This window comes from Pelosinus propionicus DSM 13327 (genome assembly GCF_900114615.1).
Classification (GTDB): domain Bacteria; phylum Bacillota; class Negativicutes; order DSM-13327; family DSM-13327; genus Pelosinus; species Pelosinus propionicus.
Genome location: NZ_FOTS01000004.1, coordinates 1 through 57,671, shown reverse-complemented (window position 1 = coordinate 57,671; position 57,671 = coordinate 1). Strand labels below are relative to the sequence as shown.

At 40.7% G+C, this 57,671-nt stretch carries 58 protein-coding genes (1 of these 58 running past the window's edge); 40 read left to right on the top strand and 18 right to left on the bottom strand.

The window, feature by feature from the left end; all coding sequences use genetic code 11:
- Positions 1–240: the 5' portion of a D-alanyl-D-alanine carboxypeptidase family protein gene (locus BMZ99_RS03005; protein ID WP_090932804.1), read on the bottom strand. Its footprint begins 921 nt before the window's first position; 240 of the gene's 1,161 nt are visible here — the first part of the coding sequence; its start codon is at positions 238–240; the stop codon falls past the left edge of the window.
- A gap of 128 nt (positions 241–368) precedes the next feature.
- Between BMZ99_RS03005 and BMZ99_RS03000 the strand changes: the two genes are divergently transcribed.
- On the top strand, positions 369–1,067 hold the full coding sequence (locus tag BMZ99_RS03000; protein ID WP_090932803.1) for a polysaccharide deacetylase family protein: 699 nt from the start codon (positions 369–371) through the stop codon (positions 1,065–1,067).
- 25 nt (positions 1,068–1,092) lie between these two features.
- On the opposite strand, the gene BMZ99_RS02995 is transcribed toward BMZ99_RS03000, so the two are convergent.
- A complete protein-coding gene (locus BMZ99_RS02995; protein ID WP_090932802.1) occupies positions 1,093–1,488 on the bottom strand; it encodes a hypothetical protein in 396 nt (131 codons plus the stop codon).
- A gap of 178 nt (positions 1,489–1,666) precedes the next feature.
- On the opposite strand from BMZ99_RS02995, the gene BMZ99_RS02990 reads away from it, so the two are divergent.
- Positions 1,667–2,650, top strand: a complete 984-nt coding sequence (locus tag BMZ99_RS02990) for a phenylacetate--CoA ligase family protein (protein WP_090932800.1) — start codon at positions 1,667–1,669, stop codon at positions 2,648–2,650.
- Between the two features lie 136 nt (positions 2,651–2,786).
- Here the strand turns inward: BMZ99_RS02990 and BMZ99_RS02985 are convergent, their stop codons facing one another.
- A complete protein-coding gene (locus BMZ99_RS02985; protein ID WP_090932798.1) occupies positions 2,787–3,104 on the bottom strand; it encodes a hypothetical protein in 318 nt (105 codons plus the stop codon).
- 267 nt (positions 3,105–3,371) lie between these two features.
- Here BMZ99_RS02985 and BMZ99_RS02980 point away from each other — a divergent pair, with 267 nt between their 5' ends.
- The 5 genes from BMZ99_RS02980 (at position 3,372) to BMZ99_RS02960 (ending at position 10,604) form a co-directional block, all read left to right on the top strand.
- Complete coding sequence (locus BMZ99_RS02980; protein WP_090932795.1) at positions 3,372–3,824, top strand: YaiI/YqxD family protein; 453 nt, start codon at positions 3,372–3,374, stop codon at positions 3,822–3,824.
- Positions 3,825–3,880: 56 nt separating this feature from the next.
- On the top strand, positions 3,881–4,525 hold the full coding sequence (locus BMZ99_RS02975) for a YigZ family protein (RefSeq protein WP_090932793.1): 645 nt from the start codon (positions 3,881–3,883) through the stop codon (positions 4,523–4,525).
- A gap of 68 nt (positions 4,526–4,593) precedes the next feature.
- Positions 4,594–5,748 carry an exonuclease SbcCD subunit D gene (locus BMZ99_RS02970; RefSeq protein ID WP_090932791.1) on the top strand — a complete coding sequence of 385 codons (1,155 nt, stop codon included), beginning with the start codon at positions 4,594–4,596 and terminating at the stop codon, positions 5,746–5,748.
- Complete coding sequence (locus BMZ99_RS02965; RefSeq protein ID WP_090932789.1) at positions 5,745–8,798, top strand: AAA family ATPase; 3,054 nt, start codon at positions 5,745–5,747, stop codon at positions 8,796–8,798. The genes BMZ99_RS02970 and BMZ99_RS02965 overlap by 4 nt, the downstream gene beginning before the upstream one ends.
- A 123-nt stretch (positions 8,799–8,921) precedes the next feature.
- Entirely contained in the window at positions 8,922–10,604 is a 1,683-nt protein-coding gene (locus BMZ99_RS02960; RefSeq protein ID WP_090932787.1) for a glutamine--tRNA ligase/YqeY domain fusion protein, read from the top strand.
- A 333-nt stretch (positions 10,605–10,937) separates the two neighbouring features.
- Here BMZ99_RS02960 and BMZ99_RS02950 read toward each other — a convergent pair whose 3' ends face one another.
- Together BMZ99_RS02950 and BMZ99_RS02945 are read right to left on the bottom strand one after the other, a co-directional pair.
- Entirely contained in the window at positions 10,938–11,195 is a 258-nt protein-coding gene (locus tag BMZ99_RS02950; protein ID WP_090932783.1) for a DUF1657 domain-containing protein, read from the bottom strand.
- Between the two features lie 122 nt (positions 11,196–11,317).
- On the bottom strand, positions 11,318–13,321 hold the full coding sequence (locus tag BMZ99_RS02945; protein WP_090932781.1) for a methyl-accepting chemotaxis protein: 2,004 nt from the start codon (positions 13,319–13,321) through the stop codon (positions 11,318–11,320).
- Positions 13,322–13,670: 349 nt separating this feature from the next.
- Between BMZ99_RS02945 and rocF the strand changes: the two genes are divergently transcribed.
- The 7 genes from rocF to BMZ99_RS02910 all read left to right on the top strand — a co-directional run bounded on the left by rocF (position 13,671) and on the right by BMZ99_RS02910 (position 22,658).
- A complete protein-coding gene (gene rocF / locus BMZ99_RS02940) occupies positions 13,671–14,618 on the top strand; it encodes an arginase (protein ID WP_175490461.1) in 948 nt (315 codons plus the stop codon).
- Positions 14,619–14,766: 148 nt separating this feature from the next.
- Positions 14,767–15,636 (top strand): IclR family transcriptional regulator, encoded by an 870-nt coding sequence (locus tag BMZ99_RS02935; protein ID WP_090932777.1) that lies wholly within the window; start codon positions 14,767–14,769, stop codon positions 15,634–15,636.
- A 498-nt stretch (positions 15,637–16,134) separates the two neighbouring features.
- Positions 16,135–17,016: an acetaldehyde dehydrogenase (acetylating) gene (locus tag BMZ99_RS02930; protein WP_245754788.1), complete on the top strand. Its 882-nt coding sequence runs from the start codon at positions 16,135–16,137 to the stop codon at positions 17,014–17,016.
- The gene (gene dmpG / locus BMZ99_RS02925) at positions 17,016–18,023 is read left to right on the top strand and encodes a 4-hydroxy-2-oxovalerate aldolase (protein ID WP_090932775.1); all 1,008 of its coding nucleotides are present in this window, start codon (positions 17,016–17,018) and stop codon (positions 18,021–18,023) included. The genes BMZ99_RS02930 and dmpG overlap by 1 nt, the downstream gene beginning before the upstream one ends.
- A gap of 60 nt (positions 18,024–18,083) precedes the next feature.
- On the top strand, positions 18,084–19,763 hold the full coding sequence (gene ilvD, locus BMZ99_RS02920) for a dihydroxy-acid dehydratase (RefSeq protein WP_090932772.1): 1,680 nt from the start codon (positions 18,084–18,086) through the stop codon (positions 19,761–19,763).
- Between the two features lie 117 nt (positions 19,764–19,880).
- Positions 19,881–21,215 (top strand): MFS transporter, encoded by a 1,335-nt coding sequence (locus tag BMZ99_RS02915; RefSeq protein ID WP_090932770.1) that lies wholly within the window; start codon positions 19,881–19,883, stop codon positions 21,213–21,215.
- 171 nt (positions 21,216–21,386) lie between these two features.
- Positions 21,387–22,658 carry a nickel-dependent lactate racemase family protein gene (locus BMZ99_RS02910; RefSeq protein ID WP_090932768.1) on the top strand — a complete coding sequence of 424 codons (1,272 nt, stop codon included), beginning with the start codon at positions 21,387–21,389 and terminating at the stop codon, positions 22,656–22,658.
- 204 nt (positions 22,659–22,862) lie between these two features.
- On the opposite strand, the gene BMZ99_RS02905 is transcribed toward BMZ99_RS02910, so the two are convergent.
- Entirely contained in the window at positions 22,863–23,150 is a 288-nt protein-coding gene (locus BMZ99_RS02905; protein WP_090932766.1) for a histidine kinase, read from the bottom strand.
- 170 nt (positions 23,151–23,320) lie between these two features.
- Between BMZ99_RS02905 and BMZ99_RS02900 the strand changes: the two genes are divergently transcribed.
- Both BMZ99_RS02900 and BMZ99_RS02895 read left to right on the top strand, forming a co-directional pair.
- A complete protein-coding gene (locus BMZ99_RS02900) occupies positions 23,321–23,725 on the top strand; it encodes a helix-turn-helix transcriptional regulator (RefSeq protein ID WP_090932765.1) in 405 nt (134 codons plus the stop codon).
- Positions 23,726–23,918: 193 nt separating this feature from the next.
- Positions 23,919–25,097, top strand: a complete 1,179-nt coding sequence (locus BMZ99_RS02895) for an MGDG synthase family glycosyltransferase (protein WP_090932763.1) — start codon at positions 23,919–23,921, stop codon at positions 25,095–25,097.
- 54 nt (positions 25,098–25,151) lie between these two features.
- On the opposite strand, the gene BMZ99_RS02890 is transcribed toward BMZ99_RS02895, so the two are convergent.
- The 10 genes from BMZ99_RS02890 to BMZ99_RS02845 form a co-directional block, all read right to left on the bottom strand.
- A complete protein-coding gene (locus BMZ99_RS02890) occupies positions 25,152–25,841 on the bottom strand; it encodes a response regulator transcription factor (protein ID WP_090932761.1) in 690 nt (229 codons plus the stop codon).
- Between the two features lie 23 nt (positions 25,842–25,864).
- Positions 25,865–27,016, bottom strand: coding sequence for a sensor histidine kinase (locus tag BMZ99_RS02885; protein ID WP_090932759.1), 1,152 nt, complete (start codon positions 27,014–27,016; stop codon positions 25,865–25,867).
- A 112-nt stretch (positions 27,017–27,128) separates the two neighbouring features.
- Positions 27,129–27,329 (bottom strand): ATP-binding protein, encoded by a 201-nt coding sequence (locus BMZ99_RS27540; RefSeq protein ID WP_407670172.1) that lies wholly within the window; start codon positions 27,327–27,329, stop codon positions 27,129–27,131.
- Entirely contained in the window at positions 27,319–27,993 is a 675-nt protein-coding gene (locus BMZ99_RS02875; protein ID WP_090932755.1) for a hypothetical protein, read from the bottom strand. Before BMZ99_RS02875 ends, BMZ99_RS27540 begins: the two co-directional genes overlap by 11 nt.
- A 299-nt stretch (positions 27,994–28,292) precedes the next feature.
- Complete coding sequence (locus BMZ99_RS02870) at positions 28,293–28,832, bottom strand: hypothetical protein (RefSeq protein WP_090932753.1); 540 nt, start codon at positions 28,830–28,832, stop codon at positions 28,293–28,295.
- 147 nt (positions 28,833–28,979) lie between these two features.
- A complete protein-coding gene (locus BMZ99_RS02865; RefSeq protein ID WP_090932752.1) occupies positions 28,980–29,735 on the bottom strand; it encodes an amino acid ABC transporter ATP-binding protein in 756 nt (251 codons plus the stop codon).
- Complete coding sequence (locus BMZ99_RS02860) at positions 29,732–30,448, bottom strand: amino acid ABC transporter permease (protein WP_090932750.1); 717 nt, start codon at positions 30,446–30,448, stop codon at positions 29,732–29,734. The genes BMZ99_RS02865 and BMZ99_RS02860 overlap by 4 nt, the downstream gene beginning before the upstream one ends.
- On the bottom strand, positions 30,445–31,653 hold the full coding sequence (locus tag BMZ99_RS02855; RefSeq protein ID WP_090932748.1) for a M20 metallopeptidase family protein: 1,209 nt from the start codon (positions 31,651–31,653) through the stop codon (positions 30,445–30,447). Before BMZ99_RS02855 ends, BMZ99_RS02860 begins: the two co-directional genes overlap by 4 nt.
- Before the next feature lie 32 nt (positions 31,654–31,685).
- Complete coding sequence (locus BMZ99_RS02850) at positions 31,686–32,387, bottom strand: amino acid ABC transporter permease (RefSeq protein WP_090932746.1); 702 nt, start codon at positions 32,385–32,387, stop codon at positions 31,686–31,688.
- Between the two features lie 15 nt (positions 32,388–32,402).
- The gene (locus BMZ99_RS02845; RefSeq protein ID WP_090932744.1) at positions 32,403–33,239 is read right to left on the bottom strand and encodes a transporter substrate-binding domain-containing protein; all 837 of its coding nucleotides are present in this window, start codon (positions 33,237–33,239) and stop codon (positions 32,403–32,405) included.
- Between the two features lie 464 nt (positions 33,240–33,703).
- On the opposite strand from BMZ99_RS02845, the gene BMZ99_RS26180 reads away from it, so the two are divergent.
- From BMZ99_RS26180 to BMZ99_RS02795, 12 genes are all read left to right on the top strand, one after another.
- Positions 33,704–33,844, top strand: coding sequence for a hypothetical protein (locus BMZ99_RS26180; RefSeq protein ID WP_175490459.1), 141 nt, complete (start codon positions 33,704–33,706; stop codon positions 33,842–33,844).
- Between the two features lie 309 nt (positions 33,845–34,153).
- Positions 34,154–35,053 carry an EamA family transporter gene (locus BMZ99_RS02840; protein ID WP_090932742.1) on the top strand — a complete coding sequence of 300 codons (900 nt, stop codon included), beginning with the start codon at positions 34,154–34,156 and terminating at the stop codon, positions 35,051–35,053.
- 123 nt (positions 35,054–35,176) lie between these two features.
- Positions 35,177–35,803 (top strand): CBO0543 family protein, encoded by a 627-nt coding sequence (locus tag BMZ99_RS02835; RefSeq protein WP_090932740.1) that lies wholly within the window; start codon positions 35,177–35,179, stop codon positions 35,801–35,803.
- Positions 35,804–35,979: 176 nt separating this feature from the next.
- A complete protein-coding gene (locus BMZ99_RS26885) occupies positions 35,980–36,147 on the top strand; it encodes a hypothetical protein (RefSeq protein WP_245754787.1) in 168 nt (55 codons plus the stop codon).
- Positions 36,096–36,701: a pyridoxal phosphate-dependent aminotransferase gene (locus tag BMZ99_RS02830; protein WP_322787897.1), complete on the top strand. Its 606-nt coding sequence runs from the start codon at positions 36,096–36,098 to the stop codon at positions 36,699–36,701. Before BMZ99_RS26885 ends, BMZ99_RS02830 begins: the two co-directional genes overlap by 52 nt.
- Positions 36,671–37,123: an aminotransferase class I/II-fold pyridoxal phosphate-dependent enzyme gene (locus tag BMZ99_RS02825; protein WP_090932738.1), complete on the top strand. Its 453-nt coding sequence runs from the start codon at positions 36,671–36,673 to the stop codon at positions 37,121–37,123. Before BMZ99_RS02830 ends, BMZ99_RS02825 begins: the two co-directional genes overlap by 31 nt.
- Before the next feature lie 75 nt (positions 37,124–37,198).
- On the top strand, positions 37,199–38,047 hold the full coding sequence (locus BMZ99_RS02820; protein ID WP_245754786.1) for a transporter substrate-binding domain-containing protein: 849 nt from the start codon (positions 37,199–37,201) through the stop codon (positions 38,045–38,047).
- A 52-nt stretch (positions 38,048–38,099) separates the two neighbouring features.
- The gene (locus BMZ99_RS02815) at positions 38,100–39,089 is read left to right on the top strand and encodes an L-lactate dehydrogenase (protein WP_090932735.1); all 990 of its coding nucleotides are present in this window, start codon (positions 38,100–38,102) and stop codon (positions 39,087–39,089) included.
- 179 nt (positions 39,090–39,268) lie between these two features.
- On the top strand, positions 39,269–39,448 hold the full coding sequence (locus tag BMZ99_RS02810) for a hypothetical protein (RefSeq protein WP_090932733.1): 180 nt from the start codon (positions 39,269–39,271) through the stop codon (positions 39,446–39,448).
- Positions 39,449–39,682: 234 nt separating this feature from the next.
- Positions 39,683–40,036 carry a nucleoside triphosphate pyrophosphohydrolase family protein gene (locus BMZ99_RS02805; protein WP_090932731.1) on the top strand — a complete coding sequence of 118 codons (354 nt, stop codon included), beginning with the start codon at positions 39,683–39,685 and terminating at the stop codon, positions 40,034–40,036.
- Between the two features lie 291 nt (positions 40,037–40,327).
- Entirely contained in the window at positions 40,328–40,579 is a 252-nt protein-coding gene (locus tag BMZ99_RS02800) for a hypothetical protein (protein ID WP_090932728.1), read from the top strand.
- Between the two features lie 235 nt (positions 40,580–40,814).
- The gene (locus BMZ99_RS02795) at positions 40,815–41,159 is read left to right on the top strand and encodes a carboxypeptidase-like regulatory domain-containing protein (RefSeq protein ID WP_090932726.1); all 345 of its coding nucleotides are present in this window, start codon (positions 40,815–40,817) and stop codon (positions 41,157–41,159) included.
- 171 nt (positions 41,160–41,330) lie between these two features.
- On the opposite strand, the gene BMZ99_RS02790 is transcribed toward BMZ99_RS02795, so the two are convergent.
- Complete coding sequence (locus BMZ99_RS02790; RefSeq protein ID WP_245754785.1) at positions 41,331–41,747, bottom strand: helix-turn-helix domain-containing protein; 417 nt, start codon at positions 41,745–41,747, stop codon at positions 41,331–41,333.
- A 152-nt stretch (positions 41,748–41,899) separates the two neighbouring features.
- On the opposite strand from BMZ99_RS02790, the gene BMZ99_RS02785 reads away from it, so the two are divergent.
- The 11 genes from BMZ99_RS02785 to BMZ99_RS02740 all read left to right on the top strand — a co-directional run bounded on the left by BMZ99_RS02785 (position 41,900) and on the right by BMZ99_RS02740 (position 56,257).
- Positions 41,900–42,220, top strand: coding sequence for a hypothetical protein (locus tag BMZ99_RS02785; RefSeq protein ID WP_090932725.1), 321 nt, complete (start codon positions 41,900–41,902; stop codon positions 42,218–42,220).
- Positions 42,221–42,352: 132 nt separating this feature from the next.
- Positions 42,353–45,805 carry a helicase-exonuclease AddAB subunit AddB gene (addB, locus tag BMZ99_RS02780; protein ID WP_090932723.1) on the top strand — a complete coding sequence of 1,151 codons (3,453 nt, stop codon included), beginning with the start codon at positions 42,353–42,355 and terminating at the stop codon, positions 45,803–45,805.
- A complete protein-coding gene (gene addA / locus BMZ99_RS02775; protein ID WP_090932721.1) occupies positions 45,792–49,523 on the top strand; it encodes a helicase-exonuclease AddAB subunit AddA in 3,732 nt (1,243 codons plus the stop codon). Before addB ends, addA begins: the two co-directional genes overlap by 14 nt.
- Before the next feature lie 299 nt (positions 49,524–49,822).
- On the top strand, positions 49,823–50,020 hold the full coding sequence (locus BMZ99_RS26880) for a hypothetical protein (RefSeq protein ID WP_245754784.1): 198 nt from the start codon (positions 49,823–49,825) through the stop codon (positions 50,018–50,020).
- A gap of 14 nt (positions 50,021–50,034) precedes the next feature.
- Complete coding sequence (locus tag BMZ99_RS02770) at positions 50,035–50,589, top strand: carboxymuconolactone decarboxylase family protein (protein WP_245754783.1); 555 nt, start codon at positions 50,035–50,037, stop codon at positions 50,587–50,589.
- 46 nt (positions 50,590–50,635) lie between these two features.
- Positions 50,636–51,052 (top strand): cupin domain-containing protein, encoded by a 417-nt coding sequence (locus tag BMZ99_RS02765; protein WP_090932971.1) that lies wholly within the window; start codon positions 50,636–50,638, stop codon positions 51,050–51,052.
- A gap of 448 nt (positions 51,053–51,500) precedes the next feature.
- Positions 51,501–52,601: a DUF362 domain-containing protein gene (locus BMZ99_RS02760; RefSeq protein ID WP_090932720.1), complete on the top strand. Its 1,101-nt coding sequence runs from the start codon at positions 51,501–51,503 to the stop codon at positions 52,599–52,601.
- 111 nt (positions 52,602–52,712) lie between these two features.
- On the top strand, positions 52,713–53,591 hold the full coding sequence (gene larC / locus BMZ99_RS02755) for a nickel pincer cofactor biosynthesis protein LarC (RefSeq protein ID WP_245754782.1): 879 nt from the start codon (positions 52,713–52,715) through the stop codon (positions 53,589–53,591).
- Between the two features lie 44 nt (positions 53,592–53,635).
- Positions 53,636–54,451: an ATP-dependent sacrificial sulfur transferase LarE gene (gene larE, locus BMZ99_RS02750; protein WP_090932715.1), complete on the top strand. Its 816-nt coding sequence runs from the start codon at positions 53,636–53,638 to the stop codon at positions 54,449–54,451.
- A gap of 75 nt (positions 54,452–54,526) precedes the next feature.
- The gene (gene larB, locus BMZ99_RS02745; RefSeq protein WP_090932713.1) at positions 54,527–55,273 is read left to right on the top strand and encodes a nickel pincer cofactor biosynthesis protein LarB; all 747 of its coding nucleotides are present in this window, start codon (positions 54,527–54,529) and stop codon (positions 55,271–55,273) included.
- Positions 55,274–55,537: 264 nt separating this feature from the next.
- Positions 55,538–56,257 (top strand): carboxymuconolactone decarboxylase family protein, encoded by a 720-nt coding sequence (locus tag BMZ99_RS02740; protein WP_090932711.1) that lies wholly within the window; start codon positions 55,538–55,540, stop codon positions 56,255–56,257.
- A 171-nt stretch (positions 56,258–56,428) separates the two neighbouring features.
- Here the strand turns inward: BMZ99_RS02740 and BMZ99_RS02735 are convergent, their stop codons facing one another.
- A complete protein-coding gene (locus tag BMZ99_RS02735; RefSeq protein WP_090932709.1) occupies positions 56,429–56,755 on the bottom strand; it encodes a YnfA family protein in 327 nt (108 codons plus the stop codon).
- A 233-nt stretch (positions 56,756–56,988) separates the two neighbouring features.
- Between BMZ99_RS02735 and BMZ99_RS02730 the strand changes: the two genes are divergently transcribed.
- Complete coding sequence (locus BMZ99_RS02730; protein WP_090932707.1) at positions 56,989–57,570, top strand: superoxide dismutase; 582 nt, start codon at positions 56,989–56,991, stop codon at positions 57,568–57,570.
- The last annotated feature ends 101 nt before the right edge of the window (positions 57,571–57,671 follow it).

Sequence of the window (57,671 nt, the reverse complement as noted above, 5' to 3'; positions counted from 1 at the left end):
CACCTCTTCATCTAGTCGTCCACTTTCAATAGCAATGATGGCTGTTAATACTTTTGTAGTACTGGCAGGAGCATTGCGAATATGACTATTCTTTTCAAAGAGAATTTGCCCTGTTTTTGCATCGATCAAAATGGCTGCCTGTGCCTCAATTTTTGGCGGTGAGCAATTGGCAATGGGTGTAAATAAAATAAAGAAAAGGCAAAATAGGAGTATGGCGCTACGAGCAAATGGTATCCACATATGCATCCTCCTCGTGAATGGCTTTTATAGTATATTGCTGTTATGGCATAATCATGCAAAACATGAAGCATATCTTTTTAGTCTTTTGCGTAATATCCACTGAGGTAATGATGGGAGGTAAGGATGATATGAAGCGAGGAAGTTTCGTCTTTGCAGGCGTAATAGGAATTGTTTTTTCTGCAGCTGTAATGGTTGATGGAGTCGTAAAAGATAATGATAAAGCAATACGAAAAGTTCCCACGACTCATAAAGTCGTGGCATTGACAGTGGACGATGGTCCACACAATATGATGACACCACAGTTATTAGCGGTTCTTAAAGAAAAAAATGCAAGAGTAACATTTTTTGTTCTAGGAGAGCATGCTGCTGCTCATCCGGAAATAGTAGCACAGGAGGTGGCTGATGGACATGAAGTGGCCTCCCATGCTTATAACCATAGGTTTTTATCTAAAATAAGTAAGGAAGAAATGGGTGAAGAACTTGATAAGGCTGAAAAGGCGATCATGGCAGCTGCTCCGAAACCAGTATTGTTTCGTCCTCCTGGCGGAGCCTACAATGATACGGTAGTGGCAGAAGCACAACTGCGTGGCTATACGACGGTCTTATGGTCAGTGGACCCTGGTGATTGGCGGCGGCCTAGTGTATCTTCTGTTGTTGAGAACGTAATGAATCATGTAAAGCCTGGCAGCATTGTGCTACTACATGATGGTCAATATCCGCTGCCTACACCAGAGGCCCTTGGCATTATCATTGATAAACTTCGTGAACAGGGCTACAGCATTGTCACCGTCAGTGAACTATTGCAGTATTATGAGGTTCGTAATTAAAATATGCTTTGCTTTAGACTGCAGCTTATTCGATAGGCTCATAAGGTATCAGATTTTGCCAATGGGATTTGATCAGCTGATCAAATCTCACCATTGTGGCAGTACGTTCGTTACGCAAACTCTGAATCGAACTATATAGATTTTGATTAAAAGCATAGACGTTATGCTTGGGTACAAGAAGAGGATTTGAGTATTCACGCAGCTTTGTAGCCACTTTCATATTAACTTTTAGCTGCTTAATGACAACTCCAGCCTCTAATAGATCAGAGCCGTCATAGCGATAAATGAGACAATTAGGCTGAATTCGATCGATTACATTTTTGCGTTCTCCATCCATAATAATATCCGCATTGCAATCAGGGCAGTTTTTGGTTTGTAGTGTCATCCAAGTATGACAATTGGAACAGATCATTCCATCCATGTATACACCTCCTAGGCCTAGTTTGCCCAAACAGAAAGGAAAATATGAAAGAAATCAGAGCGAAATTTGATTATCCAGTGAGGCATCTGTTAGCTAAAGGAAGGTTAAAATTTAAAAATGGAGAAATAAGATAAAGAAGCAAGACGTTCTTTAGGGTCATTTAAAAGGAGATGCAGATATGATTTGGAACCAGCAAGTAGAAATGTTGTCCCGTGCCGATATGACAGCATGGCAATCTTATAAACTAGCAAAATTAATAGAGCGTGTATATGAGAAAAGTATCTTATACAAAAGCCGCATGAATGAATATGAACTGCTGCCAGAAAAGATTGCAAACCTGAATGAACTAAAAAGACTTCCTGTTACTACCAAACAGGATATAACGGCAAATTACCCTTATGGATTATTAACAATGCCAGTAAGCGGTGTTTCCTACATACATACAAGCCAAAACGGTAAAAAAAACGCTGCCATGAGTTATACCAGGAATGATATGGGAATGTGGAGTGAATTAATGTCACGGATATTAGTTGCTGGAGGGGTCAATGTCACCTCTATTTTTCAATGGGCGGGTATAATGGAGGAACATATACCGAGCATAGGAATAAGTTCTGGAATACAGCGAATTGGTGCAACCTTATTGCCTGAATGTAGAAGCAGCAAGGTTGAACAGTTACGATCAATAGAGGATTTTGGCGTTACCTCAATATTTTCTACTGCTTGTTACTTGCTGCAGCTTGCATGTGAAGCTAGTAGTAAGGGGTATAAGCCAACAGAGTTACCATTACAGAATATATTTTGCGATGCAAACTTTGTGTCACAAAATCAAAGTGAAGAAATTGAACAGGTTTATGGAAAAAAGCCAAACCAAGTTTATGGCATATATGACATTTGGGGAATGGGGATTGCAGGCGAATGTCATTGTAATGCTGGTTTACATATTCAAGAGGACTGTTTTTATCCTGAAATTATCCATCCTAAAAGCGGACAAGTTTTGCCAATAGGAGAAACCGGCGAGTTGCTTCTTACTAGCCTTACATTAGAGGCGATGCCTCTTCTGCGCTTTTGTACGGGAATCATATGTAGTTTAGATGATAGTCCATGTGCTTGTGGACGAACATTGATACGCATGAGAAAAAGTGCAGAAAACAATTGCAGCTAGTATTCTACGGAAGCAGAAGATATTGAGTTATAAGAGCGGATAAAGTTTTACAAAATAAAATGTACAAGGGCTCTGCGACGAAAAATCGCAGAGCCCTTGTACTAAGAGTACATCGTATTCTTATCTATTTATATTTTTAATAGTAATCGCCGCTATCACGATATTGCTTCACAATGTCAATGAGATGATTACTTTCTGTATGTTTTCCTAATAGTTCAAAAAAATGGTGAGAGTCTTCAAAACTAACACTCCAGGAAAAAGCTCCATCTGCAGTGTAGTAAGCAAAAATGATTTCTTGTTCTAGATCTTCAGGTATAATCCCATCACCATCAGTAACTAAGGCGTAATCGCCGTTATTTAGTGTTTCATAAAGAAGAGCAGTACAGCCATCTTCAGTTTCTGTTTCATAAAAGCCGAAAGGTTCATAAAAATCTAATACCGCGTTGTCACTCATTTTAAATCATCCTTTTATTATTAGTAGTAAGAGTATAACCAATTATTGGTATTGGTATTGCTGTAGCCAGGATTTTTTTCTGGATACAGTAACATGGATTTTAGATGGCGGTAAAACCCCAACTAAATCAAGTCTTCTTTATATTAAGATAGTAAGACGGATTTGACAAGTAATTTTTGAGATAATCGTAAAGGTGTGATAAAATTTTCAATAAATGCATGAAAAAAACAGATATCATTTCGTTTTAAGATACAGGAGCTGATCGATATGAGAATAGTAGTGGATGCAGATGCATGTCCTAAAAAGGCATTGCAGATTTGTATGGAGCTGGGGCGTAAATACCAGACGCCTGTCTGGACGGTAGCCAGTTTTAATCACATGATTGTATCGGATCATCATGTGGTAGTAGGCGACGATTCTCAAGAAGCTGATATTAAAGTGCTGAATTTGACACAAGCTAAGGATATCGTTGTCACCCAGGACTGGGGGCTCGCAGCAATGGTTCTGGGGAAAAAAGCGTATTGTTTAAGTCCGATAGGGAGAATATTTTCTAATGAAAATATTGAATTTTTATTGGAGGAACGAGAAGTCAAAGCCAAATTACGCCGTGGAGGCGGTAGGACAAAAGGTCCCAACAAACGCACGGCAGAAGAAGATAAACGATTTTATCACTCATTAGAGCAACTACTTGCTGATGCGGTAAGATTCGGTGAGAGCTAATTCCGTTGTTGGAATATTTATTTTTAAGGATGTTTTGATAGATTGGGGTGTATAGGATGTTATCTTTTTATTTAACGGTGAGCGGCTACGGCGAGGCGGAATTTGAGATTCAAAAGTCACGATTTATTGCTTATGTACAACGGGTAGAGCAGGAAGAAGCTGCAGTTGGATTTATAGAACAAATTAAGAAAAGGCACTGGAATGCCACTCATAACTGTTCTGCATATGTAATAGGAGGAAATGATCAATGGCAAAAAGCGGATGATGATGGTGAACCGTCAGGTACGGCTGGCAAGCCTATTTTAGAGATCATTAAGAAGAATCAAATAAAAGATACTGTGATTGTCATTACACGCTATTTTGGCGGGGTTAAGCTAGGGGCGGGAGGGCTTATTCGCGCCTATGGCAAGAGTGCCAGTTTAGGATTAAAAGCAGCAGGAATTACTCAGCGGCAAAATCATACACGCATAGGGGTAGAAATTGACTATACTTTTTTGGGAATGCTAGAAAATCAGCTTAGGCTGCAAGGTTATCGAATTGAGGATAAAATATTTACCGATACAATACGACTGATTGTATTAGAAAAAGTGGGGCAAGAAGAAGTTCTGGAACAAAAGATTATCGATTGGACGGCAGGGCAGGCTGCATTAACTCGTGAAGGACAAGTTTATGTGGAGACATCAGTCACTTGTGAGGAGTAAAACAGTATCTTGTAAGAATTTTTTGCGTATCTCCAAGAAAGTAGAAAATAACGGCAGGAGGTTGGATTGTGCGGTTTTTACATACTTCGGATTGGCATTTAGGCAGGTTATTCCACGGAATTCATTTGACGAATGATCAGGCCCATGTACTGGATCAGTTCTTAGCTTTGGTACGGGAGAGCAAACCCGATGGGATTATTATTGCCGGAGACATTTATGATCGTGCCGTGCCGCCTATCGAGGCAGTAGAATTATTAAACCAAGTAATATCGCAGATTTTAGTAGATTACAAGGTGCCTACGATTATGATTGCCGGTAATCATGATAGTGCAGAACGCTTAGGCTTTGGCAGTCGTTTATTATCGGCTCAAGGGCTGTATGTAGCAGGGGCATTAACCCGGGAAATCGACCCTATCATTTTATATGATGAGCATGGACCGGTTTATTTTGCTCCGCTTACCTATGGAGAGCCTGCATACGTTCGCGAACGTCTTTCTTGTCCTGATGTTTCCAATCATGAACAAGCGATAGAGGCTATGGTACAGCATGTAATTAGAAAAATTCCCAATCAAGCACGTTCGGTTGCAATTGCTCATGCTTTTATTGCAGGAAGCCTGGAAAGTGAGTCGGAACGTCCTTTATCGATTGGAGGCAGCAGTATGGTAAATGGGGCTGTATTTCGGCCTTTTTCCTATACGGCTCTGGGACATTTACATAATTCTCAGCAGGCAGGGGATCCAAGCATTCGTTATAGCGGATCACTACTGAAATACTCTTTTGCAGAAGCTTCTCAGCAAAAAGGTATTCATTTAATCGAAATGGATAAAGCTGGAGGCATCGCCGTTGAGAGGATTTCCCTATCCCCTCGTCGTGACGTTCGTTGTATAAAAGGATATTTTAAAGATATTCTGGATCATTCCATTGATCAAGGGAACCAGCAGGATTATGTATCAGTAACGCTGCTAGATGAAATGCCCATTTTAGATGCTATGGGGAAATTGCGTGAGAAATATCCTAATGTGCTGCAGATCGAAAGTCCGCGTTTTGCAAAAAAAGGTGTGCTGAGCGGTTTGCCTAGAGATCATCGTAAACTGAGTGAAAAAGAACTATTTGACGCCTTTTATCATCAGATGACGGGAGAAAATATGACGCAGGAGGAGCAAATGCACTTGGTTCATGTGATCGAAACGGTATACCGTGAGGAACGGGAGGCGATTCTATGAGACCATTATCTTTAACCATGACGGCTTTTGGTCCCTATGCCCAGCAGCAAAAACTTGATTTTAGGGAATTGCAGGATCGGACGTTTTTTTTGATTCATGGTCCTACAGGATCAGGAAAAACAACCATTTTAGATGGTATGTGCTTTGCCTTATTTGGTGATGCCAGCGGCACGCAGCGTGAAGGAAAATCCATGCGCAGCGATCATGCCGATAGTGCTGTAATCACGGAAGTAATTTTTGATTTTGCGATTGGCGAAGCTTGTTATCAAGTAAAGCGAATTCCAGAGCAGGAGCGGCCGAAGAAACGAGGAGACGGCACTACCACCATGCTGGCGCAAGCTGAATTGTGGAGTATGCCTTTAGTGGGGGAAGCCATTTTGCTGGCAGCGAAATGGCTGGACGTTACGAAGCAGATTGAAATATTGATGGGCTTTAAAAGCAATCAATTTCGTCAAGTGGTGCTGCTGCCCCAAGGTGAATTTCGTAAGCTATTAACCGCCAATTCCAATGAACGGCAAGAAATTATGCAGGCATTATTTAAAACAGACCTATATCAAAGAATTGAGGAAAAATTAAAGGACAAGGCTCTACTTCTAAAAAAAGCGAGTGAAGAACAGAGTAAACAGCGTCAGTGGATTTTGCAGGAAGCCGGCGTAGCGCAAGAACATGAACTGCTGGATTGTATACAGCAAAATGAAAGAGAAGTAGAAGACATACTCGTTCAGATTAAAAGCAGCAGTGAAGAATTAAAAAGTGCTCAACAGGCTGTGAATCAAGGGGCAATCATACAGGGAAAAATCCAAGACAAACAAAAAGCAGAGCAATTATTTGCAACGCTTACCGAGCAAAAGCCAATCATTGAAGAAGAACGGGCGGGTCTTCTTCGAGCAACGGCGGCAATGGGCTTATTCGATGCGGAAAAGAATCGTTCAAACTATGCTCAGGATGTATTGTCGTTGGAAGAGAACTGTAAGACATATCAGGTTGAGCTGGAAATTGAGGTGCAGAAGCTGAAACAGGCACAGCAGCGATTTGAAATAGAAGCTGCTAAAGAGGAAGATCGGGAGATGCTGGTTCGGCAAATCATTCATTTGCAGCAGACAGAGAATAAGCTCAAACTACTGGAAAAAGCCTTGAGTTCAGCAGCGATACGAAAAAGTGAACTAGAACAGGCAGCAAAAAAGAAAGATACTGCTGAATTCAATTATACGAAGATACAAGAAAAGATAGACCATATCATCCTAGATGAACAGAAAGCTGTTCAACTTGCATTAGAAGTGGGCAGCAGGGAAATACAATGGCAGTATGCCCAAGGATTGCTTACGAAAAGTAGACTGCTAGAAGAACATAGAAAAAAATTCACCCAGCTAGAACGGCAAGTTTCTGCTTCAGAGCTGAAGCTGGCAGAACTTGAGAAAAACTATGCAGCTGCTAAAAGCAGTCTTACCACATTGCAGCATGAATGGATGCAAGGGCAGGCAGCTTTCATGGCAAGTACCTTGGCCGCAGGAGAGAGCTGCCCTGTCTGTGGTTCAGCGGATCATCCTAAACTGGCTGCTCCTAGAGGAGTCATGCCAAATGAAAGGCAATTGAAAACAGCTCAACAGCAGATGGAATTTTTAGAGCAAGAAAAAGATACCTGCCGTAGGCAGCACAGTTTGCTGCAAACCGAGAGGGATACATGGGAAAAGCGAATTGCCGATCTTACTGAAGAACTGAAAGAACAAGCTGCAGTGCCTTTGCTAGAGTTGGCTCAACGAGTTCAAACATTGCGTGAAAAGTATGAGCAGGCTTTGACAGGAGAACAGCGGGCCAGGGATATAACCAGGCAGTTGGAGCAGCTAAGAAAGCAACAAGAGGATCTGCACAAGGAATTGGTTCAGGTGCAAGAAGCATGGCGTCAGGCAGAACAGTCGTTTACAGCTGCGGAAACCATAACAGCAGAAAGGCGTCTCGCGATACCAGAGGAACTGCAAGGGATGGGGAATTTGGCAGCAGTCCTAAAAAGTGCCCAAGATAAGCAAGACCAATATAAAACAGCTTGGGAACAGGCTCAGCAGCATGTACAGCAGGGAAAGCATCTGGTAACCCAGAAGCAGACGCTCCTGGAAAATACCAGCTATCGTTTAAAAGAGAGCAGGATAAAGTACGAAGAAGAACAAAACTATTTTGTAAAACGAGTAGCAGCAGCTGGATTTATGGATCAGCAGGATTATGAGACTGCAAAAAAGAACCCAGAGAGTATGAGTATCACTGCAAAGAAAATTGCTGCCTTTGATTCAGAATTTAGTAAAGCCGCTTTGTTTTTAGAACAGACTGCTCAGGCAGCGGAAAATTTGGAATTACCGGATATGCTGGAGCTGCAGCAAGTAGTTGTAACGATGCAAAATCGATATAATGATATGTTTGCTGCACACACCAATCTAGAGGCGCTTCTAAAGCGTCAGCAAGCTTGGCTGAAAAAGATCAGCCAAGTAGATGAGGCATTGGGCACATTAGGATCCCAATATGCTGTGGCAGGGCGTTTGGCAGAGGTGGCTAACGGCAGCAATGAGCACAAATTAACATTGCAGCGATTTGTATTAGGAACATTATTGGAAAATGTAATTGTGGCAGCGAACGAACGTTTAAAAATGATGAGCCGCAGCCGTTACTCCCTGCAAAGAACGTTAGAACGAGCCAGAAAAAACGCTGCTGGTGGTTTGGATCTAGAGGTTTTTGACAACTATACAGGCATTGCCAGAGGCGTAGGGACTTTATCTGGGGGTGAGACGTTCTTGGCGTCTTTGTCATTAGCTCTGGGTTTAGCTGATGTTGTTCAGTCCTATGCCGGCGGCATACATTTAGATACAATTTTAGTCGATGAGGGCTTTGGTACTCTTGATCCAGAATCCTTAGATGTTGCCATCAAGGCTTTAATCGATTTGCAGCAGGGAGGGCGACTAGTGGGGATTATTTCTCACGTTCCTGAACTCAAGGAAAGAATAGATGCCCGTTTAGAAGTTATGGCAACAGAAAGAGGCAGTACCGCTTGTTTTAAAATTGGTTAATTTATGTGGATTTTGGTTATTTTATCTATATACCATAGTTGTATGTTTGCCATAAGCAGGAAAAGGGCGATAAATGACGAAATGTGAGTAAGATAAAAGATAAATCGAGAAGGGGTTTCAAGGATGACAACAAATACGACAATTTCTTCAAACTTTATTGAAAATATTATTAATGAAGATTTGAAGAACAATAAAAATAATAAGAGGGTACATACCCGCTTTCCACCAGAACCTAATGGGTATCTGCATATTGGACATGCAAAGTCCATCTGTCTTAATTTTGGGATTGCTCGAGACTATAATGGTTTATGTAATTTGCGCTTTGATGATACCAATCCAAGTAAAGAAGAAGTCGAGTATGTTGAATCCATTCAAGAAGATGTAAAATGGCTGGGATTTGATTGGGACGATCGTATGTTTTATGCTTCTGATTATTTTGAACAGCTTTATGAGTGTGCCGTTCAGTTGATAAAATCTGAAAAGGCATATGTTTGTGACTTGAATCCCCAAGAGATGAGGGAATACCGGGGGACTTTGACTGAACCAGGAAAAAATAGCCCTTACCGTGATCGTTCCATAGCAGAAAATCTAGAATTATTTGATGGTATGAGAGCGGGAAAATTTGCTGATGGCTCTAGGGTATTGCGAGCAAAAATTGATATGGCATCGCCAAATGTAAATTTGCGCGATCCTATTTTATATCGTATTATGCGAGCGGAACATCATCGTACAGGTAATACCTGGTGCATTTATCCTATGTATGATTTTGCTCACCCCATTTCCGATGCTTTAGAAGGAATTACTCATTCCATTTGTACCTTAGAGTTTGAAGATCACCGTCCATTATATGATTGGCTGATTTCTTCTCTTGAAATGGAGAACTGCCCTCAGCAGATTGAATTTGCACGATTGAATGTTACCAATTTGGTCATGAGTAAGAGAAAGCTTAGAATGTTAGTGGAAGAAGGTTTGGTGGATGGCTGGGATGATCCGCGGATGCCAACTATTTCTGGGTTGCGTCGTCGTGGCTATACGCCGGAAGCCATTCGTGATTTTTGTGAACGCATTGGCGTAGCCAAAAGCAATAGTACTGTCGATATTGCGATGCTGGAGCATTGCATTAGAGAAGATCTAAACAGTAAGGCTTTGCGGGCGATGGCAGTGCTGCGTCCATTGAAAGTAGTTATTACCAACTATCCTGAAGGCCAGGTAGAGGAACTGGAAACCGAGAATAATCCAGAACAGCCGGATACGGGCAATCGTAGTATTCCTTTCTCGCGGGAGATTTATATTGAGCAGGATGATTTCATGGAATTTCCAATTAAGAAATTCTTTCGTTTGGCTCCCGGGCAGGAAGTGCGTCTAAAAAATGCTTATTTTATTAAGTGTGAAGAAGTGATTAAAGATCCGAAAACTGGTGAAGTGATAGAATTACGCTGCACTTATGATCCTGAAACCAAAAGCGGTTCAGGAACAGCGACCCGAAAGGTAAAGGGGACGCTGCATTGGGTTTCTGCTGCACAGGCTGTTAAGGCTGAAGTACGATTGTTTGATTATCTTCTTAAAGAGGAAGAGACAGAACAAGAGGAAAAAGACTTTAAGGATGATATTAATCCTAACTCTATGGAAAGACTTACAGCTTGTATGGTAGAGCCTAGTTTGCTTCATGCTACCGCCGATCAGCGCTACCAATTCATACGTAATGGCTATTTTTGTTTGGATGCTAAGGATTCTACTGCAGAATTGCCTGTATTTAATCGTGTTGTCGGTTTGCGCGATTCTTGGGCAAAAGCACAAAAATCATAAGAATAAAAAGGACTCATCGTTCGTTGATGAGTCCTTTTTATTTTAAGTCTATAGTTGCTGTAAGAAGCTTTACATCATCCCTAGGTCGTGCAAAATGTGTAATAACAAGAAGGAAACTGCAATGAAAAGAAATGCAAAGAAGCCCAATTGAAGTTCCACCATGTTAGTAGCTCCTTTTTCAAAATAATGTATAAACAGTTTTTTTATACTTACTATTATTTTGTCCCCAAAAGCTTTAAAAATGTAGAGTTTTTTTATTTGTTTTGCAAAAGAAGCCCTATTCCGATACTGGAATAGGGCTTCTTTTAGATTAGAACATAGTTTATTGGCCAATTAATTTTGCTGGTTAGCTGTGGTAGCACTACTATTGCTATTTACTACTGAAGAAGCATCACCGGAACTTAATCCCATGTTTGTGTTAGAATTAAGACGATCTTCAATAGTAGAAATATGCTGCTTCATATCCTGTGACATTTGAGTAAACATTTGCTGGGCCTTCTGATCATCTGTAGATGCAGCAAAAGTTGCATAGGTTCCTTTAGCTGATTCGGCAGCTGCTAAAGCCTTTTCTAAATCTTTTTGTACAGTCATATGTTTTACCTCCAGCATCCTTTTTTGGATAGATCATACTGTAAGTATTTTTCCTAAATTATGCTGTTTTATTACAGGATAATATTGGTTTAATCCTCTGCGGCTAACTTCACTAAAGAAAATTACATTTTGAATTTTTGCACAGCTTTTTGTAATTTTTCCGCCATGCTAGCCAATAATTGGCTAGAGTTTGAGATTTCCTGCATAGAAGCGGATTGCTCTTCAGTTGCTGCTGATACAGTTTCGGTTTGAAGAGCTGTATCTTTACTAATCGTATCAATCGTTTGCATGGTAGTGACTACATTTTGACTGCCACTGGCTATTTGCTGAATAGCGCTTGATATTTCTTGTATTTGTCCAGACATCTCCTCAATGGAAGCAACAATCTTTCGGAAAGCATGTCCGGCATCGTTTACGACTTCAGCACCTAGTTGTACTTCTTGGGTCCCATTATTCATGGATTGAACGGCTTTATCTGTTTCATCTTGAATACCGTTAATTAAAAGGGCAATTCGTTTCGCAGCATCATGTGATTGTTCTGCTAATTTTCGTACTTCGTCAGCTACCACCGAGAAGCCTCGACCCTGCTCTCCTGCTCGTGCAGCCTCGATTGCAGCATTTAAAGCTAAGAGATTCGTTTGTCCTGCAATACCAGCAATCGTATCTACAATTTGTCCGATTTCTCCAGAACGTTCTCCTAAGGCAGCAACAATTTGAGCAGAACTCATGACAGTGCTTTGAATGAGATTCATTTGTTTTATTGCAGTATGAATTGCTTTATCACCATCTTTAGCTGTACTGGCTGTCTGCTCAGAAGTAATTGACACCATATTAGATTGCTGGGCAATATGATGAATACTGGATGATATATCCGTTACAATAGCTGTAGCTTGATTAACAGCCAAAAGTTGCTTGTCAGTAGCTGTTGCGACTTGTGTAATAGATTGGGCTACTTGGTCGACAGCTTGTGCTGATTGTTCAGCTCCAGACATTAATTGTACTGATGAAGAAGCTACATGTTCTGATGTAGTTACGATATTTTGGATAATTTGTTTGAAATTAATTTGCATTTGGCTTAGAGCATTGGAAAGTTGATTAATTTCTAAGGCACCTCGAGCAGTAATTGAAGTCGTTAAATTACCTTCGGCTAATTGTCCTGCATTCGCTGCAAGCTGCTGCAAAGGTCGAGAAATGCTTTTTCCAATGAAAAAAGCTGTGCATCCAGCGCATAATACGGCAAATACACTAATCAGCAAGGTAAACCAAAGAGAAGATATAATGATGCTGTCAATTTCTTTAGATGGCATATAGGCGGCGATTGCCCAGTTGTACTTAGGGATAGGAGCAAATACGGTTAGTGCTTCGGCTCCATTACTTGCTATAGCGGTAGTGTTACCTGTTTGTCCGCTAAGAGCCTTTGTAATATAGGGAAGGTCTGCAATGCTTTCTTTTTGCAGCACACGTTCTTTGTTAGGATGGGCAATGAGCACTCCTTGTTTATCAACAATATCGATATATCCAGTTTCACCAATTTTACCGCTATTTGCTATTTCCTGCATAGAACTTAAGCTAATATCGGCAGACATCAGTCCGATGACTTCACCAGTTTTATCTTTGATTGGGGTATAGATTGTTATACAAGGTACTTGGGTAGAAGCGGATATATAAACATCAGAAAAGAAACTTTTTCCTTGTAACGCAGAAATGATGTTTGCCTTTCCGGCTTGGCTTCTTAATTCTCCAGAGGTTCGTGCAATCTGCATAGCATTAGCATCATTAGCGATAACTAACTCAAAAATTGGATTTTGCTTTTTCATTTCGAGCAGTGCAACTTTAATGGCAGCAGCATCTAATGTTTTATTAACAGCGGTTGCACCAATTGCTGATGCTGTCGTTATTAATAGACCCTGAGAATCATCTAAAAGTCGTTCTATTTGATTGGCAAGCTGAGTTGTAAGGACAGTATTATTCTGAATGATCGTTGCTTTTTTATCACCAATATTGTGATATGAACTCACTGCGCCTAAGATAATCGTCGGCAATAATGCAAACAGTACAAAAAGGACGATCAAGCGAGTTCCTAATGAATGAATTGATTGTGCCTTGATACGTGCAAAAGATGGCATAGTATTCCTCCTATGAATGTATTATGTAAAAAATTAGTAGAATAACAGTTTGTATTATAACATAAAATGGTAAAAAAGTATTGATAAAATAACACATAAGGTTAGAATGTAGTATTTTTTTAGGAAAGATAAGAATATAATGAGTTTAGAAGGAAATATAAAATATGAAATATATTGAATTTTGTTACGCTATAAAAATATATGTAAGTAAATCTGTACTGCCAATGCTTTAAAATAGAAAAAAGACCATGTATTTTATAAAACTTTTCTTGCACACTAGAGAAGAAAGGTTTAAAATAAAATTCGCAGTAAAAAAATTACAAGGATTGGGGCGGTGATAGTGAGTTACATGAAAAAGGAAATTTCAATCGTTGGTGTACCAATGTGGCTGGGACAGACCCGTTATGGTACCAATTTAGGCCCTCAAAGTATTCGTAGTGCAGGTCTAGTGGATCGCCTTAAGAGCCTGGGAGGAAATGTTCTGGATGAAGGTAATCTTTCTATAGGCATTACAGGATGTTTTAGGCAGAGTGGCGAGAATATTAAAAACGTAAAAACCCTTGTTGATTCAAGTGAAAAACTGGCAGCAAAGGTTTCAAATATTATACAAGAAGGGCGCTTTCCCCTCGTTTTAGGCGGCGATCATAGTATTGCTATGGGGACATTAGCTGGCATCGCAAAACATTACAACAATGTCGGTGTCATCTGGTATGATGCTCATGCTGATATGAATACACCTGAAACATCTCCGACGGGTAATATTCATGGTATGCCTTTGGCAGCCAGTATGGGTCTAGGTCATTCGGCTTTGACCAATATTGGGGGCTATCAGGGAAAAGTGAAGCCGGAGCATATTGTCTTGATTGGTGCTCGAGATGTGGATAAGGGCGAGCAGCAGCTCATTGCAGAAAAAAATATAAAAATGTACACTGCTAATGATGTGAAAAGGCTGGGAATGGAAGCGGTCATCGCTGAAGCAGTACGATATTTATCGGAACGTTGTGATGGTATCCATTTGAGCTTTGATGTAGATGGTATTGATCCTGCCGAATTCCCAGGAGTCGGGACACCGGTTACCAACGGTCTTAGCTATAAAGAAAGTTTACAGGCGGTTCGATTATTATCTGCAGCTGAAAAATTAATTTCGGCGGAATTTGTAGAGGTCAATCCACTGCTGGATAAAGATGATACAACGGCTCGTTTGACAGTTAACCTGATTGGTGCATTATTTGGCGAAACTGCTAAAAGCAAACAGGTGCAGAGAATAGATCGAAAAAGAAGTGCTGAAGCGATATAAAAGTTGGTTTAGTTATCAAAAGCGCTTGAGAACTTTAATATGTCAAAAATAAGAATGATTTCAAGAAATAGAATGAGGAGAGTTCACTTTATTTAAAGGAGAACCCTCCTCATTTATTATTTAATATTTACGTGATAGTTTCCGATAAATGGCAACAAAAGCAGGAATATTATTGGATATGTCGAAAAAAATAAAAACAACATTCTATAATATCGAACTAAAGGAAGGTAACATTCTTATGACGAATAAACAGCTTGGTGAAGGCGAAAAACATATTCAGTCCGTATTTAGGGCACTAAAGATACTAGAGTGCGTAGCAGAGCACGGTAATCTTATCAGTTTAACTGAAATCAGCAAAAATTTGGAATTGAGCAAGAGTACCGCACATGGATTAATTGCTACATTAGAAAGGTATGGCTATATGCAGCAAGATTCGGTAACTGGGAAGTATTCTCTTGGTTTGAGAATTTTTGAATTAGGTCAGGCTTATGTTTCAAATCTTGATTTACGTGAAATCGCATTACCGGATTTGCGGGAACTTTCCTTGCATTATCAAGAAACGGTCCATCTTGCAGTATTATCGGGAGAAGATGTCGTTTATATTGATAAAGTGGATGGTTCTCGCTCCATTGGCATTCGATCTCGCATTGGCGGCCGAAACCCAGCATATTGTACTGGTGTTGGCAAAGTCTTACTGTCGGGTTTAAGTGAGCGTCAAATAGAAGAAATGTACACAAATAGAGAGTTACAAAAATTCACAGAAAATACAGTTGTAGATTTGTGCCCATTGATAGATCAAATACGTCAGACTAGAGAATTGGGATATGGTTTTGATATGGAGGAAATTGAACTGGGTCTAGGATGTGTTGCAGCACCAGTCAAAGATAGCCAAGGTATAATTATAGCGGCGATTAGTCTTTCCGGACCATCAAGCCGTCTGCTCAATATGGAGGAGATTGCGAAAGATGTAGTAAGAACAGCTAAGAAAATTTCGATGAGATTGGGATATAAGGAATAATCAATCAACCGATCGATTTAATGATGTTTTTGTAAAGATAAAAGCTGATTCAGTTGGAGTTATAGCTGCATTTGAATACTAGCACCTCATCGGTATTAAAAGCATTGCTTCTTTAGCAGTCTTTTTCCGTTCTGCTTTATTGCTGCTGTCTTACAGATTTCGGTCTGCGCGGCTCCTTGACTTGCAGGTCGAAAAAATCCTCGCTAAATTATCCATAATTTCAACGCAGATGAGGTACTAGTTAAAAAATTAATATTTATTAGAATAAATACTTAATTTAGTATTGACACTAAACCATTAGTTAGGATAAAGTAAAAGCATAACATTAGAAACGGAACCAAGTTCGACAATGTAGGACTATGTGAGCATACATGGTTAAAAGATATGGTATTCATTTTACTAGACATGTTCATTATTTTTTTGGAAAATAATATGAACGTAGTTCGACAATGTAAAACTAAAAAGTTTCTAAATTTAATTATTGGAAGGATGGTCGTTTTGGAACAAAAAAAACTAAGAGCGGCAATCATTGGACCAGGTAATATTGGTATTGATCTGATGATGAAGATTAAGCGAAGTAATGTATTGGAATTGGTTCTAATGGCAGGTATTGTATCTGGCTCACAAGGATTAAAAATGGCTGAGGAATCTGGTATTGCGACAACTACACGGGGTATTGATGGTGTAATTGAATTTGGCGATCTTGATATTGCCTTTGATGCTACAGGTGCTAATCCTCATATGAAACATGCTCCACTGCTTAAACAAGCTGATATTTTTGCTGTAGATCTGACTCCTGCTGCTGTAGGACCTTATATTGTTCCTGCAGTGAATATGGATAGCCAGCTGTTAACTGCACACAATGTAAATATGGTGACCTGCGGTGGACAGGCAACGGTTCCCATTGTGAATGCAATCAATCAGGTTACACCTGTAGAATATGCGGAAATTGTAGCTACCCTTAGCAGTCTAAGTGCAGGACCTGGTACTAGGCAAAACATTGATGAATTTACGCAGACTACTAGAAATGCCTTAATTAAAGTGGGGGGCGCACAAGATGCTAAAGCAATTATTATTTTGAATCCTGCTGATCCTCCCATTATGATGCGTAATACAATTTATACGAAATGTGATACAGCGAAGATTGCAGACATTATCAAAGCGGTAGAGGATATGACGCGTAAAGTACAAAAATATGCTCCAGGATATAAGCTTAAAGTATCACCTTACGCAGATGGTGATAAAGTCGTGACGGTTGTGGAAGTCGAAGGGGCTGGAGATTATTTACCTAAATACTCTGGGAATCTTGATATTATCACATCGGCAGCAGTGACTGTAGCGGAGCGGTATGCAAAATTAAAACACGAGGGGGCTATGTAATGAAATCAATACGCATCATCGATAGCACTTTACGAGATGGAATGCATGCTGTCAGTCATCAATTTACTCCAGAGCAAATGGCGATGATTGCTGGCAAGCTGGATGAAGCCGGTGTAGATACCGTAGAAGTAGGCCATGGAGATGGCTTAGGCGGATCTTCTTTTCAATATGGTTTTAGCAAAGCGACCGAAGAACAATATTTAAAAGCAGTTTCAGAAGCTTTAACAAAGACCAAACTAGCAGTGTTATTAATTCCTGGAATCGGTACTGTAGAAGATCTAGAAGTTGCGATGGAATATGGTGTAAAAACCGTTCGGGTTGCTACCCACGTGACAGAGGCGGATGCCGGCGAGCAGCACATAAAATTTGCGAAAAAGAGCGGATTAGAAGCAATTGGCTTTCTCATGATGTCTCATATGGCACCGCCTGAGAAGGTTTTGGAACAGGCAAAATTATTTGAAAGCTACGGTGCTGATACGGTGTATATTACAGATTCAGCTGGAGCGATGTTACCTCATGATGTAAGGGCTAGAATTGGTCTTGTCTCCAAAGAATTATCAGTTCCTATTGGCTTTCATGCTCATAACAATCTTGGATTGGCGGTTGGGAATACATTAACAGCCATTGAAGCTGGCGCTGCATCTGTTGATGGCACGGTTTGCGGTCTAGGAGCAGGCTCTGGCAATTCTCAGTTGGAAGCATTAATCGCAGTATTAAATAAGGGCGGTTATAACACAGGTGCTGACTTGTATAAATTGATGGATTTAAGCAAAGAGGTAGAAGGATTGATGCATCGTCCTCAAACAATTAATTCGGACTCCCTTGCAATCGGTTATGCTGGAGCCTATGGAAGCTTCTTGTTGCACAGCCGACGTGCTGCTGAAAAGTTTGGCGTTGATGCGAGAGAAATTTTATTAGAACTAGGCAGACGAAAAACTGTCGGCGGACAAGAAGACATGATTATTGATGTAGCCATTGAATTGGCAAAGGCAAAGTCATCGAAATAACTTATGATAAAAAAAGCAAATGAAATGCGTTAAATAGGAAAATGAGAAGGAGTGCTTTTTATGAAATTCCGTAGTAACGATATTTTAGAGAAACCTGATTGGTCTTTTAATCGTAGCGTTTTCAAATCCGTAGGATACTCTGATGATGATCTTTCCAGACCTGTCATCGGAATCGCCAACTCCTGGAACGAATTAGTTCCGGGGCATGCCAATCTGCGGCAGGTTGCAGAACATGTGCGCAAGGGAATACACAGAGCTGGCGGCTCTGTGGCAGAGTTCGGTGTTATTGGCGCATGTGACGGAACAGCCCAAGGACATGCTGGAATGCATTACATCCTGCCGTCGCGGGATTTAATTGCAAATGACATTGAGGTTATGGTTGAAGCTCATCGTCTAGATGGGATTGTGCTGCTGGGTTCATGCGACAAGATTGTTCCTGGAATGCTGATGGCTGCCGCTCGCTTAAAAATACCAGCTATTTTTCTGCCAGGCGGACCCATGTTAGGTGGAGTTGAATTCGATGGCCGAAAATCGGATCTAACTACTATGTCGGAAGCATTAGGTATGCTTAAAAGCGACAAAATTGATGAAACTGCTTATGACCATATGGAAGAACTTTGCGGCCCATCTTGCGGATCTTGCGCATTTTATGGAACAGCAAATACGATGTGCTGTCTGGCAGAAGCGCTGGGAATGTCTGTTCCCGGAGGGGCGTTAGTACCAGCAGTCTACGCTGATCGCTTGCGGTATGCAGAAGAAACAGGCAAGACGATTGTAAATCAGGTATATAACCAAATTACAGCAGATAAGATTATCACCGAGCAGTCTTTAGAAAATGCAATTCGTGTTCTGATGGCTACAGGTGGATCGACAAATGCGGTACTGCATCTTTCCGCTATTGCAGCAGAAGTGGATATTACGGCAGAAATCATGATGGATGCTTATCACAGGCTCAGTGAATCCACCCCGCAAGTGGCAAAAGTCAATCCAGCTTCTAAATACAATATGGAAGATTTTTATAAAGCTGGCGGTATTCCAAAAGTAATGCAGGAAATTCATTCCCTCCTACACTTAGACAGCATTACTGTAACAGGAAAATCGGTTAAGGAAAATCTGCAGAGCTATAAGTTTAAGTATCCATTTGATACCAATGTAATACGCAGCTTTGCTGATCCATTTAGTAATTTAAAAGGGCTGGCCATTTTAAGAGGAAACCTAGCTCCTGATACTGCTGTTACCAAACCGGCAGCGATTGATCCGCAAATGCACTTATTCACAGGACTTGCTCAAGTTTTCGATTCAGAAGAGCTAGCAGAGGAAGCAATACTCGGCGGTAAAATCAAGGAAGGCGATGTCGTTGTAATTCGTTATGAGGGCCCTAAGGGCGGTCCTGGGATGCGAGAAATGTATAAAGCAATGAAGTATATGTATGGCATGGGGCTGGCGAAGAAGACTGCTTTGATAACCGATGGACGTTTCTCAGGGACCAATAATGGATGCTTTGTAGGTCATATATCACCGGAAGCTGCTGAAGGAGGTCCGCTGGCTATTGTAGCAAATGGCGATAAGATTACCATTGATATTCCCAATGGAAATTTGCATCTTCATGTATCAGAAGAAGAAATCCAAGACAGGCTGAAAACATGGCAGCGTCCTAAACCTAAGTTTACGAAAGGCTATCTTGCCATTTACTCCAAATTAGCAAGCTCTGCTGATAAGGGAGCCGTCATAAAAATTTAATGTGCAAAATTAATTGAATTTTCGCCATTATAGTAAATTTTCCCATAAGAAGAGGTGCAGGACTGGTACTTGCACCTCTGGTTAAAAAAGCATTTTTAAAAATTAGGGGGATGGATTGTGAACGAACAAATACAAGAAAAAGATATTGTCAACAAGGTATCGTGGAGGCTGATTCCTTTTCTAGTGGTATCCTATCTATTGTGTTTTGTGGATCGGGTAAATCTTGGCTTTGCAGCGTTAACCATGAATACAGAGTTTGGTTTTACGGCAACGGTTTTTGGCTGGGGTGCAGGAATTTTATTTATCGGATATTTTTTCTTTGGGGTACCCAGCAACTTGGCATTACAAAAATATGGCGCTCGAATTTGGATTTCTCTCATTATGATTGCTTGGGGACTATTGTCTGCCTCTATGGCTTTTATTCAAGGAACCACCAGTTTCCTAGCGTTACGTTTTGTGTTAGGGGCTGCAGAGGCTGGTTTCTTCCCAGGAGTTATCCTTTATCTGACTTATTGGTTTCCTGCTCAGCATAGGGGTGTCATTATTTCAAGATTTATGTTTGCTCAACCCATCGCACTTATGATTGGATCTGCTGTATCAGGATGGATTCTGGGGATGGATGGCTATATGGGCGTAGCAGGCTGGAAGTGGCTATTTATTCTGGAAGGTCTCCCCTCATCCTTATTAGGATTGGTTGCGTTACGATATCTTACTGATACTCCAGCTCAGGCAGCTTGGCTTAAGCCTAATGAACGTCAGTGGCTCCAGTCGAAGCTTGATCAGGAGCGAGCAAGTGTAGAAGCAAAATCAGGTCCTAAAAATAGCATTCTAGAAACGATGTCAAATGTGAGAGTGATTCTCCTTGGAATTATTTATGTATGTATGGTAATTGGAATCTATGGTATTAATTTGTGGATGCCGCAGATTGTTAAAGAGTTTGGTAACCTTACTTCCAGTCAAATTGGTTTAGTGAGTGCAATTCCATTTTTAGCTGCCGCAGTAGGTATGCTGTTAATTGGAATTAGCTCCGATCGATATCAGGAACGTAAGTGGCATGTGACCATCTCGATGGTAGTAGCTGGTTTTAGCCTAATGGCTAGTGCTTATTTCCATAGTAGTCCCAATTTAGTAATTTTCTTTTTATCTTTGTGCAGTATTGGACTTTACGGATGCATGCCAATTTTTTGGACAATACCTCCGACTTTCTTAGCAGGAACTGCAGCAGCAGGCATTGCCTTTATTAACTCTATTGGTAACCTTGGGGGGTTTGTTGGTCCGTTTGTTGTTGGCTGGGTTAAAGATATCACGGGCAACTTTGGCAGTGGTTTAATCTTTATGGGTTCATGCGTATTAATTGGAAGTATCATAGCCTATCTGATTTGCAAAAAAATGGAGCAAACCGCAGCACAGGAACGTCTCAACACACTGGCAATTCAACCTGATAAAAATTAAGTTTTTCTATAAGGTTTTAAATACTTCAATTTTTGATGTAAAAGTAAGGTAGCTATATGCTGTCTTGCTTTTTATTTACATGAAAAGGATAAAAGGATGAGGACAATGGGGTTTAAACATGAATTGCAGATAGCAGGTCGCCAAATTAGCGATAAGAAAGGATGATGATCGATGTCAAATGTAAAAGTAACAATACCATATGGACAAGAGAATCTTGAAGTATCTCTTCCCAAAGAAAATTTAATTGGTGTTTATTCACCAAAAGATGTTACTGTTGTAGCCGATGTAAGGGAAGAAATTATTCGGGCGTTTACAAATCCCATTGGTTCAAAATCTTTGGCTGAGCAGGTTAAGAACAAGAGAAAAATAGTAATTTTAGCGGATGATAACACCCGCTTGACTCCTACTGATAAGATCATTCCTGTAATGCTGGATGAAATGAATTCAGCAGGAATAAAAGATGAGCAGATTACCATTATTATTGCTCTGGGGACCCATCGCTTTATGACAGAGGAAGAAATCGTAGAAAAATTTGGGCAAGAAATTGTAAATCGTGTAACCATTAAAAATCATGATTTTAAAAATCCAGAGGCTCTGATTGATCTTGGAAATACAAATAATGGAACCAGTGTTTGGGTAAATCGTGAGGCATATGAGGCAGACTTTAAAATTGGCATCGGCAGCATTGTCCCTCATCATATCCCTGGATTTTCTGGTGGAGCGAAAATTGTTCAGCCTGGTATTTCTGGAGAGCATACCACTGCTGAAACTCATTTATTAAGTGTTCGTGCTCCGCGTTCTTATTTAGGAGTGCAAGATAATCCTGTTCGCAGAGAGCTGGATATGATTGCCAAAAAGATTGGCATGGATACTATTTTTAATACGGTTTTAAATCGTCACGGAGAGGTCGTAGGGGCTTTTTTTGGTGATACGATAGAAGCCTTCCAGAAAGGTGTAGCTTTATCGAAGGAGGTATACTCAGTTGAAATTCCTGAAGAAGCAGATATTGTTCTTTCTAGTTCTCATCCTTGTGATATTGAGTTTTGGCAAGCCCACAAGACCTTGTATCCTTCCGATTTAGCAGTGAAGGTTGGAGGAATCGTTATTATTGCAACTCCGTGTTATGAAGGTGTTGCTGTCACCCACTCCGAAATGGTGGATATTACCTGCCTTTCTTCGGAGTGTCTAAAAAAAATGGTGGATGATAAAGAAATACATGATGAAGTTGCAGCGGCCTTAGCAATAGCCTGGGCACAAGTGAAAGAGAGAGAAACTGTGTACATTATATCAAGTGGTATCCAGTCAGAAGACGCTAAAAAGCTTGGATTTATTCCCTTTGACTCTGTGCAGGCAGCCCTTGATTCAGCGGTCAGACTAAAGGGACCAAAGTCTAGAGTTACGATCTTAACACATGCTCCTGACATGCTTCCAATTATCAAGTAGGTGTGCTGATTATTCTTAATTGATTTAGCAGATGTATTGTTGTTATCTCAAATTATAGGATAAAGTTTATAGTAATGTTAAAGACCAGGAGAGCTTGTATAATAGTGCGAGCTCTACTGGTCTTTGTAATAATTACGAATGTTTATGGATATACAATAAGGGAATATATATTCAGCGATATAAAACCGATCCTTATCGTATAAATTAAGACTTAGGCTTCTGATTCTGGGAAAGTGTTATAAAGTGGTTGATTAATAGCTCCACTTGATTTAATTCCTGAAATACGAGAGGTAACCACTCTTGCTGATTGTTCACAGGATTCTTTTCAAAAACTTGTAAATAGCCTTTGATAACCGTGAGCGGATCACTGATTTCATTTACTAGTGTAATTACATCGGCATGAGAATTATTGGATACTGTAGCTTGCTTCTTAGGTTTATTGTCTGTCATTTGCAATGCATCCGTATCTTTAGAAAACGTTACTACCTGCACGAAACTGTCCCTCCTTTTTTATCCTCTTGCTTTTTATTGAATAAGAATTAGTGTCCATAAGACACTAATTCTCTAGAATGTTGTAAAATCCTGCCAAAAAAGTGTCTTATGGACGAAAAAATTGCACTGCTATGATAAGCACGCTATCGTAATAAAGAGGGGGGGTGCTCATGGAAACAACATTAGGAGATCGGATTAAACAATTACGGAGTGAGTTAACCCAAGAAGCATTAGCGACGATTCTTCAGGTTGATCGTTCTACGCTTGCCTCCTGGGAAATTAACCGCCGCGAACCGGATATTGCAACACTTAGGCGTATTGCCAGCTATTTTAAGGTAAGTATCGATTGGTTAGTTGGATTTGATGAGGAAGATTTGCTTTCATCAGATCAGGAGGGCTGTATTCGTGAAAGCATTCCTATTTATCAGGCAAGTACAGATAAACGGTGGAATAAAGTAATAACTCTTGCTGAGCAATATGGATTGGATCCTGATCTAGTATGCCATATTCTAGAAGTAAACGTAAAATTAACATTGTCATTGAAAGGGGAATGTCATCCCAAAAAGAAGTTTTGATGTACATCTTTTGCTTTTCAATCCAGCCAGTCTGCCCACAGGGTCAAGGGAAGACTGGTTTTTCTTATATCTTTAATATTTTCTTAACTGTTTCTTAACTTAAAACAAGATCGCACACTGTATAATGAAACTCATAGAATGGGAAAAGATATCTACTGGTATCATTGAAAAATCTGATAGTGAGAGGTGTCTCATGGCAAATAAGCCTACAAAGATTATGTTTGCAATATCAGATACTGGCGGTGGACATCGGAGTGCTGCAGCATCGATTATCGCTGCACTTGATCAAGAACTAAGCATACAATCTACAATTGTTGATTTCCTGCGAACTACAAATTTTCCGGGGCTTAAAAAAGCACCGGAAATATATGATTACTGTTCAAAGAACCATGTATGGCTAAACAATTTGTTCTTTAATAAAACAAATAGCATCAATCGTATTAAGGCACTAACAAAAATTGTATATTTACAATCCCGCTATAGTATAAAGCACGCTATAGAGGATAGCAGTCCAGATGCTGTTGTGGCTGTTCATCCGCTTGTCATTGGTTTACTGCATCAAACGCGCAAAGCATCACATGGGACTTGGCCGATCATCGCTGTCGTTACGGATCTTGTTACAATACATGCGTCGTGGGCAACACCAGGAGCAGATTTGTATTTAGTTCCAACGCAAGACGCATTTCGATCCCTAATTCAGTATGGTATTCCTTATAGCCAGATTATCTATACCGGTTTTCCGGTACATCCTAAATTCAAGGATTTTTCCTTATCGAAAGAGCAAGCCTGTGACGAACTTGGGATAAAGAGTGATGCATTTACAGTTCTTTTTACGGGTGGCGGAGTGGGAGCGGGAAATATGCGCGATTGGGTGCACACGCTAAAAGCGCAGTGCCCTGACAAACAACTTTTAGTTATAACAGGAAATAATAAAGAGTTATATAATAAACTTAAGAAGTCAAACGCTCATTGCGATGGACTGCATGTCTACGGTTTTGTTGATAACATGGAAAAACTGATGGCAGCAAGTGATGTAATTGTTTCCAAGGCTGGTCCTGGTACTCTTATGGAAGGCGTGGCAATGAAGAAAACGTTGATTGTTACGGAAGCAGTCGGTATTCAAGAGACTGGTAATATTGACTTTATTATCAATAACCAATTAGGCTATCACTGCCCGACTCCAAAGGAGGCATGCAAAAGAATTAACCAAATTGCGAACTCGACTTCTTTTGGCAAACTAACATGCAAGGAGATAGCAGATGCAAATGGCTCTAAGTACATCGCTGATATTATTCTCGATACTACGAGCGCAGCAATTGCAGCTAACATCTCTAAGAAATCTCATGAAAAGCAGATTTTTATCGGTGCATGATAATAGAAGCCATTTTCCGTTTCGTGAAAATGGCTTCTATGTATATAACAGTGTTTAAAAGGAATTAAAGCGATACCCTGTACCCCACAAGGTTTCAATGAATTCGGGATTGGTTGAGTCGGTTTCGATTTTTTTGCGAATTTTTTGGATATGGACTGCTACAGTGGCTACTTCGCCAAAACTTTCATTATTCCATATGGTGTCAAAAAGATGCTCTTTACTAAAAACAATATTCGGATTAGAAGCTAAAAAAAGTAAAAGCTCATATTCCTTCGTCGTCAGTTGTACTTCCTTGCCATATACAGAAACTTTGTGAGAAGCAGTATTGATTTCTAAGCCCTTATGCTGTATTACTTCAAGAGAGAGGGTGGGACCTTTTAGTCGCTGGTAACGTTTGAGGTGAGCTTTTATTCTTGCGATCAGTTCTGCAGGGCTGAATGGCTTAGTTAAGTAATCATCTGCACCAACATCCAGTCCTCTGATTTTATCGATGTCGTCAACTTTAGCAGATACGACAATCACGGGAATTTCCTGGTTTTTTCGAATCTCTTTGATAATTTCAAAACCGTCTTTATTGGGGAGCATCAAATCCACTACAACTGCATCATATTCGGATGAAGCTGCCTTTTTTAATCCCAGCATTCCATCCTGAACAATTTCTGCTCTATAGCCGTTTAGTTGCAGATAATCCCGCTCCAGTTCAGCGATATCCAGATCGTCTTCAATAATCAAAATACGTTTCATGGTATAATCTCCCTGACATTTTTTTAACAAATGGGAAGCTGAATGGAAAAACAGCTCCCTTCGTTTAATTTGCTGGAGAGGATAATTCTTCCCCCATGAGCCTCGATAAGTTCTTTGGTAATGGCTAGACCCAGTCCAGTACCTGCTGTTTCTTTTGGACGTTCCCTGTGGATGCGGTAAAACCGATCAAAAACAAAAGGAAGCTTTTCTGTGGGAATACCAGGTCCGTTGTCTTTAATGTCAATACAGACAACATCTTTTTGCTGATAGACAATTACTTCTATCGATAGACCCACTGCAGGACCATATTGGATGGCGTTATTCAAAATATTATTAATGGCTTGATGTAAGCGCTTTCCGTCCAAATCAACTTGAACATTCTCCTCCAGCAAGACATCATAGTAAAACTGAATATTCCGCTCGCTAAAATCAAAGCGATATTCTGCAATCAAATCATCCATAAAGGATCGAATTTTTGTACATTGATATTGAAACTCCAGCTTTTGCATGTCTAATTTTGCAAACAAAAATAAATCATCAATTAGTTTATTAACGTAAATAGCATTATGATGGATGGTTTTTAGATACTTAGTTTGGTTTTCCTTAGACGCGATGGAAGAATCCATAAGTGCTTCCACATAGCCCTGAATGGCAGTTATGGGTGTTTTGAGGTCATGGGAGATATTAGCGATCAATGCCTTACGGTTTTCTTCATACTCCATTTGAAGCTTTTCATTTTCATATAATTTTTCCGTCATTTCATTAAAAGCATCAATTACGATGCCAAGATCACTGGATAGTTCATTTTTTACTTTAATCGTATAATTTCCCTTTGTGACTTCATCCAGACCCTGCTTTAAGTGAATCATAGGCTTAAATATGTTTTTTTCTAAGCGCCACATTAAAAAGAAATGGATGATTTCTTTTACCGCAAGCAGCGTGACAAAAAGTATACCAATCTCCTCATTGCCTCCCCAGTAAAATGCTAAGTAGAGAATAACAAAGGTAAATGCAATGCCTAGTGGGCGAAGATAGCGAAAATAGGTATAGTGCTGCAAAAAACGTCCATGATGATGCCTGTGATGATGAAATTGCCGGAATTTTTCAGGGAAACTGCTTTTTTCGTTTAGATTTAATTTGCTATGGAAATGTTTTGGGTCGTTATGTTTGTGCATCCATATCACCTTTCACTTATTTCAAGGTCCATTGCTACCACTATTATAGTCTAAAGAAAAGGAAGGTGCAAAATGATCCTGTACCTTCCTTTTCTTAGAAGAATCCCTCGACTTAAAACTGCAAGCGGACACGATATGATATGGCACCTTGGTGACATACTTTTTTGCAGGCTTTGCAACGGATGCACTTTAAATTTTGGATTTGGGGTTTGCCTGTTTCTGTCAACTCAATAGCTCTTGCTGGGCAGACAGAAAGGCAGCGGTGACAGCGAGTGCAGCGGTCAGGATGAATGTAATATTGCTTAAGATGCATCGCTTTCATCTTCCCACACAAAGACTACTTGGGCATCTGCATTTAAATCATGTTGACTGGCTTGTGCATCGATTTGAGTACCGGCAGCAGTAGCTACGACTTTTTCGATTTCATAATTAGAATTGATGAATATACTAAGCTTTACTTCAGGATGATCAATGGAGTAAAACTCCTTTAGGAGGCCGTGACTTTGACGATGATGTCTGCCTGTATGAACAATTCTTTCGGAAAATAGTTTTTTCATATCTTCCGATAGATCATTAGCATCTAGTGATAAAATCGTGGTTTTCTCTTCTTCTTTAACTTGCAAAGCGTTTAAAAGGCTCAATGTGAAAGTCCATTTAGAAAAAAGCTCTTTTAACCCTCCGTGACGACGTGATGGGGAGTAGTGCATGTGATGCAGCCCTTCATGGTGCTTTCTTTCTGGTGAGCAAGGAGCTGCAGCGTGGGCGTGATGCTCAGGCAAGTGAATTGTTCCCTCATAATTTAATGAAGCAGTTACTTTTGTTTTTATTTCTCCCGTTGATAAATTTTTCTCGAATTCATTTTGGAGAGAAAGGATCGTTGCCTGGTTTTTTTCTACTTGTACCTGCAATATTCCCTTTACCTCCTCTTTGGCTTTCATTGTTTTCATAACATCGTATAAAAAGCGAATCTTATTCATAAAAAATAACCTCCTTGAATTTTGTTATGAGGTTATTATAAGAAATGAGTATAAATCTGCTTTAAAGGATTTATAAAATTTTTATAAAAAGATTAAAAAATTATATAAAAATAATGAACTCCTCTATTTATAATGGAAAGGTTTATAGAAAAGGGAGAAGTAAGTTTATATTTAATGTAAATTCAATCAAAATATGTAGTAAAGCCATGTCGATCAGATCGAATCTGAACGACATGGCGTAATTTTTTTGCAAAAAAACAATTCTAGTTATCTTTTATTAAGAAAACGGCTTTCCTTTTTTATTTGGCGGGAATGTAGCCATCATAGTAAAGATCCTCGTTGATGTGCTTCCAAGCTAAGGATTTAAAATGTTCAGCATCCTGCAGCTCTTGCTTAGCTTTTGAGTAGTACCCTGTATTTCGAAGACTTATGGATATTTTCATGTCTTTTAAGGATTGATGCAGCATATCACAAGTTCGAAGCAACTGGATTTTATCGTCTTCGTATTTGCCAGTGAAGTTCAAGGAATATGTTTTACTGCGGGTGTTCTTTATTGATTCATTTAACTTGGTTACATTCGTATTCATCTCACTTGGAGTCAGGCGATCATTGCTATAATCGTCAATGAACCCTTGATACTCTTTTATATCTTTTTCAAGGGCGGTGTTGATTTCTGAAAAAACTGTAAAAATCTCTCCAAGCTGTTCTTGACTTAGGCGTACTGATTCTTCTTGCATGACATCGACATCGTCGGAAGCCTTCGCATTGACGGGAGAGATATTATAAATAAGCATACATAAACTGACGACGATAAGGGCCGTCCATGATTTCTTTATCATTTCTGCACATCCTTTTTAATCAGGATATCATGCTGGAAACAATTAGGCAATATCCGATTCTTCAGCTGTAGTATAATATCTGATCAAAAAAATCTCCCAGCTTTATGATATAAGTTGAGAGATTTTGTATTTACGTCAGGTAATCTATTAGATATTGTATTCAACTAATGAAATATAACGTGATAAAAATTGTTTGGTACGCTCTTCTTTTGGATGGTTTAGTATTTCTTGTGGAGGACCCTGCTCTACGATGACGCCGCCATCCATAAAGATAACATGATCCGCAACCTCACGGGCAAAGGCGATTTCATGGGTAACTACCACTAGAGTCGAATTAACTTCCTGAGCCACCTTTTTCATTACTTCCAATACTTCACCGACTAGTTCCGGATCAAGGGCTGAAGTAGGTTCATCAAAGAGAATTACGTCAGGATTCAGGGCTAGTGCACGAGCAATACCAATTCGCTGCTGCTGACCGCCTGATAATTCATGAGGATAGGCATTGGCTTTATGTCCCAGACCGACCTTTTCTAAAAAATAGATCGCTTTTTCTTTAGCAGCGGCTTTGGGGACCTTTCTTACAATCGTCAAACCTTCCATAATGTTTTCTAAAGCAGTTTTGTTCTTAAATAAATGATACATCTGGAAAACCATAGCCGTACGCTGCCTAATTTTATGAATGTCTGCCTTTGTAGCCTTTTCCACATCAAGATGGAAATCATCTAAAATGATTTCCCCGCTATCGGCTCTTTCCAGAAAGTTTACCGAACGCAGCAGTGTTGTTTTTCCTGAGCCGCTTGGCCCTACAATAACCGTTACAGACCCCGTAGGAATTGTACAATTGATTCCTTTTAAAACTTTATTTTCACCAAATGCTTTATGGATATCTTTAAATTCAATCATATGTTCGCTTCCTTCTTGAAAATTCTTAATTTCTGTTCGGCAAGTAAAAAGAGTTTCTCAAAGATGATACTGATACCCCAATACATAATCGCAACGACTAAGTAGGTTTCTAAATAACGATAGGTTTCTACAGAAGCAATTTTGGCACCGCCTAACAGTTCGATCACTGTGATGGTAAATACAATAGATGTACTTTTAATTAATCCTAAGAATTGATTTGCAAGCAGGGGGACGGCAACTAGCGCCGCCTGTCTGAATATGATTCGATAAAAGCCTTGAAACCAAGTCATACCAACAGACAAGGCTGCTTCCATCTGTCCTTTATCAATGGATAGTATGGCAGCTCTAAAGATCTCTGCTAGATAAGCTCCGGTGTGCACGGTAAGGCCTGCAATTGCAAATACCATTGGCGGTATATGCTGATAGCCTGTATCAATTCCCGTTTTATCTGTGAATACCAGCAGCAGAATCGGCAAGCCGAAGTACACGATATACAGCATTACCATAGTGGGGACTGCCCGGCCAATTAGCAAATAAACAGTCGCAATTTGTTTTAGTACTGGTATATTTCTAAGTTGTACGATAGCGCTGGCCAAACCGATAATACTTGCTAAAACCATACTGATAATTGCCAAAAACAAAGTAACAGGAATAAATTGTAATAAATGAATAAAAGTATCCCACATAAATGAAAATTCTACTATATTGTTCATACTCTTAATCCTGCTTTTTGTAAAAATGCAATAGCCGCAGCGGTTGTAGCTCTTACGCCAGTTATTAGTGCTTCATCGGAGGCTGTGAACTTTGGACTGTGAGCAGGTTCTATCTTTGCTGAAGGATCAGGGTTTACGCCAATGCGAAAAAACACAGAGGGCACTTCCTTTGAAAAACGATAGAAGTTCTCGGAACCATTGCCGGGAAATTTGGCTTTTAACACATTGTCTTCACCGATAATAGCAGATACTGCTGTTACAAATTCTTTGGTTTTTGCTGGATCATTATAAACAGCTCCTGATCCGAATCGAAAGGTGGCTGTTCCCGTGACGCCTGTAACCAATTCGTGGGCTTTTAGAAGGGCGACGATATGCTCGTGAATTTGTGGATGCAGAGCATTATTCTGGGTTCGAATCGTTCCAGTGAACGTTAATTCTTTAGGAATGATATTGCTCCGGCTGCCGCCGTGAATACTGCCGACTGTAAGCACTGCTGGCTCAAGGTGGTTAATTTTTCTGCTGGGAATGGATTGGAGTTCTATAATCAGCTTTGCGGCTGCCAAAATGATATCATCCGTTTGATGAGGTGCTGAAGCATGACCGCCCCGACCGCTTAATTGTATGGTAAATTGGCTGGAAGCTAGCATTACTTCTTCCTCTTTGACTTGAATATAACCCGTTTTCACATCTTCGGAAACATGGGCAGCTAAAAAGGCTGTTACCTTTGGATTCTCTAAAACACCGAAATCAAGTATTTCCTGAGCGCCACCGCCAATTTCTTCAGCCGGTTGAAATACTAGCTTGACTGTCCCAGCAAAGTGATCTTTTAATTGGGACAGTACGTATCCTGTACCCAAAAGATTTACCGTATGAATATCATGTCCGCAGGCATGCATGACCCCTTTGTTTTTCGAAGCAAATTCCAGTGAGGTGTCTTCATCAATTGGCAATGCATCCATATCAGCTCGTATACCAATGCTTTGATCGCCCTTTAAATTTCCTTTCACTTGGGCTATAATTGCCGTACTGTTCGGCAGTCTCGTATATTGTATCTTCCAATCTGTAAGCACTTTTTCAACTAGTTCAGCAGTTTGATATTCCTGGTTGCTTAACTCGGGATATTCATGTATCTTATGACGAAGCGCAACTAACTCAGGATAGAGAGCTGCGGTAAGTGCATTTATTTTTTCATTTATATCTTTCATGATCGATTCACATCCATATCAATAGTCTTTATTTACAGATTGCTCATTTGCTGATAACCGACTTGTCGTTTCTCTATAAAGGTTGATAATTTACTGATGATATATACCAAAAGAATATAGATTATGGCAACATTAATATACAGTTCTAAGCTTCGATGACTGTTTGCACCCATTAAATCTGCTTTACGCATCATATCAATCACTCCCACATTAAAGACTAAGGAGGTTCCTTTTAATGTGGATATAATGATATTGCAAATGGTAGGGATTGCAATGCTAAAGGCTTGAGGCAGTATAATCCGGCTATAGGCTTGGATCGCTCCCATGCCAATGGAATAAGCCGCTTCTAATTGACCTTTGTCTACAGCTAAAATCGCGCTGCGAATGATTTCGGCAATATAAGCCCCCACATGAAGGGAAAATACAATAAACACATAAAACAACGTTGGTATCTCACGAATCCCTTGATAACCTAATTTTTGCATAAGTTCGGGCAGACCAAAATAAGCCAAGAAAAGCTGTACTAAGAAGGGAGTTCCTCGTATAAAAGAGATATAGATGGCAGCCAATTTATCTAAAACGATTATCTTATTAATACGAATTAATGCTACGATACTTCCGATGACAATGCCGATTACCCCTGCAACAAGGGTAATCAGCAATGAAGTATGAACATAGGACAGTATGATAGGAAACGTCTTAATCAAGTAGCTTAAATCAAAATAATTTCCCAAGATAAGACCCCTTTTCTATTCCTTAGAGGAAGATGTATAATCTGCCCCTAAGAATTGCTCAGATAATTTTTGAAGTGTACCGTCAGCCTTCATTTCTTTTAAGGTGGCATCAATTTTGTCAGCCAATTTCTGAGAATCATCATCTTTTCTTAAGATAAAGTAAGTAGGCACCCCGGAAATTACCTTACCAACACTTTTCACATCCAGTCCTAAGGTTTTCTTAGCTTCTGTTACTGCAACTTCATAGTCGGCACTGGCATCGGCGCGGCCTGTGGCAACTAAGTTCAATGTTTCGGCAGATCCTTTATCCGTATAGATCAAGTTGATTTTAGGCTCGGCAGTTTCGTTAAATTTCTTAATCACTCTAGCTGATTCGCTAGTAGGGACTAATACCATCGTTTTTCCTTTTAAGTCATCCAGTGTAGTGATGTCATTTCGATCACCTTTCACTGTAATTTTAGTACGTGTGTAATTGTTAACTTCTTTGGTAAATGTATATTTGGCGGCACGCTCTTCATTGCGGCCCATTTGATTTGCAATGAGATCAATCTGGTTTGATGTCAGACTGACAAAAGCACTTTCAATACTCATTGTTTTATAGTCAAATTTGATATCTTTATTTCTTTTTTGTATTTCTTTTAAAATCTCAATATCATAGCCGGTTAATTGATCTTTATCATCCATATAGGTAAAGGGTTTAAATGTTCCTCTGGTCGCTACATAATAGGTTTTAGCCGTATCAGCCTGTTTTTCGCTGCTGGAACCGCAGCCTGTGACTAGGGCAAGCCCTGTAAATAATAAAAAAACTAAAAATATGTTCAGTAGTGCTGTTTTTCCTGTTGCTGTTTTCATAAGTGCATTCTCCTTTTTATGTGCCTAAATTTTATTTATAGGTCTTCTTTTTTAGCAGTAATGAAAAATAGCTAAATCAAAAAAGGCTGATTTCCCTAACGTTTAGAGAAATCAGCCTTCAGTTTTCTGATCAGCTATACATCCTGTGCAATTTATATATTGTATCGATTATATATAACTATTGCAAAAACGTCAAGGATATTTTGCAATTGGGACGGGGGACAGGTACCTCAATTGGCACGGGGGGGACAGGTACCTTGTCCCGCAAAAACTACATACTTTTATCGTACGCCTCTGTGTTTTAAGTAAACAAGCTTATTCACGATGAACTGTGAAAAGTTATAATTCCTCTAAAAAAAGGAATATCAAAGATAAATATAAATGTATTTCAAATTTGAAGAGTCGATATAATAATTGTTCCCCCAATAAAATGAATAACAATAGTAAGGAAGGAGGAGAATGTGATGGCAATACCGGCAATTAATGAAAACATCAATAGCTTGTATTACACAAATTTGCAAAAAAAGAATTTAGTATCTAAAAAAATTGAAGCGAGTAAACCAGACACAGCCAAAAAAAACAATATCGTTGATGTAAAAGCGTAGCTTTTACTACAGCAATATGGTCCATTTCTCCACAAACCTTCACACCACACGCTATTATCGCTAGTTTATACTTCTACTAAGAATGTATAGACTAGCGATATTCTTGTTTTAAAGCATAGTCTAGCTGTCCCGTTCTTGACAGTTCATACAAGCGGAACTATAATGATTAAAAATGACATAGTCGCAAAACTGCATAAACAATCATGCAGTAGGTGGATTTTCTGAGAATTTAAATTTTCATTTCGCCATTCATCTCTTTAATAAAGGGATGGGTGGCGTTTTTATTTTATGCAGCAGGAGGCGTTTAAGATGATGGGATTTTGGAAATATTCGATTTTAGTTTTTCTTGGCGGATGTTCATATGGCGTTGTTTCAACCTTTGTGAAGCTTGCATATAAAGAGGGTTTCATAGTCAGTGAGGTAACTGGCAGTCAATATTTTTGTGGAGCAGTTATGTTATGGATGGTGGCTGCCTTTGTTCCTAAGAGAAGACTATCGGTAAAGCAATGGGGAATTCTTCTTATAAGCGGAACACCAATGGGGTTTACAGGCATTTTTTACAATCAATCTCTTGGATACATTAATGCCTCTTTAGCAATCATTTTACTCTTACAATTCATATGGATAAACCTTAGTTTACGGTATGTATTTGATAAAATTATTCCAAGTCGAAAAAATGTCATTGCGGTTGGAATTATACTTCTTGGCTCGTTTCTTGCTTCTGGCATTCTTAAAAACGGCATCACTTTTTCCTGGATCGGAATACTTTGGGGTTTATCTGCTGCACTATCCTTTGCTAGCTTTATTTATGTGAGCGGACGTAGCAACATTCTTGTCCATCCAATCTATAAGAGTGCAATTATGACTAGTGGAGCAACCTTGGTTGTCTTTGCATCGATGCCACCGTTATTTCTTTTTAATGGAGCATTGACAAAAGGCCTGATCAACTATGGAATCTTTACAGGACTCTTTGGGTCGGTGATTCCTCCAATATTGTTCAATATCGGAATGCCCAAGGTGCGCAGTTTAGGTAATATCTTGAGTGCTTCGGAACTGCCAATGGCTGTACTTATGTCTACATTGGTTCTCCGTGAAACGGTAACCTATTTACAATGGATTGGTGTTCTATTTATTCTTGCAGGAATTGTGTATCCAAATTTAGAAAAAAAACGAGTCTCATCTGTCTATTCGATACAAGATAAATCATAAGGAAACAAGTCTCAAACGTTTCGTAAATGAAATTAATAATTCTGCATAACTGTCGAGTCTACGCATAGATTACTATGCCCTCGGGTAATCTAAGGCTGATGCAAAAAAAGAGAGGAGATTTCTATGGATATTATTGACATGATTCATAACTCTACATTGGAATTGTGGGGTTATCAACTCACAGATTGGCATAGGAATCTCTTTACGGTTCGGTGGTGGCTTATCATTGGCAGTATTGCTATCGCATATGGAATTTGGTGGAAGTATGTAAATAAGCGATACTTAACTCAAATACTTTTGTTTGGTTCGTTTATAGCGGTTTTCAGGTTAATTATGGATGATGCTGGATCTTCTGCTGCTCTTTGGAGTTACAGTGTAAAGCCGCTGCCTTTTGGTCAAGCATTATTTTTAAACGACTTAACGATTGTGCCATTAGGATTTATGTTAGTATATCAGTATTGCCAGTCATGGAAAAAATTCTTTCTCTGGATCGTTATCGTTGAAGCAGGTTATTCTTTTTTCCTTCTTCCCATACTGGTTAAGTTTGATATTCTTCGGCTGTACAATTGGCAATATTACTACACTTTTTTTATTATGATAATCGTTGCAATCGTCATGCGGGCGATGATTCTTATCGTTTTAAAAATAGAACAAAAATACGAGTTTGGATATTCCAGTAACTCTTTGACAACAAAAATGCATCCAGTTCTGAAGCCTTTGAACCAGGAGGATAAGAGGCGAAAAGATTAAAAAGGAGAACAGATGGTATTATATTGACGGTATGTAAGATAATGTGCTATGCTTAGTCACAAGTTTATATTCGATAAAAGCTGATCAGGATAAATGAAGGCTGGAAAACGTCCCATGGGATGTTTCCGGCCTTTTTTGCTTATTTATAAAATTCTTACAGAAAGAAGGAAAAAGTCATGACGATAAACCGATTTGATGCGGAAGGTAAATTATCTGCCCGTATTACGCAGATTACAGTACCCAGTTTTAAACAACTGGCGGATTTAGCGGTGCAGCATTTAAAAAGGCTGCGATACAGGCGATTCAAGATGACTTTAACCAATATGCTCCGACCCAGGGCGTAGCGGAATTGCGACAGGGAATTTCAAAAAGATTGCAGCAAAAAGCACAAGAACATTTTGATGCTGAACAGGAGATTACCATTTGCAGCGGTGTAACAGAAAGTACGGCCGCTGCACTCTTAGCCATCATCGATCCAGGGGATGAAGTGATTGTATTAGTACCTGCCTTTGCATCATATGCGGCAGATGTGCAGTTGTGTGGTGGAAAACCTGTTTATGTAGAATTGACACAGCCGGACTTTCGATTGGAAAAAGAAAAAGTGAAAGCTGTGATTACAGCGCGTACGAAAGCGATTATTTTTAATTCACCCCATAATCCTTCTGGAAGAGTTTTCGATCAGGAAGAAGTGCGAGGAATTGCCCAGCTAAGCCAAGAGTATGATTTGATCGTGATTACAGATGAAATTTATGATGAAATCTATTTTGGGGCAGTGCCGCCGATACCCATTTGGAAGCTGCCTGACATGCGAGAGCGAACGATCATCACCAATGGTTTCTCGAAAGTCTACAGCGTTCAGGCTGGCGGCTGGGTTATGTCATTGCAACGCCTGCCTTAACGAAGGGGATTCGAAAAGCGCATAATTATTTAGCATTAAGTTCTGCATTACCATTGCAAATGGGTATGGTAGAAGCGGTTGGTAGTGAGGAAAGTTACTACATCCAGTTGAGAAAAGACTATAGCAAACGGCTGGATATATTGAAAAAGGGATTTGATGAACTGAAAATCCCTTATTTAGCGCCAGAAGGAGGATATTTTTTACTCGTTGATTTCTCGGGTTTCGGATGGAAGGATGATTTTGAGTTTACGAAATACATAACAGAACACATTGGTGTATCAGCGCGACCTTTATCTGGTTTTTATCCCAATGAAACCTTAACAAACGAAAAACTTTGGCTGCGATTTGCATTTTGTAAGAAAGAAGAAGTACTAAAAGAAGCTATAAAAAGATTTAAAAAAATAGGAGAGCTAAAAAACTAGAAAATGTACTAAAAACAATTTTTGAGAAAATAGATGTTGCAAGAAAAGCAACAGCGTAAATAGGATGTGGCAAAAATGATGATCTGGAAAAAGAAATGGCTGACATACTCTGGGATGGCAGCAATAATGATAAGCTTACTAGTAGTGGCCGGTTGTGGTGCAAAAGAGCAGACGAGCCAAGGTGCGAAAAATGATAATGATGTAAAGACCTACTATGTGGGTACACGAGGAACCTATAAACCTTATACCTATGTGGATGATAAAGAGCAATTGACGGGGTTTGATATTGAGATTCTAAAAGAAGTGGAAAAGCGCAACAAAGATATTAAATTTGAATTTAAAACAATGAGCATAGAAAGCGGGTTCGTCGCATTAGAGGCAAAACAGATCGATTTGATTGCCAATCAGATGGTACATAACAGCGACAGGGATACTAAATATTTATTTACCAAAGAAGCCAATAATGTTAAGGATAATCAATTGGTAGTAAAAAAGGATCGTAATGATATTAAGACGATTGATGATTTGCGGGGAAAAGTAGTTGCTGTAGTGCCAACGAGCCCAAGTTATCGAGATTTAAAGAAATATAATGAGACAGCAGAACCAAAGATTAAATTTTTGGTAACGGATAAAGGGGCGGCAGAGACTTTAAATATGGTTGCAACGGGTCATGCTGATGCTTCCATTGATAATAAGTTAACTATGCGGGAAGTTAATGAAACGTTGAATTACGGATTAAAAGCTGTAGGGGAAAACCTTACGCCGATTCCGACCTTTTATATATTAAGAAATGATGAGGATTCGGCACAGTTAGCTAATAAAATCGATGCAACGCTGCGTGAAATGAAAAAAGACGGCACCTTGAAGAATTTGTCAGAGAAATTTTTAGAAGGGGACTACACCGTTCCTTCAACAACAAAGTAAAGCAAAATGAAGAAGTGAAAGTTTATATTCTAAGGAAGTGAAGGAGAATTGTATGTCAACAAAAAATAAACTTGTTATTGTAGGCATGGGGCATGTTGGAGCGGCTGTGCTTAATCGTTCGATTGCGTTCCAATTGGTGTCGGAAATTGCTGTTATTGATGTTGATAAAAAAAGAGCCTATGGAGAGGCACTCGATGCCAGTCATTCCACGCCGTGTAATTACAGTCAAAATATTAAAGTGTATTCTGGAGGCTATGAAGAATGCAGGGATGCAAAGGTGATCGTGATCGCTGCTGGTTTTGCCGGACGTTCACTGCCGCCGTTGAAACCAGGAGAGACCCGTGATCGTTTACGCCTTGCTGAGCGTAATATTAAAGTGGTTCATGATGTCATGACGTCAATCACAAGGTATACCAAGGAAGCCGTGATTATCATGATTAGCAATCCACTTGACATCACAACCTATTATGCTGCTAACTTTTTTGATTATCCCCTTGATCGCTTAATCGGTACAGGGACGACACTGGAAACCTTGCGATTTCAGCGTATTTTAGCCGATCACTATCAAATTGATGGAAAGAATGTCAATGGATTTATGCTTGGTGAACATGGTAAATCTGCATTTGTGGCATGGAGTTTAACGAGTATCAGCGGCATCCCGATTCAACAATTCGACGATTATTATCAGCCGAAAAAACTGCTGGATCGGGATGCTATCGCTGAAGAAGTCATTCGTGCCGCAAGTGACATTGTGGATAACAAAGGCTGGACCAACTATGGCATTGCTATGGGGGCTTGTCGGATCGCAAAAGCAGTATTATTCAATGAACGTTCTATTTTACCCGTTTCTACAACCTTACAAGGGGAATATGGTATTTCTAACGTGGCACTCAGCCTACCGTGTATTGTTACAGAAAACGGTGTTGAACAACGTTTTGCTGTGCCGCTAAATGAGGAAGAGCTTATTAAATTGAAAAAAAGTGCATCAACACTTACCGATACTCTCGGAAGGCATCAAATTTTAAAAGGCGAAATGTGTTAACTGCATTAAACTGGCTACTGTCTGTTGACTGTAGCCAAGTTTTTATCTTTATTCGATAAAATTTTTATAATTATCTAAATTGTGTTTTTTAACGGAATAAACTTTCTAATTGACAATGATTATTGACTGTTATATATTCACATTAAAACTAGTAATTTGGTTCGAAAGGAGTGAATATAATGGCTAATGCCTATTGTCACAATAGATATTGTGAATCAACAAAAAAAGAAGAGCTTAACGAGAGTATGAATAAGAAAATCCTAATTGGCGGATATCTATTATTCTTGGTAGCTTTAACAGCTATTGTATTATATGGAGCCTCTATCGGAGTTTATATAGATCCTACAACTTTAAGTTAATTTTTAATCCTCACACTTCCTAGAAAGAAGTGTGAGGATATTTTATTTTCTAGATCACGATTTGAATTTGAATATGACATACTGGTGTCTTATTCCCATATGTACAATAACAATATTAGGTAGTATCGGACGTCGATAGGAAAACGGTTGCGGTTATGAATTATGCAAGGTTTTTAAGGGATAATAAAACAGGATTGTTCATCATCCAATAATTAAAGATTAAGGAGAAAACACATGCATATAAAGAAGTTAAATCCGGCTGCACTTGATTTTAGTGAGGCCACTGAACAGGCAATGCACGTTCGCATGCTTTATCAGAAACTTGAAGAATGCAATCATAAAGGCGCGTGGACCACGGAAGAGGATATGCTCGCTTTTACTACCGATGTTGGTGTTCTTGGCCGCCTAGTCATGGCTGCTGAGGGACGATGGGTATATCATGGGGATGTGCATGCTGAGCTTGGGTCTAAGCTTGCCGAGTGTCTTTGGTGGATATTTGTATTATCCGATCGCCTTGACGTCGATATTACGGAGGCTTTCACGTCCTTTATTGGCAAGCTTAATACTGATCTTGCAAAGCAAACGTAGGTATCATCTGAATGAGTCACTTGGAATAAGAAAAAATACGATTGTTATCCCCTATAAGATATAATACATATGGGTTATTATTACTCAATTGCATATAACAAGAGCGATAGCTGGAAGTTAAGTAAATGACTGTGCTAGATCTATCGGTCTGCTTCTACTTAGGCTACTTTTGAATAGCAAATGAAAATCAGGTTCTTATCGGTATAGGTAAAAAGTGATTAATCTGTAACAATGTTGTTACATTGGTAGATTACAATATAAACAATAAATACCAGATAGGAGTGATTTCTTATGAAAAGCATGGTTAAAAAAATAGCAATATTGTCAATGGTAGGTATGATGCAAGTTGGATTTGGCGCATCATTAATAGAAGCTTCACCGCTGCATATGGAACGATCCTCTGTGCAGCAGCAAGATGATCGTAATCAGATTGAAAATGAAAGACATGAACGGGAAATGAAGCGGCGTCCCAATGAGAGTGAACGAGAGTGGCATGAACGTCAGAAACTTGAAATTCAACGGCACAAAGAAAATCTAAGATAAAGTGTTTATAATATTGACGATTAGTAAGAAAATTATAGGGATGGATCATTTAATAGAAAAAGAAGCGAGAAATCATTTAGGATTTTCCCGCTTCTTTTTTGTTTTGCATCCCAGAATACGATTCTAGTGATGCTTTGACCTTTTCGAGATCTTCTTTTGTCATAGTCTCGTCACAAATGTATAGTATCATATTGTTTGCTTGTGTCAAAATTATTATCGATGAGGAGTGCTGATTTTGCAAAACAGAAAGATTTTCTTACTCATTCTTGGTTCTTTTCTTTTCGTGAACCTGTTTCATTTTAACACTGCGGCGGCAACAGCAAAGTACCTTATTTCTGGGAAAATAACGGATTCAAATTTGCGGCCAATTGATGGAGCAAAAATAGTATTGGAAATGGAGGGCGGCTTGAAAGGAATACAAATTGCAAAGACTGACAATCGAGGCAATTATACAATTTCTTTGCCAGCAACAGACAAGAACTATTGGGTAACGATAGGTAAAGAAAAATACAAAACATACCGCGGAAAAATTTATTTGAAAGATGGTAGTGATAACTTTAATTTCATTTTACATAGATAAAAATATCTCAACATATGTCTTCATTCTACTCTTTTGGGTTCGATATTTCTACAATTTTAAATTTCCTTCTCCGGAGTAATTCGCAGAATCCTTGATTATATAAGTAAGGATATCCGATTGGAACATGCGACCTGCTTGACGGAAAAAGAAGCGAAGAAAATCGTTTTACGTTTACGATTTTTCCCGCTTCTTTTTCTGTTTTGCATCCCAGAATACGATTTCTAGTGACGCTTTGACTTTGGCTTTATCTTCTTCTGAAAGTAAAATGCCATCGAATAGTACTTCTGGCTGTTTGAGGAATTCAATTAAATCTTTGCATTTTGCTTCTTTGGATTGGATTAGGGGAATTTCATCGCTAACAATATCCATAGATAGGTCAACTAGCTTTTTTATGCTTATTCCAGTTCCAAGAGAAATTTTATTGAGAGTCTCGACTGTAGGACGTACTGTTTTATTTGTTCGAGGGTCAACACCTTTTTCTATACTATCTATGTGAGTGTGGCTTATTCCGCACAATTTAGCAAAATCACGAAGTGACATATCGCCACGTATATTTTTTATATAATCGCCTAACTTATTGGAGCTCATTAGAATCACCTCATGTATAAAGTGTAAACCATACAGGACACAAAATATATAAAGATAGTGATGAAATGGTGTTGTTTATGATTGACAGGAAGATATTTGTTGTGTATGATTAATTTGTAAATCATACACAACAAACGGCGGAGGGGATTGTTATGAGATTCTTGCACAAATATATTGAAGATCCATTTGTGAGCAATCTAGTAAACGAGTTAGATGGTTTTATTGATGACCGACGCAATAGAGCTTTTCGTCAGTATCATAAAACAGAGGAATATCAGAAGATGGCAGCAGAGATTGAAAAGCTCCGTGAACAGCTTAGTTCACTTGATGAAAAGCTGCTAGAGCAGTATGAAACGGTCGTATTTCAAGAGCAAAACTATACCAGTACTCACGAATATCTGCAAGGGGTACTCGATGGTATTGTCCTGCGGAATGTATTTTATAGTTTGCACTTGAATGAACCAGCCAAGTAAAGCTATAAAAACAGGAGAGTTTTCCATGAACACTTTCCCTGTGCAATCCAATCCTATCGTGTAGGACTTTTCCCCCCTCATACCGAATGTTACTGCTAATAGCAAGATACAAGGTAAGAGGTGAAACATAAGGTGAAGCTTCGTTTAATGATAGGAAGGGCTGGAGCTGGTAAGACCCAGTATTGTTTAGAGGAAATGGGGCAGATGCTGGCGGCATCACCAGAGGGACGGTCTATGGTCATGATCTTGCCGGAGCATGCTACCTTTCAGGTGGAGCATGAGCTGGCATCTAATCCTGACATTGCTGGCTTTACAAGGGCCTATGTCTTTGGTTTTCGCCGTTTGGCACATCGGATTTTAATGGAAACGGGTGGTGCGGTTCGTTCTCATATTACGGAACTAGGGAAACGAATCGTATTGAATAAATTGCTGCATGATCATCAGGCAGATTTTAAGATCTTTCATCGGGCGGCTGCCCAGCGAAGTTTTGCCGATATTTTAGTCAGCATGATTCAGGAATTTAAAGCTTATGGTGTATCACCAGAATCGTTGGCGGAGGTGGAAGAACAGTGTTCGGATTTGCCGATTGGTGATAAACTTCATGATTTAGCTTTAGTATATCAAGGTTTTGAGAACTTTTTGCAAGGGCGTTATACGGATCCTGAAGACTATCTCACCTTGCTGGCAGAGAAGATTCCTCAGTCTGCTATTTTGCATCAGGCCCAGGTGTGGATTGATGGTTTTACCTGGTTTAATCCCCAGGAGGCAGGTGTGGTGGCTCAGCTATTGCAGAATTCTGCCAGTGTAACCATTACCTTGTGTTTGGCAGATGCCAAGTCTGGTGAGCAGGCTAGTGAGACAGCATTGTTTCATCGCCAATGGGATACCCGGCGGAAGCTATTGGATATGGCAAAGAAAATGGGAGCAGAGGTTGAGGAAGTGGAATTAGTCCAGACGAAACGCTTTAGCGCTCCTCTCCTCGGGCATATGGAAGAGCAGTTATTTACCTTTCCTTCTACGGTTTGGACGGGAGAAGCGCGAGGCGTTGCGGTAACAGAGGCTGCCAATCGTCGGGTAGAAATCGAGGGTATGGCTAGAGATATGCTGCGTTTAGTTCGAGAGGAAGGCTATCGCTGGCGGGATATTGGAGTTTTGCTTCGGAGTGGGGATAGTTACGCTGAACTTGTAGAGACAGTGTTGGCTGATTATGAGATCCCTTTTTTCAGCGATCGCAAACGTCAGCCGGTTCATCATCCCTTAGCAGAATTATTGCGTTCTGTTTTAGAAGTGATCACGGAAAGGTGGAGTTATGATCCGCTGTTTCGCTGTTTTAAGACAGATTTATTTGATTTATCCCGGGATGATATTGATAAATTGGAAAACTACGTATTGGAGTTTGGGATTCGCGGTACAAAATGGACCAATGGTCAGCCCTGGACATTTATTCGTCGTTTCTCATTAGGGGAAGATGAGGAATTGAATGAAGTGCAGCAGGAGCAGCTGCAATCCATTAATGAGATACGGATGAAAGCCTCTGCGCCTCTGATTGTCTTTGAGCAGCAGATGAAAGCGGCAACTACGGTACTGGCGATGACGACGGCCCTATATGAATTTCTAGTGGGGTTGATGGTGCCTGAAAAACTAGAAGTGTGGGCGGTTCATGCCGAAGAAATCGGGGATCTGGAGCAGGCACGGGAGCATCGTCAGTTATGGGATCAAGTCATTCAGTTAATGGAACAACTGGTGGAAATCTGCGGAGCAGAAGAAATGAAAGTCGCCGATTATGGAATTATGCTCAGTGAAGGTTTGGAAGGACTGACCCTCAGTCTTATACCTCCTGGGCTTGATTATGTTACTGTTTCTCCTATGGAGCAGACTAGCTTAGTAAACATTCGGAGTATTTTTATCCCTGGCGTAAATGATGGGGTATTGCCTATGCGTGGTCGCGGTGAGGGTTTATTAACGGATGCTGAGCGAGGTCAGATGATCCAGCTGGGACTGGAATTAGCACCCGGATCTCAATCGGATTCTTTTGCCGAGCGGTTTTTGGTTTATACGGCTTTAACAAGGGCGAGAGATTATTTGTGGCTGAGTTATCCTCTGGCAGATGAAGAAGGCAAGGGGCTAAGTCCCTCTCTTTTGATCAAACGGGTGCGAGAATTGGCGGCTGTGCCCTTTCATTCCTTGCCTGTAGAACCTGTACCGGGAAGTGAACGACAATATATCGCTCATGGGAAGCGCAGCATTTCCTCCTTGGCCGCTGTGCTTCGCAGCTACAAGAGCGGCGAGGCAATTGCTAGTGTGTGGTGGGATGTTTATAATTGGGCGATACAGCATCAGGGACTAGAATGGTATGTGCAGCGGGCGGTAGCAGGGTTATTTCACCACAATCAGGTAGAGTCTTTGCCAGGAAATTTGGCGATACGCTTATATCCGAAGAAAAATAAACTAAGGGGCAGCGTCACCCGTTTTGAATCCTATCAGGCTTGTCCCTTCAAGCACTTTGCTCAATATGGACTTAGTCTTAAGGAACGAGCGGTTTTTCGCTTGCAGGCTCCTGACTGGGGACAGTTTTTACATGCTGCTCTCAAAGGATTTGGCGACAGCCTGCAAGAGGCCGGGCGGGATTGGGGCAGTATGAGCGAAGGGGAGTACAAGGAGATTGTCAATCAAGTGGTAGAAGAGCTGGCTCCAAAGCTGCAAAATGAGATTTTATTAAGTTCAGAGCAGCACAAGCATTTGGTGGGCAGACTGAAACGAACGGTGACCCGTGCAGTGCGTCGGCTGGTGGAGTTTGATCGAGTAAGTACCTTTAAGCCCATGGCAATGGAAAAGTCGTTTGGCCGGGGGAATGATGCGCTGCCGCCTCTCGTTTATATGCTGCCAGATGATATTTCCTTGGAAATAGTGGGACAGATTGATCGTTTGGATGTTGCCGATTTAGAAGGCAAGAAATATATGCTCATCATTGATTATAAGTCAGGGGGCGCTTGGCTGAAATTGGTGGATGTGTATTATGGACTGCGGCTCCAGTTATTAACCTACCTATTGGTAGCGAGTAAGGCGTACGAAGATTGCCTGCCCGCAGGAGTGTTGTATTATTTCTTAAAGAATCCGAACTTATCCGATAAGATAAAATTAGACGCAGATGAAATATGTAAAAAAATCAATGGCCTTTTGAAGATGCCGGGCTGGGTGTTAGCAGATTCTCAGGTTATACGGTTATTGGATCAAAGCATTGATGGCTATTCAGAATTCTTGAAGGTCGCCTTGAAAAAGGATGATACCTTTTATAGCAATTGCTTATCTTATGTCAAAGAGCCAGAAGAATTTCAATTGCTACTTCGGCATGTAGAGAAGAAATTAGTGGATACGGCACGGGAAATTATGGCGGGCAATATTGCAATTAGCCCTTATGCTTTGGATAAACGGACACCATGCGGATTTTGTCAGTATAGTTCAGTGTGCCAGTTTGACAGTTTATTGCCGGAAAATCAGTACCGCAGACTGGCAAAGCCGGATGAGAGCAGTATTATGGGAAAAATTATCCAGGGACAGGAGGTGAAACCCGATGAGTTGGTCTGAGCAGCAGTTATTGGCAATCGAAACTCGCAATAAAAACGTATTGGTAGCGGCAGCCGCTGGGTCGGGTAAAACTTCTGTATTGGTTGAGCGGATTATCTCCCGCATCTTGGATAAAGAGCAGCCAATTGATGTGGATAAGGTACTAGTCGTTACTTTTACCAATGCGGCAGCCACTGAAATGCGGGGAAGAATTGGCTCGGCGTTGAATGATGCGCTGAAGAAACAGCCTCGTTCCGAGCATATTCAGCGGCAGTTGGCACTCTTAAATTCCTCCGCCATTTCAACCATCCATGCTTTTTGTCAAAACATTGTACGGCAGAATTTTCATCTCTTAGATTTAGATCCTCAGTTTCGCATTGGGGGTCAGGCAGAAGTGACGATTATGAAGACCGAAGTCTTAGAAGCCCTCTTTGAGAGCAAATATGCTCAAGGGGATGAGGCGTTCTTGGATCTGGTGGAACACTACGGGGATGAGCAGAGTGATGATTCTTTGTATCAGCTGGTGTTAGGGTTATATAACTTCTCCCAGAGTCATCCGTGGCCAGAAGACTGGCTGGCTGATCTTTCTAAGCGTTTTGCTTTGCCTGAAGGGACAAGAGTTGATCAAACACCTTGGTCTCAGTTGATTCGGGAGAAGATCATATTGGATTTGGAACAGGCAGGGCAGCAGCTGGATGCTCTTTGCCTGGAAGCGGGGAAGTCAGGTGGCGTGGAAGCCTATGTAGATACCTTTATGGCGGATCGGGCCGTTCTTGATGAAATACTGTCTGCGGCTGCTCATTCCTGGGAACGGCTGGCTGATGCAATAGCCAGTTGTAAGTTCGAGAAGATTGCTGCTGTACCCAAGGGAACGGATGAGTCGCTGAAAAAATATTTTCAACGGGGCAGGCAGAAAGTAAAAGATAAAGTCAATGACTGCAAGGTGCATTTTTTTGATCGTCCGGCAGAAGAACTATTGGCGGATATGCGGCTCATTGCTCCGGTGGTGGAAACCTTAGGCAAGTTAGTCATTGAGTTTGGCCGGGAATTTGCCAAGATGAAGCGCAGTAAGGATGTATTGGATTTCAATGATTTGGAGCATTTCTGTTTAGAAATATTGCTTGCACCAACAAGCCGGCCAGGGGAGATCGAACCCTCCTCTGTTGCCATAGAACTGCAGGAGCGTTTTGCAGAAGTGATGGTCGACGAATACCAAGATACCAACGGGGTACAGGAAACCATTCTGCGTTTGGTAGCCAGCAGTACCCAGCCTAATTTATTTTTAGTAGGGGATGTAAAGCAGAGCATCTATCGCTTCCGCTTAGCTGAACCAGAATTATTTATGGAAAAATATCGCCACTATCCCACCGCTGGCAGCGAGTATGCCCGCATTGATTTGTCTCAGAATTTTCGCAGTCGGGCGGGAGTGCTGCATGCTGTCAATTTCCTTTTTGTGCAGCTCATGGCACCGCGAATCGGAGAGCTGGAGTATGGGGAAGCGGAAAAACTCAATCCTGGTCCGGATTATCTGGAGGAGCAGGGCAAACTATTAGAAGGACCTGTAGAGTTGTGCATTGTAGATCGGGATGAGGCTGAGGAGCCGATGGCTTCTCCTGAAGGGGAAGTGGATAACGGTGAGGGCGTAGAATCCCCGGATGGTCCTGCAGCCGAGCTGATGGAAGAGGCGGAGCTCAGTGGTTTTGAACTAGAGGCACGTTTGATTGCGAAAAAGATGGCTGAATATATGACAGGCAGTTATCGTGTGTATGATAAAGCTTTAAAACAATATCGCAATCTCGCTTGGCGAGATATTGTTATTTTACTGCGGTCAGTAAAGGGCAAGGCGAATGTCATGCTGGATGTATTGCGAAAGGCAGGCATACCAGCCTATGCCGAACTAGATGCCGGTTATTTTAGAGAAATTGAAGTGCAAATCATGGTAGCGTTATTAAGTGTAATTGACAATCCACGTCAGGATATTGCCTTGGCGGCGGTGCTGCGTTCACCCTTAGTAGGTTTTACGACGGAAGAGTTGGCTGAAGTTCGTTTGTGCTGCCCGGGAGAAGAGTTGTGGAGCGCCTTGAATGATGAGACAGAGCAGGGGAGCTTAGAGGAAAAAACGCAGAAGAAAGTGGCAGCCTTTGTGAGGCAGTTTGAAAAATGGCGTAATTTGTCTCGGCGCAAGGGTGTACCTGAACTGATCTGGCAGATTTATCGGGATACCGGGTACTATGATTATGTAGGCGGCATGCCGGGTGGAATGCTGCGGCAAGCAAATTTGCGGGCGCTATATGATCAGGCTCGTCAATATGAATCGACAAATTTTCGAGGTTTATTTCGCTTTTTGCGCTTTGTAGAACGGATGCAGGACAAAGGTTCTGATCTTGCCGTTGCCAGAGCTTTGGGAGAAAGTGAAGATGTGGTACGAATTATGAGTATTCACAAGAGTAAAGGGCTGGAATTCCCTCTTGTATTTGTGGCTGATTTAGGGAAGAACATTAATTTGCAGGATAGTAAAGCCCTGGTACTGAGTCACAAGATCTTAGGGGTGGGTCCTTATGTGACCAATCCGGAACTGCGGTTTCGGTATCCAACCTTAGCAAGGCATGGCATTCGTCATAAGCTCATCATGGAAACCAAGGCGGAGGAGCTGCGCATTCTCTACGTAGCCTTAACGAGGGCGAGAGAAAAACTGATTCTCGTAGGTTCTGTGAGCAAGCTGGCGAAAAAAACGGCAGGATGGTGTCAATATACCGATCGTCTTCAGCCTACTTTGCCAGATGCAATGATTGCAGGAGCTGGTAATTATTTGGATTGGCTATGTCCCGCTGTAGCACGGCATGTGGGGGGAGCACCTCTTCGAGAATATGGGGAGTGTGAACAAGAGCCCAGCCCAATTTTCGCTGACGATCTGTCGGCGTGGAAGGTGGATATTTATTCCCGCAGCCAATTGCTGGAGGCTGGTGAAGAGCAGTCTGAAACGATTACGTTGTTAGAAAATATCCGTACTCTGCAGCCTGTTGAGGGCAGCGAAGATTTTGTCTGGGTAGAGAAAACCTTAGGTTGGCAGTACGCTTATCAGCATATTGTGGGCAAACCTGCTAAATTGTCTGTGACGGAAATCAAACGGCGTTTTGATACAGAGGTGGAAGAAAGCAGCAGCCAGCCAATTTTTGCTAAGAAATCCATTGCTCTGCGTCCTAAGTTCATTCAGCAGTCAGTGGGACTTACGGGTGCAGAACGAGGCACATTAATGCATAGCATCATGCAGCAGATGGATTTGCAGGGGGATTTGTCTGAGTCTGGTATCAAAGAGCAAATCACAGCGATGGTGAAGAAGGAAATGATCTTGCCGGAACATGCTGAAATTGTGGATACTAAAGGCGTGGCAGCTTTTTTCAAAAGTAGTCTTGGTCAGCGCTTATGCGCTTCGCCGAAAGTACGGCGAGAATTGCCCTTTAGTCTAGTTCTTCCTGCTGAGAAATTTTATGATGATGTGGCAGGGGCGGGAGAAGGTATTTTCATTCAAGGGATTCTCGATGTACTGTTTGATGAGGCGGATGGGTTGGTATTAGTGGATTATAAGACGGATTGGGTAACTGACAGCAGTGAATTAATTGACCGTTATTCGGTGCAGCTCAATCTGTATGCAGAAGCTGTAGAGAAGATTTTTAAACAGCCGGTAATCGAAAAATATTTATACGTATTTAGCACAAAAGAAGCTGTCAGGATGATGTAACTGACAGCTTCTTTTTGTAAAGAACACCCGCATGGCAGGCAATGTCGTCAACTTAAGGATGTTTGCCTAAGAATTCTACTTTTAAAAGCAAGTTTCAAGACCAAAGAAAAAAGAATTCCAACTCAAATAAGGCTATCTCAATTATAAAAAAGAAAATAGCTTTAATCTTCCTAAGAGTTAGAGAGAAAAAATATAATAAGTTATTTTTTTCATATAGGAAACGCTTGACATGGAGTTAACTCAAGGTTCTAAACTAAAGAAAATAAATAATAATACAGAGTCAGGAAGGGGGTATTTGTATGGCAATTACGGAGTTTTCCAAGAAGTATCATGAAAGAATGTTTCCAGGATATGTATCTAAATTTTTAGAAACAGATCCGGAATTTATTGAGCGGTTTGACAACTTTGCCTTTGATGAAGTAGTAAACAGTGATAACCTAGATGACCACACGCGTATGATAGCGATTCTAGCAGCACTTGTGGTGCACAATGCGTGAACGAATACAAGGCGATGATGAAGGCGTCCCTAAATTTCGGCGTCACGCCAGTTGAAATAAAAGAGGTGGTATATCAGGCAGTCGCCTACCTTGGCATTGGAAGAGTGTTTGATTTTTTACATGCTACCAATGATGTATTGACAGAGAAGGGCATTCCGCTACCACTAGAAGGGCAGGCAATTGCAACGACAGAAAACCGTCTGGAAATGGGAATTCAGGCGCAGGTAGACATTTTCGGATCTCAAATGGCAGAGTTTTATAAATCAGGGCCGGAGGAATCGCGCCATATTAATCAATGGCTGGCAGATAACTGCTTTGGAGATTATTACACTCGTAAAGGCCTTGATTACAAAATGCGCGAGATGATTACCTTTTGCTTTCTGTCCGCACAGGGTGGCTGTGAGCCACAGCTTGCCAGTCATGCAGCGGCGAACATGCGTATTGGCAATGACAAGCAGTTTTTAATTAAAATCATATCTCAGTGTCTACCATATATCGGATATCCAAGGAGCTTGAATGCACTTCGATGTGTCAATGAAGCGGCAGATCGGATTGCAGAAAATAAGTGAAGGGTTGCAGAAAAGCGACAAAACGAAAAAAATTGGAGGTATGTATATGAGTGAAATAATGGATTTAAGTAAGGGAGTCATTTTTTCTGTTGGAGATAGACTACCGGAAAAGTTCAGTCAATATTTTACTGGACAAGCATATTTGAATATGTTAACAACGATAGGAGTTCCCATTGGAAACGTGACTTTTGAAGCGAGATGCCGGAATAACTGGCATATTCATCATAAGGGCGGTCAGATTTTATTAGTAACAGGTGGTCGGGGCTATTATCAGGAATGGGGGGGAAAAGCTTTAGAGCTGCGTCCTGGAGATGTGGTAAATATTCCGCCGGAAGTAAAACACTGGCATGGAGCATCTTGCGATAGCTGGTTTTCTCATCTGGCTGTGGAAGTGCCCGCCGAAGGTAGTTCAAACGAATGGCTGGAACCAGTGGATGATGAAGTCTATGGTAAGCTAAAATAATCGGGAGGCGCGCCTATTCAAGGCGGAGAGTCGGCAGAGTAGACAAAGATGTAGCGAATTTGAGGAACTAGACTGAATAAAGTTAAAAGACAGGCCGGCTGCAGTGGTATTCAATCACCGTAACCGGCCTGTCTCTTAACTTAGAATTAAACAGAGTAGGGATTGGCTGTAGACTTTCAGTTACATATCCCAAAAAACTGATAAATAAAGAAACTTTGAGATAAGAAAAGAGACTTCTGTCAATTGTAAAAAAATCTTTATAGAGCCTTAATATGTTTGTAAAAATTTTCTCTAAAAATACTTGACTTGGTGTTAACTCCAAGTGATAGACTGCTGTTAATGATGGGCCAAGGACAATGATAAAAAGACTAAATAGGACTAGCCATGTTTATTCAAAATACGCCAAATCCAGGGGGATAGAAATCACGAAAAGAGGAGCCGTGAGACAATGGAAAAAACGAATAGTCATGAAGAACAAAAAAACAAGGAATTTTCCAGACGAAATTTTTTGAAGTTTGCCAGCGGTACAGTGGCAGCATTAGCAGCAATTCCGGCATTTGGCCAGTTAACTGCGCAGGCACAGGAAAGCGGGCAGCTGCCCGTGACTTGGGATGGATCACATGCGGTTTCATCACATGATCCAAGTAAACCCAATGTTTATTTCACGCGGGATTTGAGCCCGGAAGGCGTACAAAAGATTTATGAAAAGATTAATCAGGGAATTACCGGCAGAGTTGGGATTAAACTGCATACTGGTGAAGCACACGGACCGAACCTACTGCCGATTGAGTACATCAAAAATCTGCAGAAGAGGATTCCGCGCAGCAGCATCGTCGAGTGCAATGTGCTATATAACAGTCCGCGCCGGGAAACAAAGACGCATCGTGAAACGATCAAAATTAACGGTTTTGACTTTTGTCCCGTCGATATTCTGGACGAGGACGGAGATGTTATGCTGCCGACAGGCGCAAAAGAATTTCTTGATAAACACATAGATAATTTCGGAGGAAAGTTTCCTTTTGAGCCAGGAGTTCATTTGCAGGAAATTGCGATAGGGAAAAATGTGCGTAAGTATGATTCCTTGATCGTCTATACCCATTTTAAGGGTCATGCAATGGGGGGATTCGGTGGCTCTTTAAAAAACATCGGCATCGGTATGGCTTCCGGCAAGGGGGGCAAAAGAATGATTCATGGGGATGGCTGGCCACTCGGAAAAGGATTTTTGGAGCGAATGGTGGAATCGGGCAAGGCCATTGCTGAGCACTTCAAAGGTCATATTACCTATATTAACGTGTTGAAAAATATATCGGTTGACTGTGATTGTGCTGGGGCCAGTGCCGCTAAACCGACTTGCAATGATATTGGGATTATTGGGTCGACAGATATTCTGGCAGCTGACCAGGCGTGTGTAGATTTGATTTACCAGATGCCTACCGATCAACGCCGAGATATCGTCGAACGCATGGAATCCCGCCTTGGCTTGCACCAGCTCGAATACATGGAGATACTGGGAATGGGCAATCGCTACTATAATCTAATAGAAATCTAATTTATTTCTGGTATATCATGTTGTCTGATATGGTGATTTCGATAATATTGTTTCAGTCATACACCTATTAAAAATATGAAAGCAGCTGGGATTCAGCCCGGCTGTCTTTTTATGATTATAATAATTAAGGAAATGGAGAGATCGATCATGAAAGTGTTATATTATGATTGTTTTTGTGGTATCAGCGGTGATATGAATCTTAGTGCATTGCTGGACTTGGGCGTAGATGAGGCCTATCTAAGGAGGGAGTTGTCTAAGCTGAATTTGGATACTGAATATGAACTGCATGTTAAGAAGGAGACCCAAAAAGGAATAAGCGGCACCAGAGTCGATGTGGTCTTAAAACAAGACCACCATCACCATGGAGCAAACAGTGATATAGTGCATGCCCATGGACACACTCACCATGAACATAGAAATCTAAAAGATATTGAAAATATAATCATTAGCAGTGGCCTGAGTGATCAAGTTAAAAAGGCAAGTATGGCAATCTTTATGAAAGTAGCAGAGGCTGAGGCAAAAGTTCACGGTAAGTCTTTAGATGAAGTGCATTTTCATGAGGTTGGAGCGATAGACTCTATCATTGATATTGTGGGAGCTGCGGTGGGTCTAGAGTACTTAAAGGTAGACAAAGTTATGGCATCATCGGTTCAGCTTGGGGGAGGATTTGTAAAATGCGCCCATGGTACCTTTCCCATCCCAGCTCCGGCAACAATTGAAATTCTAAAAGATACTCCAGTAAAGACAGGTATAGTAGCATCTGAAACGACGACACCGACTGGAGCTGCAATCTTGGCGGCAAATGTCAGTGTCTTCACAGACCATATGAATCTTTCAGTAAAGAAGATTGGCTATGGAATAGGGCATAGAGAGTTTGAGATTCCTAATGTTTTAAGAGTATACCTTGGTTGTGAAGAGCAGCGTGATCAGGGGGAGAAGCATGCAAAAGAGGTTTGTAAAATGATAGCGGCAGACAATGAAAATCAATAAAAGAACCTGTTTAAGAAATGGGAAAAAAAGGAGTACTGTAATAAATGAATGCTGAAATTCAGTCTAAACTGGATCACTTACTGAAATTATTAGCCGGTCTTGACAGTGTTGTAGTGGGCTTCTCCGCCGGAGTTGACAGTACATTTTTAGCGGCTGCCGCTAGCCGGAGTCTAGGTGATAAAGTGGTAGCTGCAACCGCTTATTCGGCTACCCTATCGGCGTCAGAGCGGGAGGAAGCGGTAGCGATTGCCAACCGGCTGGGTATTTGCCACATTCTACTGCACATCGATGAATTGGAAAGTGCTGAATTTGCCGCCAACACTAGCCAGCGTTGCTATTATTGTAAAAGGACTCGCTTCGGTGCTTTGAGCCAATGGGCTAAGGCAGAAGGCTACTCCTGGGTGCTTGATGGTGCTAACGCTGATGACTGCCTAGATTATAGACCGGGAATGAAAGCGATTGTTGAATTGGAGGGAGTATGCAGCCCACTCTTGGAGGTCGGATTAACGAAAGCAGAGATACGGGAAATTTCCCGAGAATGGCGATTACCTACATGGAATAAACCCAGTGCCGCCTGCCTGTCATCCCGGGTGGCCTATGGTTTGTCGATTACCAAAGAGCGGCTGGAGCAGATCGAGCAGGCGGAAAAAGTCATAAGGGAATTTTGCAGCGGGCAGATCCGGGTGCGCCATCATGATAAGTTAGCGCGTATCGAGGTTTCACAGGCTGATATACCGGTTCTTAGCGCATCGGAAAATGCTCGTCGCATTCATAGTGCACTAAAGCAATTGGGGTTCAGCTTTGTTACGTTGGACCTGGCTGGCTACCGTATCGGTAGTATGAACGAGACGCTGGAGTGATAGATCTTTTTGGACGGGAGTATGAAATACTGTCTACAAATCGAAGTTCGCGAGAAGATATCTCAGGAGGAAATGATGAATAAAGCGGAAATGAGAAATTTGTTGCAAAGAATAAAGAGTAAAGAAATTGAAATCGAAGCGGCAATGGAAATCTTTGAGGATTTACCTTATAAGGAATTAGGTTTTGCCAAAATCGATAATCATCGTGAAATACGGGTAGGATATCCAGAAGTGCTCTATTGCGAAGGAAAAACAGTGGAACAAGTGAGAAGTATTATCCAATTTATGCTGACTCAAGATAATAATATATTAGCAACCCGCGTAAACGAAAAGATGTATGAAGCTATAAAAACGTTCGGTGTAGAAGCCAGGTATAACCCGTTGGGAAGGACCATCACGATTCGAAAAAGAGAAGAGCAACTTACGGATAGTTACATTGCCATTGTTTCAGCAGGAACATCTGATATGCCGGTGGTAGAGGAAGCTGCAGAAACAGCCGTGATTCTGGGGAATCGTGTAGAAAAAATTATGGACGTGGGAGTTGCAGGCATTCATAGGCTTTTTGCCCAAATTGATCTTATTCGTGGTGCAAGGGTTGTCATCGTAGTTGCAGGCATGGAAGGCGCATTAGCCAGTGTCATAGGAGGGCTCGTGGACAAACCTATTATTGCCGTCCCTACCAGTGTTGGGTATGGGGCTAACTTTGGTGGCCTCTCGGCGCTCTTATCCATGCTGAACAGCTGCGCAAGCGGTGTTAGTGTTGTCAATATTGATAATGGATTTGGTGCAGCTTACAATGCGAGCATCATCAATAGATTGTGAGAATACAATGGTGTTGCCTGCCTTTTATTCGTACTGTTAGGAATGTTAGTCTGTAAGCCCTTAATCAGTGAAATTCGCAAAAGGTTCGGGTCATGTGGTTCGCCCGTGTGTAATTTAATGCCAACCTTTCCGGTAACTTTGTGATTGATATGTGCATAACCTCCTGTAGTCCTTTCACGCTTATATCATTTGTAAAATAGACATCAGATTTTGCAATGTCAGACACGGCAAGCTCGACATACTAACTTAAAAGGAGATGAGTTAATGAGGAAAAAAATAGCGGCAATTTTAACGGGGGTTTTTCTTTTTGTAATTAGTATGACAGCTGTTTCGCAGGCGCAGACAGCAATTCATTCAGGCTTGAATGCCAAACAGCAGGGGATGGTCACCATTGCGGCTTTCACCGCCAGGGGCGATTTAGAGAGACTAAAAATCGCATTGAACGAAGGATTGGATGTCGGGTTGACCGTGAATGAAATTAAGGAAATCCTTGTGCAGATGTACGCATACTGTGGGTTTCCACGCAGCTTAAACGGAATCACTACCTTTATGAACGTCCTGGAGGAGCGGAAAGCGAAAGGCATTAGGGACGAACCGGGCAGAGAAGCTAGCCCCTTGCCTGCCGGTAAAAGCAGCGTTAAACTTGGCACAGAAATTCAGACAAGCCTGGTAGGCGTACCCGTCAGCGGGCCAGTCTATGCCTTCGCTCCCGCCATTGATGAGTTTTTAAAAGGACATTTGTTCGGGGACATCTTTGGCCGCGATATCCTGGATTTTCAGAGCAGGGAGATTGCGACCATTGCCGCCTTAGCCAGCATGAACGGCGTCAACAACCAACTTCGCTCCCATTTTAATGTGGGATTGAATGTAGGGTTGACCGAAGCGCAACTAAAAAGCCTGATATCCGTACTCGAAGCGAGAGTAGGCAAGCAAGAGGCCGATAATGCCCAAGAAGTACTGCGCGCGGTTTTGAATAACAGGTAACATTCATCAAGTTGTTCAAGTGAAAACCAGGGATGCAGTATTAGAGTTCACCGTATTACTCTGACGAACAATTTTAAAACTTGGTTCCCATTCCCTCACGGGTTGACTTTGCAGCAGACCGCATCCATGAGGCGGTCGTAGTTACGTTGCAAGATGATTAAGAACACACTATTATCTGGGCCAGTACATGATAATCAGGACACCTGTTAAGGAAATGAGTCCTCCAATAATATCGAAGCGGTCTGGAGGAATTTTATCAATACCCCAGCCCCATAAAATAGAAAGAACGATAAAAACGCCTCCATAGGCAGCGTACACCCGGCCGAAGCTGGCTGGCTGTAATGTAGGGATTACTCCGTATAGTACTAAAATAATAGCACCCCACACTGCATGGCTAATCCCTTTTCCTTCCCGCAGCCAAAGCCATATTAAATAACCGCCGCCGATTTCAAATAATCCAGCAAGGATAAAATATCCTACAGATTTTAAAACTACCATCGTTGTCCTCCTTGAGTCTGCTTTATGATTGCGTAATATAATTAGTCATCTGATAAAGTATACTGTATAAATGCCGTATAGGGGGAGCAAAGCTGCTTTTAAGATGATATAATACAGAAATAATAACATATAATATGAGTAATTGGTAAAAAATATATAAAAAATTACAACTATAATATGTGAAAAAAGACGTATGTTCATTGCGAAAACACTTTAAATGGAGGGGTAGAAACATGTCTTATCAAGCACAAGATTTTGGACATCTTTTGGGAATGCAGGGCTTTAGTGAGAACTTACTCAACAATCATTTTACCTTATATCATGAACATGTAGAAAGAAGGAATCAAACTGCAGCAAAGCTAAAAGTTCTAGCTGCGCGTGGACAGGAAGACACCCCTGAGTATGCGAGCCTTAAGCGGTGTTTTGGCAGTCAATCAAGTGATATGCGTTTACACGAACTATATTTTGAAAACTTAGGCGGTCAGAATGAGAGGAGCAGTGCATCCTGTTTAATTGAGAAATTAACGGATAATTTTGGAAGCTATCAAGCATGGAAAGAAGATTTTAAGATAACTGCAAGTATTTCTGGCGTTGGCTGGGCCATATTGTGTCAGGATCACAACAATGGTAAATTAAATAATCTTTGGCTTGATGAACACCATGCTGGGATTCCTGCAGATTATAAACCTTTATTAGTATTGGATGTATGGGAACACTCTTATATGATGGATTATGGTTTTAAAAGACCAGAGTATTTAGAAACCTTTTTTAAGAATATTGATTGGGATGTAGTTGATAGAAGATTAATTGTATAAATGATGAAAAAAGAGGCTGTCGCAAAATGCTTTTTGAAAAAAAGCATTTTGTGGCAGCCTTCCTTTCTTGAGCAGATAAAATCCAGGCGAAAAAGAATAAA

Excerpts from the sequence above, each read along its gene's own strand:
- BMZ99_RS03000 (WP_090932803.1), top strand. The coding sequence starts at position 369 with ATGAAGCGAGGAAGTTTCGTCTTTGCAGGCGTAATAGGAATTGTTTTT.
- BMZ99_RS02995 (WP_090932802.1), bottom strand. The coding sequence starts at position 1,488 with ATGGATGGAATGATCTGTTCCAATTGTCATACTTGGATGACACTACAA.
- BMZ99_RS02990 (WP_090932800.1), top strand. The coding sequence starts at position 1,667 with ATGATTTGGAACCAGCAAGTAGAAATGTTGTCCCGTGCCGATATGACA.
- BMZ99_RS02985 (WP_090932798.1), bottom strand. The coding sequence starts at position 3,104 with ATGAGTGACAACGCGGTATTAGATTTTTATGAACCTTTCGGCTTTTAT.
- BMZ99_RS02980 (WP_090932795.1), top strand. The coding sequence starts at position 3,372 with ATGAGAATAGTAGTGGATGCAGATGCATGTCCTAAAAAGGCATTGCAG.
- BMZ99_RS02975 (WP_090932793.1), top strand. The coding sequence starts at position 3,881 with ATGTTATCTTTTTATTTAACGGTGAGCGGCTACGGCGAGGCGGAATTT.
- BMZ99_RS02965 (WP_090932789.1), top strand. The coding sequence starts at position 5,745 with ATGAGACCATTATCTTTAACCATGACGGCTTTTGGTCCCTATGCCCAG.
- BMZ99_RS02960 (WP_090932787.1), top strand. The coding sequence starts at position 8,922 with ATGACAACAAATACGACAATTTCTTCAAACTTTATTGAAAATATTATT.
- BMZ99_RS02950 (WP_090932783.1), bottom strand. The coding sequence starts at position 11,195 with ATGACTGTACAAAAAGATTTAGAAAAGGCTTTAGCAGCTGCCGAATCA.
- BMZ99_RS02945 (WP_090932781.1), bottom strand. The coding sequence starts at position 13,321 with ATGCCATCTTTTGCACGTATCAAGGCACAATCAATTCATTCATTAGGA.
- rocF (WP_175490461.1), top strand. The coding sequence starts at position 13,671 with ATGAAAAAGGAAATTTCAATCGTTGGTGTACCAATGTGGCTGGGACAG.
- BMZ99_RS02935 (WP_090932777.1), top strand. The coding sequence starts at position 14,767 with ATGGCAACAAAAGCAGGAATATTATTGGATATGTCGAAAAAAATAAAA.
- dmpG (WP_090932775.1), top strand. The coding sequence starts at position 17,016 with ATGAAATCAATACGCATCATCGATAGCACTTTACGAGATGGAATGCAT.
- ilvD (WP_090932772.1), top strand. The coding sequence starts at position 18,084 with ATGAAATTCCGTAGTAACGATATTTTAGAGAAACCTGATTGGTCTTTT.
- BMZ99_RS02910 (WP_090932768.1), top strand. The coding sequence starts at position 21,387 with ATGTCAAATGTAAAAGTAACAATACCATATGGACAAGAGAATCTTGAA.
- BMZ99_RS02900 (WP_090932765.1), top strand. The coding sequence starts at position 23,321 with ATGGAAACAACATTAGGAGATCGGATTAAACAATTACGGAGTGAGTTA.
- BMZ99_RS02895 (WP_090932763.1), top strand. The coding sequence starts at position 23,919 with ATGGCAAATAAGCCTACAAAGATTATGTTTGCAATATCAGATACTGGC.
- BMZ99_RS02890 (WP_090932761.1), bottom strand. The coding sequence starts at position 25,841 with ATGAAACGTATTTTGATTATTGAAGACGATCTGGATATCGCTGAACTG.
- BMZ99_RS02885 (WP_090932759.1), bottom strand. The coding sequence starts at position 27,016 with ATGCACAAACATAACGACCCAAAACATTTCCATAGCAAATTAAATCTA.
- BMZ99_RS27540 (WP_407670172.1), bottom strand. The coding sequence starts at position 27,329 with ATGCATCTTAAGCAATATTACATTCATCCTGACCGCTGCACTCGCTGT.
- BMZ99_RS02875 (WP_090932755.1), bottom strand. The coding sequence starts at position 27,993 with ATGAATAAGATTCGCTTTTTATACGATGTTATGAAAACAATGAAAGCC.
- BMZ99_RS02870 (WP_090932753.1), bottom strand. The coding sequence starts at position 28,832 with ATGATAAAGAAATCATGGACGGCCCTTATCGTCGTCAGTTTATGTATG.
- BMZ99_RS02865 (WP_090932752.1), bottom strand. The coding sequence starts at position 29,735 with ATGATTGAATTTAAAGATATCCATAAAGCATTTGGTGAAAATAAAGTT.
- BMZ99_RS02860 (WP_090932750.1), bottom strand. The coding sequence starts at position 30,448 with ATGAACAATATAGTAGAATTTTCATTTATGTGGGATACTTTTATTCAT.
- BMZ99_RS02855 (WP_090932748.1), bottom strand. The coding sequence starts at position 31,653 with ATGAAAGATATAAATGAAAAAATAAATGCACTTACCGCAGCTCTCTAT.
- BMZ99_RS02845 (WP_090932744.1), bottom strand. The coding sequence starts at position 33,239 with ATGAAAACAGCAACAGGAAAAACAGCACTACTGAACATATTTTTAGTT.
- BMZ99_RS26180 (WP_175490459.1), top strand. The coding sequence starts at position 33,704 with ATGGCAATACCGGCAATTAATGAAAACATCAATAGCTTGTATTACACA.
- BMZ99_RS02840 (WP_090932742.1), top strand. The coding sequence starts at position 34,154 with ATGATGGGATTTTGGAAATATTCGATTTTAGTTTTTCTTGGCGGATGT.
- BMZ99_RS02835 (WP_090932740.1), top strand. The coding sequence starts at position 35,177 with ATGGATATTATTGACATGATTCATAACTCTACATTGGAATTGTGGGGT.
- BMZ99_RS26885 (WP_245754787.1), top strand. The coding sequence starts at position 35,980 with ATGACGATAAACCGATTTGATGCGGAAGGTAAATTATCTGCCCGTATT.
- BMZ99_RS02820 (WP_245754786.1), top strand. The coding sequence starts at position 37,199 with ATGATGATCTGGAAAAAGAAATGGCTGACATACTCTGGGATGGCAGCA.
- BMZ99_RS02815 (WP_090932735.1), top strand. The coding sequence starts at position 38,100 with ATGTCAACAAAAAATAAACTTGTTATTGTAGGCATGGGGCATGTTGGA.
- BMZ99_RS02810 (WP_090932733.1), top strand. The coding sequence starts at position 39,269 with ATGGCTAATGCCTATTGTCACAATAGATATTGTGAATCAACAAAAAAA.
- BMZ99_RS02805 (WP_090932731.1), top strand. The coding sequence starts at position 39,683 with ATGCATATAAAGAAGTTAAATCCGGCTGCACTTGATTTTAGTGAGGCC.
- BMZ99_RS02800 (WP_090932728.1), top strand. The coding sequence starts at position 40,328 with ATGAAAAGCATGGTTAAAAAAATAGCAATATTGTCAATGGTAGGTATG.
- BMZ99_RS02790 (WP_245754785.1), bottom strand. The coding sequence starts at position 41,747 with ATGAGCTCCAATAAGTTAGGCGATTATATAAAAAATATACGTGGCGAT.
- BMZ99_RS02785 (WP_090932725.1), top strand. The coding sequence starts at position 41,900 with ATGAGATTCTTGCACAAATATATTGAAGATCCATTTGTGAGCAATCTA.
- addA (WP_090932721.1), top strand. The coding sequence starts at position 45,792 with ATGAGTTGGTCTGAGCAGCAGTTATTGGCAATCGAAACTCGCAATAAA.
- BMZ99_RS26880 (WP_245754784.1), top strand. The coding sequence starts at position 49,823 with ATGGCAATTACGGAGTTTTCCAAGAAGTATCATGAAAGAATGTTTCCA.
- BMZ99_RS02770 (WP_245754783.1), top strand. The coding sequence starts at position 50,035 with ATGATGAAGGCGTCCCTAAATTTCGGCGTCACGCCAGTTGAAATAAAA.
- BMZ99_RS02765 (WP_090932971.1), top strand. The coding sequence starts at position 50,636 with ATGAGTGAAATAATGGATTTAAGTAAGGGAGTCATTTTTTCTGTTGGA.
- BMZ99_RS02760 (WP_090932720.1), top strand. The coding sequence starts at position 51,501 with ATGGAAAAAACGAATAGTCATGAAGAACAAAAAAACAAGGAATTTTCC.
- larC (WP_245754782.1), top strand. The coding sequence starts at position 52,713 with ATGATTATAATAATTAAGGAAATGGAGAGATCGATCATGAAAGTGTTA.
- larE (WP_090932715.1), top strand. The coding sequence starts at position 53,636 with ATGAATGCTGAAATTCAGTCTAAACTGGATCACTTACTGAAATTATTA.
- larB (WP_090932713.1), top strand. The coding sequence starts at position 54,527 with ATGAATAAAGCGGAAATGAGAAATTTGTTGCAAAGAATAAAGAGTAAA.
- BMZ99_RS02740 (WP_090932711.1), top strand. The coding sequence starts at position 55,538 with ATGAGGAAAAAAATAGCGGCAATTTTAACGGGGGTTTTTCTTTTTGTA.
- BMZ99_RS02735 (WP_090932709.1), bottom strand. The coding sequence starts at position 56,755 with ATGGTAGTTTTAAAATCTGTAGGATATTTTATCCTTGCTGGATTATTT.
- BMZ99_RS02730 (WP_090932707.1), top strand. The coding sequence starts at position 56,989 with ATGTCTTATCAAGCACAAGATTTTGGACATCTTTTGGGAATGCAGGGC.